Raw genomic sequence first — 56,746 nt, forward strand, 5'->3', positions numbered from 1 at the left:
TCCGTCCCCGACGGACGCCGCGCTCGCGGCCGACCTGGCGCTGCCGATCGAGGAGCTGGAGCTCACGGTCCGTTCGTACAACTGCCTCAAGCGCGAGGGCGTCCACTCCGTGGGTGAGCTCCTGGCGCGCTCCGAGGCCGACCTGCTCGACATCCGTAACTTCGGCGCGAAGTCGATCGACGAGGTCAAGGCGAAGCTGGCCGGCCTGGGTCTGGGCCTGAAGGACAGCCCGCCCGGATTCGACCCGACCGCCGCAGCCTTCGACGCGGACGACAACGCGGACGCGGGCTTCGTGGAGACCGAACAGTACTGAGCCGTGCGCCGGGTTGCGGGGCAGCCGGGACGGCAGAGCGGCTGGCGATGGACACCGGCCGACTGCACCCTGCTCCACGAGGGCTCCCCGTTTGCCCCCCCGGGGGCATGAAACAGCTCCCTCGGAGATCACTCCGAGGGAGCCGTTCGATGGTGGGATCGAAGCCTTGCCGGGTGGTGGCCGATGATGCCGCGTGGTGCGGATCCGCCTGCCCACCGCCGTCCCCTCGCCCCGGGGCCCCGGCCCCGGTGTCGGGACCCGTGTGAGCTACTTGCCGAGGACGACGGTGTTGTTGCAGCCCTGGCGTGAGCCGAGGATGGTGGCCTGCGACCCGGGCGAGCCCTCGCCGTTGGCCCGGTTGCCCTCCCGGCCGTTCTGGAACCCGATCTGGCCCTGTACGTCGATGTTCTCTTCGACCGTTGTGCACGAGGTGCTCTGGGCGATGAGGAGCGACTTGCCCTCTTTACCCTCTTGCTTCTTTCCGTGTCCCTGCTTGTGTCCCTGCTTGTGCCCGTGCTTCTGCCCGTGTTTCTGCCCGTGCTTGTGCCCGTCTCCGTGCCCCTGCCCGTCGGCGTAGGCGGTGCCGGTGCCGAGGAAGCCGATGGCGCTGAGGAGGACGGCCACGACAGCGGTCTTGTGAGGCTTGCGCATGTCTTCTCCGAGCGTTGAAGCGGACGCGTACGCGATCCGCCACGTCATAAGGTGACGAGAGGTTAATGCGCAAATGTCTGAAATACGCTCGTCGGCACGCCGGATCGTCTGACCAACGAGCAAGGCGGTCGGCCCCGCGGTCGCCCCAAGTTCCCTGCAGGGCCAAGGGGTTACGAAGCCGAACGCGGTCGTAGGCGCTCCGCGCAGAACCACCCGTGTGGCCGCGCCACGAGCGTGAAGCGGCCCTGGCTCTTGGCCGCTGACCCGAAGCGCCGAAGAAACTCCCGTGCGTCGTCGACGAGTTCGTCACGACGGCGCATCTCGACGACGCCAGGCGCGTCGGGCCATCGCCTCACCGGCCGCCCCGCCGGGTTTGCTGAGGAGGCGGGACAAGGGTCACTGCTACGACGAGACCCATAACGGTCTGGCCCTCCAGCACCCGTAGTTCTCGCGTGCTCGCAGGGATTCCGTCCTCATGTGCCGAATGTGTCCCGCAGAGATACCGGGTCAGACCCGGGTCATACCGGGGTCTGATCCTGCAGTTCGGCTCCTGGTCCGACGCCCCGCAGGGAGGGTGAAGGCATCGTCGTCAGCATGACGAACCCGACGACATCCATGGCCACCCCGGCCACAACGATCGGTGTCCGCCTGCGTGGCGCGCTGCCTGTGGAGCGGTGGGAGGCCACCGGCTTCCCCGGACGCTGGGTGGGCGGCACGGCCATGGTGCTCGGCCCGCTCCTGATGCTGACCGGCGCGCTGTTGCGGGCCGGCTTCCACTTCTTCTTCCCCGACCAACTGGCCGCGTACGAGCGGCACCCCACCCTGATGACCGCCGCATACGGCCTCTTTGCCGCAGGCAACCTGCTGCTCTGGCCCGCCGTGGCGGTGTTGGCCGCACGGATCGGGGCGCGGAGCGCCGGCTGGGGCCTGTGGGGCGGGGTCCTGGTGATGTTCGGGTTGTTCGCCCGCGCCTTCCACGCGGGGGCGGACCATCTCGCCTTTCAGCTGGTGCGCTCCCAGGGGGCCGGGCCCGCCACCGAAGCGGTCTCCGCCGGCTACGGCGCCTTCCACGTCTTCGCCACGCTGAACCTCGCCGTTCTCGCCGGGTGGATCGTCCTTGCCCTCGGCGCCTGGCGCACCGGGGTGCTCGGCCCGGTCCGCGCCGCCGCACTCGGCCTCACCGCGGCACTGCCTCTCGGAGTACTCAAGGGGACCACCCCGCTGTCGCTGGTGGCTCTGGCCGGACTGTGCGCCGCACTTGTGCCGCTGGGCCTGGCGCTGCTGTGCGAAGCACCCCGCCCCAGCCGGGCGGTGGTGCTGCGCTGGGTGCCGCTGGCACTGGTGACGCTCGTACTGATGACGCTGCTCGGACAGGCCGGTTGAGGGCGTTGAGTGAACACGTCCCAGTACGGTCGGACCATGAAGCCCAAGCGGCAGTGCCATCTCCACGCCCTCGACCTCGGCGCGGCCCTGGCCCTGACCGCCGTGTACATCGGCTTCGCCCGGCTGACCGCCGACGACGGCCAGCCCGTCTACACAGGGCCGTTCTGGCTCGGCTGTCTGATCGCCGCCACGGTCGGCCTGCCGATCGCCGTACGCCGCCGTTGGCCGCTCGCGGTCCTGGTGACCGTCCTGGCCGCCCTGGCCACGGCGTCGCTCCTCGACATCCCGCGTGAGCCATACGCTGCCGCCGGGCTTGCGGCCTACCTCGTCGGAGTGGCCGAGCCGGCCCGCCGGTCCGTGCCCGCACTCGCCGTGACGCTGCCGGTGGCGTGCGGTGCCGTGCTTCTCGGCGAGGCGGTGGTCACTCCCGCCGAAGACTGGCCGGGTGCGGTCGGAGTGGCCGGGCTCGTGCTCCTGGTGATCGGCGGGGCCTGGGGCGCGGGGTTCACCGTGCGCGGCCGCCGGGCCGAGTCCGCCCGGGAGCAGCGGCGCCGGGCGGAGCGCGCACTGGACGAGGAACGTCTGCGGATCGCCCGTGAGCTGCACGACATCGTCTCGCACAACCTCAGTCTGATCGCCGTCAAGGCGGGCGTCGCCGGGCATGTGGCGGAGGCCGACCCGCGGGAGGCGCGGGCCGCCCTCAAGGTCATCGAGGAGACAAGCCGTTCCGCGCTGGCCGAGATGCGGCGCACGCTCGGCGTACTGCGCACCGAGGGCGCCCTTCTGGGGCCTGCACCGGGCCTCGACCGCCTCGACTCGCTCGCGGCGGAGGCGAACCGGGCAGGGGTGGAGGTCGACCTGACGGTGCATGCCACGAAGGGACTGGCCGAGGGGACACAGCTGACCATCTACCGGATCGTCCAGGAGTCCCTCACCAACGCGGTCCGGCACGCCGCCCCGACCCGCTGCCAGGTCACGGTGGAGACGAATGAACGAGAGATCCGCGTCGACATCGCGGACGAGGGACCGCCGTCCGCGGCCGGGCGGCTCGTGCGCGAACTGCCGGGCGGGCACGGAGTCCTGGGAATACGTGAACGGGCGATGATGTACGGCGGCAGCTTCCAGGCGGGCCCCCGGCCGGAGGGCGGCTTCGCGGTCTCCGTCCGCCTGCCCGCCGAAGGGAACCAACGACCATGACCGACGTGCCCCCGGTCCGGGTGCTGATAGCCGACGACCAGGCGATGGTGCGCGGCAGCTTCCGGGTCCTCGTCGACCACACGCCCGGCATGACGGCGGTGGGCGAGGCCGCGAACGGAGTGGAGGCCGTCGAACTCGCCCGCCGCGATCGCCCGGACGTCGTACTGATGGACGTACGCATGCCGGACTGCGACGGCATTGAGGCCACCCGGCAGATCTGCTCGGACCCGGCCCTGTCCGGCGTCCGCGTCCTCATCCTCACCACCTTCGACCTGGACGAGTACGTCTACGCCGCCCTGCGCGCCGGCGCCGCGGGCTTTCTCCTCAAGGACACCCCGCCGGCCGAGGTCCTCACCGCCATCGGCGTCGTCGCCTCGGGGGAGGCGCTGCTCGCCCCCTCGGTGACCCGCCGCCTGATCGCGGAGTTCGCCCGCCGCCCAGAACCTGCGCGCCCGCCCAGCCGCTCGCTGGACGGGGTCACCGACCGGGAGCTCGAGGTCCTCGGCCTGATCGCGCGAGGTCTGTCCAACACCGAGATCGCACAGCACCTCCACCTGAGCTTGGCCACGGTCAAAACCCACATCGGGCGCCTGCTCGCCAAGCTGTACGCGCGCGACCGAGCCCAACTCGTGATCGTCGCCTACGAGACCGGGCTCGTGGGCGGCCGCCGCTGTGGACGGTGACGTTCCCGGACCAGACGGCTCTCATCAGGCGCGCGCCTCATCTGTGCGGCGAGACCAGGAGGCCCTGCCGCCCACTCGGACGGCAGGGCCTCTGACCTGCTGCTTCTCTGTGCCCCCGACAGGATTCGAACCTGCGACACCCGCTTTAAAAGCAGGGCGGAATCCATGATCGCGAGTACTCGTGCGTGGTGGTTGGTGCTGTCTTCGCAGGTCAGCATCAGCAGGCATGTTGCTTGATCCTCCCTGTGACGGCTGGTGCTCGGCCGTCCGCTCACGCATCGCGCACGCATTCTCCCTGCCTGACTACAGTGGGTCTTCCGCTGGAGCAGCGACGTTGTGCCGGTCGTCCGTCTGGGGCGTCGTCCTCGTGGTGACGGATCACTGGCTGAACACATGTTGAGGCGTTTCCTGGAGGTCGCGGCTCCGAATCGCGCCAGGTACCCATGCGTGGGCGCGAGAAGACTCGTGACTGGAGGCATGGAGGCGCGTCTGAGCCTCCCCGCAATGGAATCGTGTGTGGCGCGGTCCGATCGGCCTCCGAATGGCTCGCGTTCGCAGCCGTGTACGGTTCCCTGAGCGCGGGTCAGGGCTCTCGGGGAGGGGATGTTGGATCTTCGGCATCAGACGGAGAACTTCGTCAACGCGTCGTGGTCCTTGGTAGATCTGCGTGACCTGCTCTACAACATGCTGAGTCTGCTCTCCGCGGAACTCGGTGAGAACGGGGGCATGGCGGGCGACGACGAGGCTGGCCGGGCGTTCGCCACCGTGTACAAGGAAGCCGTGAAGACGGTCTTCGACAAGGCCGGGTTTGCCCATCAGGTGATGGCCAATGGTGCGGGCGCGCTGCTCAAGTCGGCCGAGGCGTTCCTGCGGCAGGAAAGCAAGATCGCCGCAGAGCTCCTCGGTGACAGTCCTCAAGGTCCGGGCATCGGGTCGCAGCCGACGGGCCCTGACTGCACACCCCGTGCCAGTCACCACGCCGAAGATCTGCCCGAGGTTGTCGGCGAGACCAGTGGAGTCGACCAGTACCTGTTCAACGAGCGCTTCCTCGGGCAACCGGGCAAGCTCCGTGCCGTGGCTGGTACCTGGAGGGCAGCGGCCAAGATCCTCGACGACGCGTACTGGGACTCCGAGACCGCGTGGAAGCGCGCCACCCTCGACGAGGCGGGTCAGACCGCCGACGCGGTCGAAGAGTTCTTCAGGAAGTTCGTCGGCAAGAACCCGCCGCCCAGCCAGGTGAGCGAGGACGACACTCTCATGGCGAACCTGCCGACTGCCTGCAGGATGATCGCCAACGCCTGCGACGCCTACGCCGACCACATCGAGACCGCCAAGCGGCGGCTGCCGTACGAGGAGACGGACCCCACCGGGGAGTTCCTCTGGCCGTGGGAGCAGCCGAGGTTCGGAGGAGACGGCCACGACGGCGGTCTGCACGAACTCGTCGCGAACGACATGCGGATCAACGCGCTCGGGAACATCCCGCCCGCACTGGACAGCTCAAAAGCGCGGGTCAAGATGCCGCGGCCGGACAACGACAGCCCCATACCCGGCCTGCCACCGTTCCTGGCGCCCATCATCCGCGTCCCGACCCTGGTCCCGGTCGCCTACCGCCCGGCCAATGGCCCACGTGTCCAGCCGATACCCCCGGCCACACCACCTGACCCGCGCTACCCGCCGCTCACGCCCGGAGAGCGGAAGAACTTCCAGACCTGGCTGAACTCCCTGCGCCAAGGTGACATCTCAGGCGGCAGGCCGGCAGAGGTCGCCTACCAGAGGCGCGTGGCCGGCTATCCCGAGTACGAGGTCCACATCCCGCCCGGACTCAGCAAGAACAACACCTTGATGGTGGACGGGTTCCGTGACCTCGACGGCATGGCCGTCGAGGCCAAGTACGTCAACAAGCCTGACCAGCGCTGCTACCGCTCCCTCGAGGAACTTCGCGAGAACCAATGCGTCAGGGAAGAAGGACTTCCTCTACCGGTCCGACCGCGAAGAGCTCGAGAAGTACGCCGCCGCCCTCAACGACCCGCGAAACACCGAGATGCGAGGCGTGGAAACCGTCACGAACAAACAGGAGTCGGTCCAGTACTGGCGCATCATGATGGCCGCCTACGGTGTCAAAGGCCACGCGCGCTATGTTCCCTGACCTCTGCCACCACCGCCCCGTACAGGAAGCGCCCCGTCACGATGGAACCCGAAGAGATCGCAGAACTCCGCACCATGTACATCTTTTCCCCGCCGGAGGGGAAGAGCTGGGGCCTTACGTATGAGGGTTTGGAGGCCAAACTCCGAGAGCGGGACCCTGATGAGTTCGTCCGCGTCGACGAGGGTTCCCATGGGCCGGTCAGGGGCTCGTCGATGCACTTCGGGATCACCCTGGACGACGAGCAGTTGGAGGGCATGGCCCTTCTGTCGCCCGAGGGTGTGTCCGTCATGGATTGCACCGCCGACTCGGCGGCCAGGTTCGTCATGTGGCTGAGGCATCACGTGGTGCCTGCGGGCATGGCCGTCGTGTTCAACACGGAGTGGGGCTTGGAGGCCGAGCTGCCGGACACGCCCGTCCCGGACGCCACGTGCCCCCGCGTCGTCAGCACGTTTATGGATCATCTCGTACAGACAGGCCTCGACTGATGGCATGACGTATTCAAGGAGCGCCAGGGCTTTCGCGCCTGTAGACACCGCACCCAAGCTGACGTGACCGGGCAGCGGGGCACCTGGTCACCCTACCGTTTCGGTCGTACGGTCAAGGAGAACCCCGAGTCCAACACCTCCGCCGCGAACGCCGCCACCTTCTCCACGGTGTGCTTGCCCGGCGTGAAGGTGCGCGCTCCGGAAGCGGCGGGGCGTCGGCTTCGGTTCCGCAGAGGGCTTCCGGCCGCGGGGTTTGATCTGCTCGCGCTCACCCGAGGAGAACCAGGGCGGTCAGGGTGAAGTCGATGTACCGCAGCGCCCACGGCCCATCGCGGAGGCCGAGCTTCCGACCGCTGAAGAGGAGTCCGCCGCGTAGGCGGATCGCAGGCCCACAGGGGAGCGGCACACATTCGGCACACTCCTGCCGCGCCCTGGTCTCACTTTGGTCCCACAAGGCGCGAAACAGCCCCCTCGGAGATCACTCCGAGGGGGCTGTTTGATGCTCCGATGCAGGTCAGAGCTGGTGCCCCCGGCAGGATTCGAACCTGCGACACCCGCTTTAGGAGAGCGGTGCTCTATCCCCTGAGCTACGAAGGCGGAAGTTGCCCTGACAGCCTAGCGGATCCGTCCCTCGTCGTTCGCCCCGGTTGTCGGTGATCGGGGACGTGCCTCGGTGAGGTTGGCTGAGGGCGCTTGACCTCAAGTTTGCTTGAGATTTTACGTTGCTTGCGCGGGCCCCACCCGGGGCCGACCGCGGACTCTCCCGAGCTCCCTCCCGGAATCGAGGCACCTCCATGTCCCAGACCCCGCTCAAGATCGGCGTCATCATCGGCAGCGTGCGGCCCGGTCGGTTCGCCGACAAGGTTTCTCGGTGGTTCGTCTCCGAGGTCGAGCGGCGTGACGACATGGAGACGCATGTCATCGATCTCTCCGAGCGCGACCTCGTCCGCGAACTCAAGCTCACCCTGGAGCACTCCGCCGCCCCGGACGACGCCCCGACCCTGGCCCAGCGCATCGGTGGGCTCGACGGGTTCGTGGTCGTCACTCCCGAGTACAACCACGGCTACCCGGCCGCTCTCAAGCTGGCCATCGACTACGTCTACCGGGAGTGGCGGGCCAAGCCGGTCGGCTTCGTCTCCTACGGCGGTATGGCCGGCGGACAGCGGGCGGTGGAGCAGCTCCGGCAGGTCTTCGCCGAGCTGCACGCCGTGACCCTGCGCGACACCGTCAGCTTCCACATGGCCTGGGAGCAGTTCGACGACGAGGGGCGCCCGCACGACCAGGACGGCACCGCGAAGGCCGCCGCCGTGCTGCTGGACCAGCTCGCCTGGTGGGGGCTCACCCTGCGCGAGGGCCGGGCGGCCAGGCCGTACGAGGGCTGAGGCCGCCGCAGGACACGGCCGGCTCGGCTCCCTCACCGCCCTCGGCTCCCTCACCCCACCGAAACCCGAGCGAACCGCCCCGCCACCCGCAGCTCCGCCTCCACCCGCCCGGCCGTCTCCAGCAGCTCCGGCAGCACGTCCCGTACGCATTCCTCCACCGACCGTCGAGCCGCGTGCATCGCCACGTTCACCGCGGCGACCACCCGGCCCGTCCGGTCCCGCACCGGTACCGCAACCGACCGCAGGCCCTCCTCCAACTCCTCGTCGACCAGGGCGTAGCCCCGTGTGCGGACCTCCTGCAGGGCGGCCGTCAGAGCTGCGGGGTCCGTGATCGTACGAGGGGTCAGCGGGCGCAGCTCTCCCCGTGCGCCCGGCTGCCCTTCCCCGGGGCGGAGGTCGGACAGCAGTACCCGGCCCAGTGACGTCGCGTACGCCGGCAGGCGCGTGCCGACCGTGATGTTGACGCTCATCACGCGGCTGGTGGCGGCCCGGGCCAGGTACTGGACCTCCTCGCCGGACGGCGTCAGCGCCGCCAGCGACGCCGACTCGTGGACCCGGTCGGCCAGTTCGGCCAGATGCGGGTCCGCGATCTCGGCCAGGGTCGTGCGGGACAGGGGCGGGAAGCCGAGGGAGAGTACGCGAGGGGTGAGCGCGAAGCTCCGGTTTCCCGACTGGCGCACCAGGCCCAGATGCTCGTACGTGATGAGCGCCCTGCGTGCCGTGGCCCGGGCCAGGCCGGTCGCCCGGGCCACGTCCGTGAGCGTCAGCTCGGCCCGGCCCTCGCCGAAGGCGGTCAGTACCGTCAGCCCGCGCGCCAGCGACTCGACGAACTCCCTGCCCAGTTCCTGCTTGGAGGCGCCCGTCCAGGTCGCCAGGCCCGCCGGAGCGGCCGCGCGCTCCGGCTCCGGTGCCTCGCGCAGCTCGCGCTCCATCTCGGCCACCGCCGTCCGCAGGCGGGGGAGGAGCGTGTCGCGCAGGTGCGCGGCCGTGTGGCGGCTGGTGTGGCTCACCACGCTCGCCACGCAGGCGATACGGCCGCCCGCGCGGGGATCCCGTACCGGTACGGACACGGCGACCAGCCCCGGCTCGATCAACTGGTCGTCCAGCGCCCAGCCGTCCTTCCGTGCCCGCGCCGTCCGGCGCTCGAAGTCTCCCAAGTCTCCCAAGTCTCCCAAGTCTTCGAAGTCTTCGAAGTCTTCGAAGTCTTCGAAGTCTTCGAAGTCCGCGTCGGAGGACCGGTGTTCCCGGGGCGGTACGGCGGTGAAGCCCCGGTCCTCCGGGTCCGCCGCGCGGCGCTCGCGCCAGGCCCGCCACTCCGCGTCCGTCCACTCCGTCGCGAACAGCGGGCCCGGCGCGGTGCGCTCGGCGGGGAGCAGGTCGCCGATGCGGAAGCTGAGGGACATCGCGCGGCGGCGGGTCGCCTGGTGGATGAAGCGGATGCCGTCGCGGTCGCCGACCGCCAGCGACACCGACTCGTCCAGCTCGTCGGCGAGCGCGTCCGCGTGGGCGGAGAGGAGGGCGGGCAGGCCCAGGGCGGCCAGGTAGGCGTTGCCGAGTTCCATCACGCGGGGTGCCAGCAGCACGTCGCGGCCGTCGATGCGGACGTATCCCATGCGGGCGAGCGTGGAGGTGATCCGGTCCACCGTGGAGCGCGCGAGGCCGGTGGCCCGCTCCAGCCCGCTCGCGCTCAGCGTCCCGCCGGCCTCCGTCAGCCGCCGCAGCACCGCGACGCCCCGGATCAACGGCGTCACCGCCTCCGCCGGCACGGCAGGGGCGTCCAGGGTCGTCTTCGCGGGCATCGGCTCTCCGGTACGGGGTTCTCGGCAGGCCCAACCGTAATCCGACCCACGCGCGCGTACGGCGAGATGGACGCACGCGCGCGTACGGCGCGACGTGGGCCCACGCGCGCGTACGGCGGCATGGACCCCGAAGTCCACCCTCACGGAAGTCCACCTTCACCGCACTCCGCCCTCACCGGCCTCCGCCCTCACCGGCCTCCACCCCCACCGCACTCCACCCCACCGCCCCTCCCCCCTACTCCCGCGTCACCCGCACCCGATAACTCCCCGCCAGTTCCGCCCCCACCACCGCCACCCTCACCCCCCGCTTCGTATCCCGGAACTCCTCCCCGGGCACGAACGTCGCGTCCGACAGTTCGGCGTGGACGTTCGGGCTGCGGGTGCAGCCGCCGCTGTCCTCGTGGGAGTCGTGCACCTTCACGGGGCCCATCCCGGTGTCCACGTCCGCGTCGACCTTGTAGACCAGCACGCCGGGGCGGCACACGGTCTCGTCGTTGCCCTCGCGGGTGCGCAGTTCGACGGCGTAGCCGCTGCGGCGGTCCAGCGGTACGAACACCAGCTTGGGGCCGCCCGGGCGGGCCAGCGGCGTCAGGGAGTACTCGGCCGTCCCGGGAGCGGACACGCACCGGACCTGCGACGCGTCCAGCCAGCCCAGCTTCCACTTGTGCCAGCCGAGCAGGTCGTTGTTGGCCCCCCAGTCCTCGCTCATGATGTCCCAGTGGCCGACCGCGCCCCCGCCCTCGGCGGTGTACAGGTCGGGCAGGCCGAAGACATGGCCGTTCTCGTGCGGGAGGACCCGGTAGCCGGTGCGGCGGTAGGAGCCGGAGCCGTCGTCCTGGCGGGAGTAGACGAAGGAGGCGTTGGCCACCGAGACGCCGTCGGCCACCGGGGCCTCCGTGTTGCCCGCGAAGGTCACCGACAGGACGGTGTCCAGGGCCGAGGGGCCGGCGTTCGGGGTGACGAGCACGTTCAGGAAGTCGTACGACTGGAAGTCCACCTGGGGATCGGCCGCGGCCACGATGTCCCGGACCAGCTGCCGGTACCCGGGGTCGAAGGGCGCGCCGCGCTCTATGCCGTACTCATGGAAGGACTTGGGCATGCGCAGCCAGCCGGGGATCGGGGTCTCGGTGCGGTAGTCGAGCCGGCCGTAGGAGCTGGTGCGGAACCATTCCTGGGTCTGCGGGAAGAACTCCTCGAAACGGTCGAGCGCGCGGCCCGGACCGGGCGCGTCGGGGAAGTCGACCATCAGGGTGAGGGCACGGACGGTGCCGGTGGAGCGGGCGTAGCCGCGCCCCGTCGGGATGCCCTCCGACATCTGGACCGTGGGCCGGCCGCTGATCATGCAGGGGCCGAGGGCGGGGGAGAGGGGCAGCGCGATCGGTCCGGCGCCGGTCGCCGTCGAGGTGCCCGCCGTGAGGCGCCCGGTGCCTGCCGAGGTGCTGACCGCCAGGGTCAGGGCGGTCACGGAGGCGAGGGCGGCCACACGGCGGTGGCGTATCCGACGGCTCGGCTGCATACACGGGCCCTTCCGTCCATGGCAGCCCACCCGTCTGCGCGCTGCGCCCTCTCGATCACCCTCTGTGGAGGGGTGTGCGGGCCGCGCGCTGGAAGAGGCCGAACGTGGGTTCTTGCCGCGAAGAGGTGTGACTCGGGTCACAGGAAATCTCTTCGAGGCTGGGAAATAACCGGGGACCCCCTCCCCGTTTAGTCAGGTGTCCGAGCGAAACGGGGACACCTTCCCCGGATCGCTCACTCACCGGAACTCAGGAGTACGCCGTGCAGACCGCCACCCCCGTACCGCGCAAGGCGACCCGGCCGCGCGCCGACGCCTTGCGCAACCGGGAGCGGATCGTCACCGCCGCCCGGGAGATGTTCGTCGAGTTCGGACCCGACGTGCCCCTCGACGAGATCGCCCGCCGGGCCGGCGTCGGCAACGCCACGGTGTACCGCAACTTCCCCGACCGCGACGCGCTGGTCCGCGAGGTCGTCTGCTCCGTCATGGACCGTACGACGGCTGCGGCCGAGCGCGCGCTCGCGCAGACCGGGGATGCCTTCGAGGCCCTGGAGCGCTTCGTGCACACCGCGGCCGACGAGCGGATCAGCGCGCTGTGCCCGATGGTCCAGAGCACGTTCGACAAGCACCACCCGGACCTGGAGGCGTCGCGAGAGCGGACCGAGCAGCTCGTCGGGGCGATCATGGACCGTGCCAAGGCGGCCGGTCAGCTCCGCTCCGACGTGGACGTCGGTGACCTCATGCTCGCCGTGGCCCAGCTCAGCCGGCCTCCGGCCGGGACCGGGTGCCACATCGCCGACCGCTTCGTCCACCGCCATCTGCAGCTGTTCCTGGACGGACTGCGGGCCCCGGCCCGTTCGGTCCTGCCGGGCACGGCGCTGACCATGGAGGACCTGCGCCAGGCCTGACCGATTAGTTCAGCGCACCACAGCAGTCAGCACCACACCCGACCACCCCTTTTCTTTCGCTTTCTTTCGTCTCTTTTCACTGCTTTCACTCCTTTCACTCCTTTCGCTTTTTTTCCGTCACGAAGTCCCGAAGTGGGTACCCCCATGTCTGAAACAGCCGCAAAGGCTCCCGGCAGCACCCTCGGTGCCGTCGACCCCAACCGCTGGAGAGCGCTCGTCTTCATCGCGCTCGCCCAGCTGATGGTCGTCCTCGACGCGACCATCGTGAACATCGCCCTGCCCTCCGCCCAGCAGGACCTGGGCATCTCGGACGGCAACCGTCAGTGGGTCGTCACGGCCTACGCCCTCGCCTTCGGCGGTCTGCTGCTGTTCGGCGGCCGGATAGCCGACCTGTGGGGCCGTAAGAACGCCTTCGTCGTCGGCCTGGTCGGCTTCGCCGCGGCCTCCGCGCTGGGCGGCGCGGCCACCAACGAGGCGATGATGTTCGGCTCCCGTGCCCTGCAGGGTGTCTTCGGCGCGCTGCTCGCGCCCGCCGCGCTCTCGCTGCTCGCCGTGATGTTCACGGACGCCAAGGAGCGCGCGAAGGCGTTCGGTATCTACGGGGCGATCGCCGGTGGCGGTGGCGCCGTCGGCTTCATCCTCGGCGGTGTGCTGACCGAGTACCTGGACTGGCGCTGGACGTTCTTCGTCAACATCCCGTTCGCGATCGTCGCGGCGCTCGGCGCGTACTTCGTCATCCGCGAGCCGGAGGGCGGCCGCAACCGCAACCCGCTCGACATCCCAGGCGTCCTGCTGTCCACCCTGGGCCTGGTCGCGCTGGTCTACGGCTTCACCCGCGCCGAGTCCGACGGCTGGGGCGACTCCGTGACCGTGGGCATGTTCGTCGCCTCCGCGGTGCTGCTGCTCGCCTTCGTCGTCACCGAGGCCAAGGTCAAGGCCCCGCTGCTGCCGTTGCGCGTGGTGACCGACCGCAACCGCGGCGGCGTCTACCTCTCGCTCGGTATCGCGATCATCGCGATGTTCGGCACGTTCCTGTTCCTGACGTACTACCTGCAGATCGTGAAGGGCTACTCGCCGATCAGGACCGGCTTCGCCTTCATGCCGATGATCGTCGGCATGATGGTCGGCTCGACCCAGATCGGCACCCGCCTGATGACCCGCCTGCCGGCCCGCATGCTGATGGGCCCCGGCTTCCTGGTCGCCGCGGTCGGCATGCTGCTGATGACGCAGCTGGAGATCGGCTCGTCGTACGCCTCGATCATCCTGCCGGCGATGCTGCTGCTCGGCCTCGGCATGGGTACGGCGTTCATGCCCGCCATGTCCCTGGCCACCCTGGGCGTCGAGCCCCGGGACGCCGGTGTCGCCTCCGCGATGGTCAACACCTCGCAGCAGGTGGGCGGCGCGATCGGCACGGCCCTGCTGAACACGATCGCCGCCTCGGCCACCACCACCTACATCGCCGACCACATCGGCTCCGCGAGCTCCCGCTCGCAGCAGCAGCTGGTCCAGCTGGAGGGCATGGTGCACGGCTACACCAACGCGATCTGGTTCGCCGTCGGCATGCTGGTGCTCGCCGCGGTGATCGTCGTGACCTTCGTCAACGCCGGCCGCCCGGACGGTACGACGGTGGCGTCCTCCGAGGAGGGCGCCGAGGACGAGGTGCGGGTGCCGGTCGTCGCGCACTGAGCCGACGACGACCGTACGGCCGTACCCCTTGGGGACCAGGCGTACGTACGGGGATGGGGACGCTCCGTACGTACGGCCTCCAGGACCTGCCCCGGCTCGCTGCTGAATGAGCGGTTCAGCGGAGCCAGGGCAGGTCCGCACCCGCTTCGCTGGGCTGCAGGCCCTCGGCGACGATCCGCATGATCTCGCCGAGGGCCTTCTGCTGTTCCGGGGTGAGCCGGTCGAACATCGCCTGGCGTACGGCCTCCACATGGCCCGGCGCGGTCTCCCGCAGCACCTCCAGGCCCTCGTCGGTCAGCACCGCGAACTGGCCCCGCTTGTCGTCGGGGCAGTCCTCGCGCCGGACCCAGCCGTTCTTCTCCAGCCGGGCGACGGCGTGCGAGAGACGGGACCGGGTGATCTTGGCGTACATCGCCAGCTCGGTCATTCGCAGCCGGCGGCGCGGGGACTCGGCGAGCTTGACCAGGAGGCCGTAGTAGACGTGCGGCATGCCCGCGTCCCGCTGGAGCTGGCGGTCCAGGTAGTCCTCCAGCAGTGTGGTCGCGTCGATGTAGGAACGCCAGACGCGCTGCTCCTCGTCGGTGAGCCAGCGCGGCTGCGCCGCGGATGCGGAGTCGGGCGGCGCGGAGGTCGATGCCGTGTTCATGTACTCCACTGTACGAGAGCTCTCCTTGAATTTTTAACTACTTGGTCGTACGGTCGTGACCAGAGAAGCTTTAGATTTGAAGCAAGTGAGGCTTCAGCTCTCTGGAGGGAGTCACCGCCATGTCCGCCGTCACGCAGGAGCGCATGCCTGCTCTCTATCTCAGCCACGGCGCCCCGCCGCTCGCGGACGACCCGGTCTGGCCCGGAGAGCTCGCCGCCTGGTCGGCCGGTCTGCCGCGCCCCAGGGCGATCCTCATGGTCTCCGCCCACTGGGAGGAGGCCCCGCTCGCCATCGGTGCCACCGAGACCGTTCCTCTCGTCTACGACTTCTGGGGCTTCCCCGAGCACTACTACCAGGTGAAATACGCGGCACCCGGCGCTCCCGCACTGGCCGAGGCCGTACGGAAGCTGCTGCGCGCCCCCGGTACGCCCGTGCAGGACATCCCGGACCGCGGCCTCGACCACGGCGCCTATGTCCCGCTCGTCGAGATGTACCCCGAGGCCGACATCCCCGTCCTGCAGATCTCCATGCCGACCCTCGACCCGGTCCGGCTCATGGAGATCGGCCGCAGGCTCGCGCCGCTGCGCGACGAGGGCGTGCTGATCGTCGGCTCCGGCTTCTTCACCCACAACCTGGCCGCCCTGCGCCAGGGCGGGACGCCCGCGTGGTCGGTGGAGTTCGACGACTGGGGCCGCCGGGCCCTGGAGAACCGCGACTGGGACGCGCTGCTGGACTTCCTGCACAAGTCCCCGGCCGGCCGCTACGCCCACCCGCGCACCGAGCACTTCGCCCCGCTGTTCGTGACGATGGGCGCGGCCGACGCGGCCGGTGAGCTGGACGCGCAGAGGTCGGTGATCGACGGGTTCTGGATGGGGCTGGCGAAGCGGTCGGTGCAGTTCGGCTGAGCCTTCCGGGTGCGGCTCAGAGCTCCTTCTCGTACCAGGTGACGTCCCAGTAGCGCCCGAACTTGCGGCCCACCTCCCGGTAGGTCCCGACGTGCCGGAAGCCGAAGCGTTCGTGCAGCCGGGCGGACGCGTCGTTGGGCGGGACGATCCCCGCGTAGGCACGGTGCACGTCCTCGCCGGCCAGGGCCTCGAAGAGGGCCTTGTAGAGGAGCGTGCCGATGCCCAGGCCGCCCGCGTGGGGAGCCAGGTAGACCGAGACCTCCACGGAGGTCGCGTAGGCGGGCTTCGGGCGGAACGCGCCGGATGTGGCGTAGCCGAGGATTTCCTGAGAGTTCCCTGAGGAGTCCGCCCGCACGGCAACCATCAGCCGGTGCGGTCCGTCTTCAGGGTGGGAGAGCAGCCAAGGGCGGCGCTCTTCCGGCGTGAAGACCGCGGTATCGAATGTGATGGGCGTCTCACGTACGTAGTGGTTGTAGATGTCGGTGAGGGCTTCGAGATCGCTCTCGGCTCCCGGCCTGACCTGCACCTCTGTACGTTCCGACGGCATCGGGCCTCCTCGTGTGGCCGGACAGGGTACTGCAAGATCAGAAAAATAGGGGGGTGGGTTGGGAATTCTGTCCTGATTCCAGTCGTTGTTTCCATCGAATGCCGGGCACTCGACAAGAGTCCCAAGCGTTCACGGACCACCGCCCGCCCTCCCCCGAGCTCTCGACTTCGCTTGAGCAGGGGGGACCCCCACCGCAAGGGAGCACGCATGGCAACCCGTGCCGTCGCCCGTCGTCAGTCCGCCACCGGCGAGGCCGTCGACGCGGCAAGCAGTGTTCGCGCCCATGGCGGCGAGATCGCGGACCGCGACCTGGTCGGCATGTACCTCGACGAGATAGCGCGTACGCCGCTGCTCGACGCCGCCAAAGAGGTCGAGCTGTCCCAGATCATCGAGGCGGGTGTGTTCGCAAGGCAGGTCCTCGACGGATACGAGGAGTCCAAGGCGGACGCCACCCGCGAAGAACTCGAGGCCCTGGTCGCCGAGGGGGAGCGGGCCAAGGACATCTTCATCCGCTCCAACCTCCGCCTGGTCGTCGCCGTGGCCCGCCGCTACCCCCGCAGCGGTCTGCCCCTCCTCGACCTGGTCCAGGAGGGCAACGCCGGCCTGGTGCGCGCGGTGGAGAAGTTCGACTACCGCAAGGGCTTCAAGTTCTCGACGTACGCGACCTGGTGGATCCGTCAGGCCATCACGCGCTCGATAGCCGACCAGTCCCGCACCATCCGCCTCCCCGTCCACTTGGTGGAGGAACTGGGCCGCATCCGCCGCGTCCAGCGCGAGTTCAACCGCGAGAACGGCCGGGAGCCCGAGCCCGCCGAGATCGCCGCCGAGCTCGGCTCGACGCCGGAGCGCGTCGCCGACGTCCTGGACTGGGCCCGCGACCCCGTCTCCCTCAACATGTCGGTGGACGACGAGGGCGAGACCCAGTTCGGCGACCTGCTGGAGGACACCTCGGCGGTCTCCCCGGAGCAGTCGGTCCTCACGCTCCTGCGCAGCGAGGAACTGGACGACCTGATCGGCCGCCTCGACCAGCGCACGGCGTCCATCATCAAGATGCGGTACGGCATCGAGGACGGGCGCGAGCGCACCCTGACCGAGGTCGGCAAGGAGCACGGTCTGACGCGCGAGCGCATCCGGCAGATCGAGAAGCACGCCCTGCTGGAACTGAAGAAGCTGGCGCGGAGCACCGGGTTCGACGCGGCGGCGTAGCACCTCCGGCGGAGGGGCGGGGCGTACGACTGCCGTCGGCCGCGTACGCCGGGTGGCGAAAGACCGCGCAAACATGGCGATGTAACGCCGCTTCAATCGCCGGTGGCCGGGAACAAGACCTCAGGGCAAAGGAGTTCGGGCCGTGCGGCCACCGGCTATCGGCCTCCGCCCATTGTCCTCCGATCGAGAACCCGACGACCAAGTCCGCACACCAGGTACCCACAGACCAAGTCCCGACGCACTCCCCCCGGCGCCGGGACTTTCCCCGAGCCGGGCTTCGGCGCCCATCCCCCCTGGGTGCCGGGCCCGGCTCCTCCGCTTTCCGGGGCCGGACAGGCCTGGAGGGCGGGCCACCCCGTACCTGAACCACGGGGTGGCCCACCCGAATGGCAGATTGTGCCACATGGGCATAGCCTGCCGACGTGAGCAGCCCCACCCCCGCACACACCTCCGCCGCCGCGCCGCTCTCCCTGACGGAGCGACGCAAGGCGGCCACGCGCATGGAGATCGCCCGCGCCGCGGCCGGTCTCTTCGTGAAGCAGGGCCTACGGGCCACCCGGGCCGAGGACATCGCCCAGGCCGCCGGCATCGCGCCGCGCACCTTCTACCGCTACTTCGCCACCAAGGAGGAGGCGGTGGCCCCGCTCTACGAGGCGGGCGCCGAGCGCTGGGCCAAGGCGGTGAGCGACGCCCCCGCGGAACTGGACGTCCCCCGGGCCCTGGAACACGCGGCCCGGCACACCTTGACGCCGGGCACCGCGGTGTCGGCGCCCTCCTGGGAGTGGGCCCGCACCCTGGTCCGTCTGGCCGCCTCCAGTCCGGCGCTGCGGAAGGTGTGGGCCGAGGTGTGCCATGAGGCGGAACTGCGGCTCGCCGAGGTGCTGGCGGCGAGGGCGGCCCGCGCCGAGCCCGCCGCCGACGACAACGTTTCCCCCACCGCGCCGCCCATCCCCCCGGACCTCCGCTTCGCCGCGGCCGTGGCCGACGCCGCCGTACGCGTAGCCATCGAGACCTGGGCCACCGGGAACGCCCCCGCCGAGGGCCCGGACGGCCCGGCGGCACTGGCGCTGCGCAACCTGGAGGCGCTGAGGGATTTCCCGTGGGGGGACATCGGGGTGGCCCCCGAGTGACCCGGCGCGGCGGGCTGGGCGGGGGTTGATCGCGCGGCCCGGCGCGGCGGCTGGGCGGGGATGGGTCGCGCGACCCGGCGCGGCGGCTGGGCGAGGGTTGGTCGCGCAGCCCGGCGCTGACGGGGTGCCGCCCGCGCCCACCCGTGCCGCCCCAGCGGCACGACTGCCCGCGGCTGGACGGGCCCGACTCACCCCCCTCCCTCTCCACCCCCCGCCCGACTCAACCGCCCCCCCAACTCCCGCACGCACCGCACCAGTTCCTCCGGCTCCTCCACCTCGAACTCGCAGTCCACCACCGCCAGCCGAACCGCCATCCACTCCACCGAATCCCCCACCGACCCCCGCAGCCGGCACCGCCCCTCATCGATCCGCTCCGGCGCCCCCAACCACCCCGGCAACCGAGCCGCGACAAACTCAACGGGCGCGGCGAACGTCACCGAGAAGTCGTACGTCTCCTGCCGCCGCCACATCGACTGCCGCAGATACTCCGCCGCACTCCCCGTCGGCAACTCCCGCGGAGCGAACCGCGCCCCCGTCGCGAACGGCTCACTCACCCGGTCGACCCGGAACGTCCGCCAGTCGGCCCGATCGAGGTCGTACGCGACGAGGTACCACCGTCGCCCGGTGGACACCAGCCGATACGGCTCCGTCAGCCGCCGCGACTCGGTCCCGTCCCCCGCCCGGTATCCGAACCGCAACCGCTCCCGCCCCGCCACACACGACGCCATCACGGTCAGTGTCTCGGGCGCGATGCTCGCCCCGTCCCCGCTGGTCAGCGGCATCGTCGCGGCCTGCAGCGTGGACACCCGGTGCCGCAGTCGCGCCGGCAGCACCTGCTCCAGCTTCGCCAGCGCCCGCACCGACGCCTCCTCCACGCCCTCGACCGCGTGCCCCGCCCCGGCCCGCAGCCCGACCGCGATCGCCACGGCCTCCTCGTCGTCCAGGACGAGCGGCGGCATCGCCTTGCCCGCGACGAGCCGGTACCCGCCGTCCGCCCCCATCGTCGCCTGCACGGGATACCCCAGCTCCCGCAGCCGGTCGATGTCCCGCCGGACCGTACGCCGGGACACCCCGAGCCGCTCGGCGAGCTCACCGCCGGGCCATTCGCGGGGCGTCTGCAGGAGGGAGAGGAGCGTCAGAAGCCGTGCCGGAGTATCCGTCGTCATGAATCCGAGGATGCCGCAGATCTAGGACATGATCTGACCTAGTGGCGCCATAGTTTCGATCCATGACCTCAGCCGAGACAGCAGCAGCAGTACCGCCTTTGCCCCACCCCGCCGGCGACCGCCGCCGATGGTTCGCCCTGGCGATCGTGATGACCGCGGCCTTCATGGACCTCGTCGACGTCACGATCGTCAACATCGCGATCCCGTCGATCCAGCGCGACGCCGGCGCCTCCTTCAGCCAGATTCAGTGGATCACCGCCGGCTACGCGCTCGCCTTCGCCGCCGGCCTGATCACCGGCGGCCGCCTCGGCGACATCCACGGCCGCAAGCGGCTGTTCCTCATCGGCATAGGCGGCTTCACCGTCGCCTCGGCGCTGTGCGGCTTCGCCACGAACGCGGAGATGCTCGTAGCCGCCCGCATCCTGCAGGGCGCGATGGCCGCGCTGATGGTCCCTCAGGTCCTGTCGATCGTGCACGCCACCTTCCCGGCGCACGAACGCGGCAAGGTCTTCGGCCTGTTCGGGGCGGTCGTCGGTCTCGGCGCGGTCACCGGCCCGCTGCTCGGCGCGCTGCTGACGGAGTGGAACCTCTTCGGACTCGAATGGCGCCCGATCTTCCTCATCAACCTCCCGGTCGGCATCGCGGGCCTGATCCTCGGCAGCCGCTTCATCATCGAGTCCAAGGCGCCGAAGGCGCTGAAGCTGGACCTCGTCGGCGTCGCCCTGGTCACCGTCGGCCTGCTGATGCTGCTCTACCCGCTGACCCGGGGCCGTGAGCTGGGCTGGCCGCTGTGGGGGCATGTGTCGATGGCCGGCGCGCTGGTCGTGCTCGCGGCGCTGGTGGCGTACGAGAGGAGGAAGACCGTCCGCGACGGCTCCCCGCTCATCGAACTGTCGCTGTTCAGGGTGAAGAGCTTCGCGGCCGGCATCGCGGTGCAGACGGTCTTCGGCGTGGCGCTCGGCATCTTCTTCCTGGTCTGGACGCTGTACATGCAGTTCGGGCTGGGCTGGAGCCCGCTGAAGGCAGGCCTGACCGGCATCCCCTTCTCGATCGCCGTCTCGGCGGCGGCCGGTATGTCCGTTCAGAAGCTGGTCCCGCGCTTCGGCCGCAAGGTGCTGCAGTCGGGTGCGCTGGTGATGGCGGTCGGTGTCCTGCTCTACCTCTGGGAGGCCCAGCGCTACGGCCTGACGATCGCCCCGTGGCAGATGGCCCTGCCCCTGGTCGTCATGGGCGTCGGCATGGGCCTGATCGTGGCCCCGCTGACGGACGCGATCCTGTCGGAGGTGCCGCGCGAGCACGCGGGTTCGGCGTCGGGTCTGATCAGCACGGTCCAGCAGATGGGCAACGCGCTCGGCCTCGGCCTGGTCTCGGTGGTCTTCTTCGGCGTCGTCGACGACCGGCTGCCCGAGGGCGCACGCGGTCCGGCGGCGGGCGCGGCCTTCGTGGACGGCTTCCAGAACGCGCTGGGCTGGGTGGCCGCGGTGATGGGCGTCATCTTCCTGCTGATGTTCGCGCTGCCGGCGCGGCCGGCCCAGCACCTGGAGGGGGCGGCCGAGGACACGGCGCCAGCGCCGGAGAAGGAGCCCGCGCTGGCGCCATGAGCCCGCGCGGGCGCCGTGAGGGCGGCGGGCGCCATGAGAGCGGCTGGCGCCATGAGAGCGGCGAAGGGGCCCGGCACTTCGGTGCCGGGCCCCTCGCCGTTCCCGGGCCCGCGCCCTCCAGAAGCCCGCCCTCACCCCCTCCAAAGCCCGCTCCCGCCCACTCCGGAAACCCGCCCCCACCCCCACCAAAAGCCCGCCCCCACCCCCACCAAAAGCCCGTTCATGCCCAGCTCGGAAGCCTGCACATGCCCGATTGGGCCCGAACCTGTTTACTTTCCGGACATCCGGGCGTAGCCTCCCCCCGAAACCACAAGTTCGGGCACAGTTCGGAGGCGAACGGACATGTACGCACCGGAGCGGCAGCAGGAGATCCTCCGGCTCGCCCGTGACGGCGGCCGAGTGGACGTCCTGTCGCTGGCCGAGGAGTTCCAGGTGACGGCGGAGACGATCCGTCGCGACCTGAAGGCCCTCGACCGCGCCGGGCTCGTGCGCCGGGTCCACGGTGGTGCGATCCCGGTCGGGCGCCTGGACTTCGAGCCGGACCTCGCCGAGCGCGAGGGTACGGCGGCCGACGAGAAGGACCGGATCGCCAAGGCGGCCCTCGCCGAGCTGCCCACCGAGGGCACGATGATCCTCGACGCCGGTACGACGGTGGCCCGCCTCGCCGCCGCGCTCCCGCTGGAGGCGTCCCTCACCGTCGTCACGCACAGCCTGCCCATCGCGGCCCGCCTTGCGGACCACCCCGGCATCCAGCTCCACCTCATCGGGGGGCGCGTACGGCACCGTACGCGCGCCGCCGTGGACGCCTGGGCGCTGCGCGCGTACGGCGAGATCCGCGCCGACGTCCTGTTCGTCGCGGCCAACGGCTTCTCCGCCGAGCACGGTCTGACCACCCCCGACCTCGCCGAGGCCGCGGTGAAGCGCGCGGCCGTGGCTGCGGCCCGCCGCGTGGTGCTGCTCGCCGACTCCTCCAAGCACGGCCAGGAGCACTTCGCCCGCTTCGGCCACCTGAGCGACGTGGACCTGCTGATCACCGACAGCGGGCTGAGCCCCGAAGACGCCACCGCGATCGAGCACGGTGGCACGGAAGTAGTGCGCGCATGATCCTCACCGTCACCCCCAACCCGTCTCTGGACCGCACCTACGAGGTCCCCTCCCTCGACCGTGGCGAGGTCATCCGCGCCACCGGCGAGCGCATGGACCCGGGCGGCAAGGGCGTGAACGTCTCGCGCGCCGTCGCGGCCGCCGGGCAGCGCACGGTCGCGGTGCTGCCCCTCGGTGGTGCGCCCGGCGCGCTCGTCGCGGACCTGCTCGACGCGCAGGGCATCGAGGTCGCGCCGGTGCCGGTCGCCGGGGCCACCCGCTCGAACATCGCGCTCGCGGAGTCGGACGGGGTACTGACGAAGATCAACGCGCCCGGCCCCGAACTGTCCGCGGCCGAGCAGGAGCTGCTGCTGGAGACGGTGCGCGAGCAGTCCCGCGACGCCGACTGGATCGCGTGCTGCGGAAGCCTGCCCCGAGGGCTCGCCCCGTCCTGGTACGCCGATGTGGTCGCCCGCGCGCACGCCGGGGGCGCGAGGATCGCGCTGGACACCTCCGGGCGCGCCCTCCTCGAAGCCCTGCGTGCGCGGCCCGACGTGGTGAAGCCGAACGCCGAGGAGCTCGCGGAGGCTGTCGGCCGCCCCTTGGCGACCGTGGGTGACGCGATGAAGGCGGCCGAGGAGTTGCGCGAGATGGGCGCGCGCGCCGTGCTCGCGAGCCTGGGCGCCGACGGTCAGCTGCTGGTGGACGACGCGGGCGCCTGGTTCGCCGGCGCGCGCGTGGACGTCGTACGCAGCAATGTCGGCGCCGGCGACTCCTCCCTCGCCGGTTTCCTCATCGCCGGCGGCAGCGGCCCGGAGGCCCTCGCCTCGGCGGTCGCCCACGGCGCGGCTGCCGTCCAGCTGCCCGGCAGTGTGATGCCCTCACCCGCCGACCTGGATCCGTCGGCGGTCACGGTCACGGCCGAGGTGCCGGTGGATCGCCTGTTGAAGGAGCCGGTGTCATGAAGAATGTCGCGGTTTTCACACTTCTTGCCGATCCGCTCCATAAGCGGCGAAGCTCGCCATTACTCATGGCCGCCGACGGACGGCAGGGCCTCCAGAGCCGCTCTGCCGCCCGGGGGAGGCGGGATTTCCCCGACCCTGCCTCCCCCACCTTCACCCCCGCCACACCCCACCGCACCCCCGCCACACCCCACCGCACCCCCGTCCCCTGCACCGCCCACCAGACTCCCCGGGCGATACGCGTGCGAAGGAGCCCGCGATGAGCGACATGATCACCGCGGACCTGGTCGATCTCGACCTGTCCGCCGACACCAAGGAAGCGGCGGCGCGCGCCCTCGCCGAGCGCATGGTGGCCCTGGGCCGGGTCACCGACCTGGAGGGCTTCCTCGCCGACGTTGCCGCCCGTGAGGCGCAGATGCCGACCGGCCTCGACGGCGGCATCGGCATCCCGCACTGCCGCAGCGAGCACGTCACCGAGCCGACGCTGGCCTTCGGGCGCAGTGCCGCCGGCATCGACTTCGGCGCGGCGGACGGCCCCGCCGACCTGATCTTCCTCATCGCCGCGCCCGCGGGCGCCGACGACGCCCATCTGACGATCCTGTCGTCGCTGGCCCGGCAGCTGATGAACACCGAGTTCACGGACGCGCTGCGGTCGGCGGGCGACGCGGCGTCGGCGGCGGCGCTGATCCGGGGCGAGGAGCCCCCTGCGGCCGAGGCCGCCGATGCCGGTGCTGCCGGTGCTGCCGGTTCTGCCGGTTCCGAAGACTCCGTGGCGTCGTCGGTGGCGGCCTCCGCCGACGACGCCACGGGCACCACGGCCCCGGCGCCGGGCGCGCACGCCGAGGGCGCGAACGCCCCGGCGCCGGGCGCCCCGGCCGCCGACGGCGAGCGCCCCTTCCGTATCGTCGCCGTCACCTCCTGCCCGACCGGCATCGCCCACACGTACATGGCGGCCGAGTCGCTGGAGAACGCGGGCCGCGAGGCCGGTGTCGAACTCGTCGTGGAGACACAGGGCTCGGCCGGCTTCACGCGGCTCGACCCGGCCGTCATCGCGGCGGCGGACGGCGTGATCTTCGCCCACGACGTGCCCGTACGGGAGAAGGACCGGTTCGCCGGGAAGCCGACCGTCGACGTCGGCGTCAAGGCGGGCATCAACCGCCCCGCCGCGCTCATCACCGAGGTGCGCGAGAAGGCGGCGCGCGGCGAGGTCACGGCCGCTGCCCGACCCGGCTCCACCCCCGTCGAGCGCGCCGGCGAGCCGGGTGAGGGCTACGGCACCAAGCTGCGCAAGTGGCTGATGTCCGGCGTGAGCTACATGGTCCCGTTCGTCGCGGCGGGCGGTCTGCTGATCGCCCTCGGGTTCGCGATCGGCGGCTGGGAGATCGACAAGGCCAAGCCGGTCACCGAGCACTTCGACTGGCTCCAGGTCGACAGCTGGGCGGCGCTGCTGTTCCAGATCGGCCTCGTCGCCTTCGGCTTCCTGATCCCCGTCCTCGCCGGCTACATCGCCTACGGCATGGCGGACCGGCCCGGCCTCGTGCCCGGCTTCGTCGGCGGCATGATCGCCGCCGACATCAACGCGGGCTTCCTCGGCGGTCTGGCCGCCGGTCTGATCGCCGGTGCCGTCGTCCTCGGCATCCAGCGGATCAAGATCCCGCCGGTACTGCGCGGCATCATGCCGGTGGTCGTGATCCCACTGCTCTCGTCCATGGTCGTCGGCTTCCTGATGCTGGTGGTGATCGGCAAGCCCATCGCCGAGGCCCAGAAGGCCATGACGGACTGGCTGGGCGGCCTCTCCGGCACCAACGCCGTCCTGCTCGGCATCCTGCTCGGCCTGATGATGTGCTTCGACCTGGGCGGACCGGTCAACAAGGTCGCGTACGCCTTCGCCACGGCCGGCATCACGGTGCAGGACCCGAGCGACTCCGCGATGAAGGTGATGGCCGCCGTGATGGCCGCGGGCATGGTCCCGCCGCTGGGCATGGCCCTGGCCACCACGATCCGCAAGAAGCTGTTCACCACGGCCGAGCGTGAGAACGGCAAGGCGGCCTGGGTGCTGGGCGCCTCCTTCATCTCCGAGGGCGCGATCCCGTTCGCCGCGGCCGACCCGCTGCGCGTCATCCCCGCATCCATGGCGGGCGGCGCGGTCACCGGCGCGCTCACCATGGCCTTCGGCTCGACCCTGCGCGCCCCGCACGGCGGCATCTGGGTCACCTTCCTCATCGGCAAGCCGTTCCTCTACCTGCTGGCCATCGCGGCCGGTACGGCGGTCACGGCCGGCCTGGTCATCCTCCTGAAGGGCATGCGCAGGACGGCTCCGGAGGGCGGCTCGGCCGCCGAGGCCCCGGCGGCCGTGACCGCGGAGGCGAAGCAGCCGGTGGCGGCGTAAGGCTCCCACTTGTCCCTTTGAGGCGCTATGAGTTGTTCACGGCACCTGCGAGATACGTCACGGTCCGGGCCCAAAGGCCCGGACCGTGGTGTCTACTGGAGCGTATGCCTGAGCACGCCTCGTTCCTCCAGCTGCTGGGCGCGGCCGTCCTCGCCCTGGCGGCCGTGCTGTGGGTGATCGGCCTGACCCGCGTCCTGCGCCGTGCCCGCGCCGAGTCGTCGCCGCGGCGCCCGGGCTCGGCTCTCTCCGCGCTCCCGCACCAGCGCCAGGCCGCCCCCGAGCTGGAGGCCGTGGAGCTGACCCCGGCGGAACGGGACGCGTTCGCGGGACTGATTCGACAGCTCAACGACGGCCGCTGAACGGCGGGTCCGGCCCCCCGGAGCCGCTGAACGGCGGGTCCGGCCCCCCGGAGCCGGTGAACAGGCTCTTACGACACCTGCGTCGCCCGCCGCTCCATCGCGTCCCGTGCCGCGTCCTCGCTGACGTACACCTCGCACATGTGCCGCCCGTCGGGCGTCGCCGTGTGCTCGACCTCCCAGAGGGAGACCTCCTCGCCGTCGCGCAGCAGGAAGGCGTGTTCGTAGAGCGAGAAGCACAACCCGGCGCGGCTGGCCCGGCGCGGGCGCCCGAACGCCTGCGTGATCTGGTGCGCGAACGCCGTGGCCAGTAACGCCGCCGTCTCCGCGCCCGGCCGGTCGGCGTTCTCCGCCCGGCGCAGCAGCCGGCGCGCGTGATCCGCCGAGTCGTCCGGCACATAGGCGTGCCGGGGCGCGGGGATCGTCGACAGCTGCACCGTCACCGGCAGTTCGAAGTCCGGCGCGTCCGGCGGCAGCGGCAGCCGCGCGGTCGCGGCGCGCAGCTCCTCCTCGTCGTCGTACACCTCGTGCTGCGGGGTGCGGTCGCGCGTGGTGTTGTGGACGAGCTCCCACAGGGTGAGCGCCGAGCCGTCGGCGAGCAGCCAGGTGTGCCGGTACGTCTCGCGGTGCAGCCCCGCGCTGTGGTGCGCGGAGTGCAGCGAACTGTCGTGAGCCAGCGCGCAGTCGAGGCGCTGTATGGTCTCGTCGGGCAACTCGAAGGAGTTCAGGGCGCGGCCGAGGAGCCGCGCGAGGTGCTCCTCCGGAGACTCGGGCGACTCCGGTGGTTCGTACGCTGCCGTCTCGTACGGAACGCTCAAGGTTTCTCCCGGCGTTGCTGCATGTCACCTTGTGGGTGCATACCGTAGCCCCTCGGTCGGACATCATGTCCGGGAACCGAGAAAACGTACGTCCGGTAAAACGCGCGGGCCGCGCGAGCAGTTCCCGCGCGCCCGACGATGTGTCAAGAAACCCTGCTCCGAGGGGATTTCAGGGGGTCACACGGCGCTGCCCGCGACCCACTCGCTCCACGCCATGTTCCAGCCGTTGAGTCCGTTGTCCGGCGCGACGGCCTTGTCGGGGGAGTTCTTGACGGTCACCACGTCGCCGATGAGCGAGTTGTCGTAGAACCACTTGCCAGGGGTGTCCCCCTGGGCTCCCTGCGCATCCGCGAGCCCGACGCAGCCGTGGCTGGTGCCCTGGCGCCCGAAGGGCGGATTGCCCTTGTTGTACCAGTAGTTTCCGTGGATGAAGGTCCCCGACTGCGTCAGCCGCATCGCGTGCGGCACGTCCGGGATCTTGTACTCGCCCTCGAAGCCGACCGTCGAGCCGTCCATCTGCGTCTCCGTGAACTTCTCGGAGATCACCATCTGCCCGTTGTACGTGGGGTTCTGCGCGCTGCCCGCCGATATCGGCACCGACTTGATCGTCTTGCCGTCGCGCACGACCGTCATCGTCTGCGTGTTGACGTCGACCGTCGAGACCTGTGCGCGCCCGACGTCGAAGGTGACCGTCTTCTTCTGCACCCCGAAGACGCCGTTCGCGCCCTCGACGCCGTCCAGGTCGATCTTCATCGTGACCTTGGACCCGGCCTTCCAGTACTCCTCGGGCCGGAAGTCGAGCCGCTGCGCCCCGAACCAGTGCCCGACCACCTTCTGCCCGCTGCTGGAGGTGACCGTGATGTGCGACTGCACGGCCTTCTTGTCGCTGATCGCCTTGTCGAACGTGAACGACACCGGCATCCCGACACCGACCGTGGTGCCCCCGTCGGGCGTGTACGTCCCGATGAAGCTGTTGGCCGAAGAGACCGTGCTGAAGATCGAGTTGGCGGCCGAGGTGCGCCCGTCCGCGTCCTTCGCGGTGGCCGAGATCCGGTACTTCGTGCCCCGCTCCAGCTGCTCCTTCGGCTTCCAGCTGCCCCCGTCGGCGGATATCGACCCCGGCACGGCCTGCCCGGTCTCCGCCACCGTCATCTTCACCTCGGTCAGCTTGCCGTCGCTGACCTTCACACCGGTCGAGTTGATCGACGCCCCTGTCGAGCCGTCCTTCGCCGAAATCGCGATCTTCGCGGCGGACGTCCTGGGTGAGTCCTTGCCGCCCTTGTCGTCGTGGTCGGCGTTGGCGCTGCCACCGCAGGCGGTGAGCGTCAGGGCGCCGATCATCAGGGCGGCACAGGCCCCCAGTACGCGCCGCGCTGCTATGTCCGGCGTTGTCACGAGCTGCTCCATCTTCATGCGGTCTGCGGGATCCGTTCCGTTCCACGGGGGAAGAGGCCCCCCTGACCGGACCGGGTTCCCTTCGTGCGCCATGAACGCCATCACGTGACAGAACCGCGACAATCACCCGCGCGGCGCAGGCGTCACCCCCTGGTGCCCCCGTCGGCGCTCCCGAACAGCTCCCCGCGCACCTACCCGTGCATCTCCCCGCGCACCTCTCCGTGCATCTCCCCGTACAACTCCCTGTACGACGGCCAAGCTCCCCCCGGCCCGTCCACCGGCTCGGCCGCGCGCACGGCACGCACGATCGCCCGGGTCACCATGTCCGCGCCCGCCGCGAGCAGCTCGTTGAGCGCGAGGGGCTGCCCGGGGTCGAGCGGGCGTTCCCCGGTGGCCAGCGTGAAGACCGTGTCCCCGTCGCTGAGCAGATGCACCGGCCGTACGGCGCGCGCGATGCCGTCGTGTGCCGTGCCGGCCACCTTCTGCGCCTGCGCCTTCGACAGTCGCGCATCGGTGGCGACCACCGCGAGCGTGGTGTTCAGCGGGGGCGGCGCGTTCTTCGCCGCGACCTCGGCAAGGTGCCTGCGGGCGGCTTCATGGACGTGCGCCGGTGGATAGTCCACCCGTCCCTGGAACAACTCCCCGTACAGCACGCCCGTTTCGGGATCCACCGCCGACCCCGCCGCGTTGGCCACCACCAGCGCGGCCACCGTGATCCCGGAGTCGAGGACGGTGCTCGCGGTGCCGACCCCGCCCTTGACCGGCCCGACCGTGGCTCCCGTACCGGCGCCCACGCACCCCTCCCGCACCGGCGCGCCGGGCTCACTCGCCGCGGCCGACTCGACCGCCTCCCGCCCGATGGCCGCGTCCGGCCTCGCCCGGAAGTCGCCGCCCCGCCCGAGATCGAAGACGCAGGCGGCCGGCACCACCGGCACGACATGTGCCGGATCCGCCCCCACCCGCACCCCGCGCCCCTGCTCCTCCAGCCAGGCCATCACCCCGGACGCCGCGTCGAGCCCGTACGCGCTGCCGCCGGTCAGCACGATCGCCTCGACCTTCTGCACGACGTTGCGTGGATCGAGCGCATCGGTCTCCTTGGTGCCGGGACCGCCGCCGCGTACGTCCACCGCGGCGACAGCCCCTCCCTCGGGCGCGAGGACGACCGTGGTGCCGGTGAGCCAACCGTCACCGGTGCGCGTCGCGTGTCCCACCCGTAGTCCGGCGACGTCTGTCAGTGCGTCAACTGTCATGCGCCCAGTCTCGTCCAGCGACCCCCTCCATGACGTCGTCGACCGTTCCGCCGCCGCTAGGAGGCCGGCGCCCGCACCGTCTGTCTGTTCTCCCGGCCCGCCCTGTATGCCGTCAGCGTCGTCCCGGTCGCCACCGCCAGCGCCGAGACGCAGCCGGCCGCGAGCACCGCCCACTCGCCGAGGAACGTGCAGCAGATCACCAGCAGGGCCGTGGTCGGCAGCACAAGTTGCTGGGTGATGCCCACCTTGAAGTACCGGGAGTGCAGTGCCCAGACGGTGAGCAGATAGAGCGCCGTCGGCAGGGTCACGGCGGCCGACGCGGCCAGCGTCGAGATGTGCGCCTTGCCGACGGCCTGCTCGACCGCCACCTCCAGGCCCGCGCCGACCGCGGCCGCCGAGGCGAAGACCAGGTAGTGGCCGTAGCCCCACAGGAACGCCTGCCTGTTGGAGCGCAGATGGCCGTGGATCGGCACGACGAAGTAGATCCACCACGCGGCGAAGATGATCAGCAGCCCGCCCGCGGCGATCGGCAGCAGCTCGCCCAGCGCGTCGCTCTCGTCGATGCCGGTCTTCACGGCGACCGTGGCCGCGGCGATGGTCTCGCCGAGCACGATGATCGTGAACAGCCCGTACCGCTCGGCGATATGGCGCGGATGCCAGGACGTGGGGTGGACCTTCTCCGCGTACGGCGGCACACACATCTCCAGGACCACCATCACCAGGAACACCCAGGGCCTGCTGTCCTCGGGCAGGACCACCAGCCCCAGCCAGCCGATCTGGCACAGCAGCACACCGGCGGCGTACCGCAGGGCCATCGTTCTCTCCGGGCCCTCGCTCGATCCGGCCACGCGCAGCCACTGCGCCACGAGCGCGACCCGCATGATCACATAGCCCAGCCAGACCGCCAGGAAATCGTGGTCCTCGAACGCTCGGGAGACCCCGGCCGCCAGGACCAGCACCCCGGCGATCTGGATCAGGGTGACGACTCGGTAGAGGGCGTCGTCGTTGTCGTAGGCCGAGGCGAACCAGGTGAAGTTCATCCACGCCCACCAGATGGCGAAGAAGATCATCGCGTAGTCGAGGATCCCCTCGCCCGCGTGCCCCTCGGCGACGGCGTGCACCAGTTGCAGGCCCGCCTGGGCGACGGCCACGACGAAACACAGGTCGAAGAAGAGTTCCAGCGGGGTGGCGGCCCGGTGCGCCTCGCCCCGGCCACGGGCCGTGAGTCTGCGCAGCGGGCGGCGGCTTTCGGGCGCGCGGGGGGAGTCCGGCGCGGGAGTCGAACTGGACGTCATGGGATCAAGCACAACAGATAGGGCGGGGATTTTCTTGCGCAGGGATTCACAAGTGCGCAAGGGCGGTGGCCCGCTGTCGGGGGCCTCGCCGTGCGGGCCGTCGCCCCGGCGGCCGTACTCTGGACGCATGAGTACCGTCCCCGCCCCCGAGCCGCGTGAGCCGAAGCCCGCGCTGATCTTCGACGACCCGCTGGACCAGCAGTCCTCCGACGACACGGACCGCGGCTGGGGCGAGAGGCCGGGCACCGACGGCGACAGCGCGGCCGACCTCAAGCGCTTCCTCGACGAGAAGCCGCCCCACCACCTCTGAGCCGCTACTGCCGGCTGGGCCCCGAACCGCGCTGAGCGACCAGCGCGTCGCGGATCTCCTTCAGCACCTCCAGCTCGGTCACCTCGATGACCTCCTGCGTGCCCTCCTTCGCCTTGCGCCGGGCCTCCTGGCGGGCCAGGTACTTCGCCATGGGCAGGACCATCAGGAAGTAGACGACGGCCGCGGTGATCACGAAGCTGAGGGTCGCGCCGAGGACGGAGCCCCACAGGATCCGAATGCCCTGCTCGCCCCGGCAGGTCGAGCTCAGGCACGAGCTGTAGTGATCGAGGTTCTTGGTGCCGATCGCTCCGACCAGCGGGTTGATGATCCCCTTCACCACCGCGTTGACGATGTTGGTGAACGCGGCGCCGATGACCACCGCCACGGCCAGATCGACCACGTTGCCGCGCATCAGGAAGGCCTTGAAGCCCTGCCAGACGCTCGGTTCCTTCTTCTCGCTCAACTCGGAGCCACCCCTCGGACGCACACGTTGTGGAACAGACCGCTCCGCAACCTACGTCAGCGCCGGGCCGTCCTGTCCAGTCGGGCCCCTCGGTCGAGGCACCTGACAGCGGGCCGCCCGAAAACCGGCTCAGCACAGCGTCACCGCCAGCCGCGCCGTGGCACTCGCGCCCGCAAGACGCGCCGCGGTGGCACGCGGCACCGACAGCACGACCAGTGCCCCGCTCTCGGCCGCGGACTCCAGCGGCTCCGGAACCTTCGCGACCCGCGCCCCGCGCGCGACCACCTGGGCGTCGCCGCCCGTCGCGGTCTCCTCGGCGGCGATCACGTCCACCCGGTCGCCGGGCCGCAGCAGTCGCACGGTCGCCCCGTCGGCGATCCGCACGGGCGCCAAGACCCGCTCGACGGCCCGGTGCTGGCGTACCGGCTCCGCCACCGGATGCCCGCGCGCCCGGTCGTCCTCCCGCGGGCCCGCCGCCACGAGTGCCGCCGCGGTGACGGCGAGCCCGGCGGCCACGGCCCGCCTGCGGTGCCGTACGAGACGGTGCAGGTGATACCGCCCGCTCCGCACCCGCACGGGGGCGAAGTGCGGCACCTCGCACGTGGCCGGAGCGTCGGTGCCCAGGGGGAGCGGGGCCGGAGAGCGAGGGGACGAGGGAGCAACGGACATGAGGACCACCACCTGCGACGACGGAACGGCTTGCGAGCCCACGATCAGGCATCGCGCCGCCGCCCGCTGAGGCCGGTGGACTACCGGCCGGTTGTGGAAAACTCCCTCACCCGAAGGAGCCGCTCCGCGCCCCGCGCCGCCGCATTACGGCAGCTCGAACCCGGGATCCATCCCGCCCAGCGCCTTGGTGCACAGGCAGTCCCGCTCCTCGTTCGCCGGCAGCGCGGCCACCGCGTCGAACAGCACCCCGCGCAGTCGGTCCACGTTCGCGGCGAACACCCGCAGCACCTCGTCGTGCGAGACGCCCTCGCCGGTCTCGGCGCCCGCGTCGAGGTCGGTGACCAGCGTCATCGACGTGTAGCAGAGTTCGAGTTCACGGGCGAGCGCCGCCTCGGGGTGGCCGGTCATGCCCACCACCGACCAGCCCTGAGCCTGGTGCCACAACGATTCGGCACGGGTCGAGAAGCGGGGTCCCTCGACCACGACCAGCGTGCCGCCGTCCACCGGCTCCCAGTCCCGTCCCCGCGCCGCCTTCAGCGCGACGGCGCGCCCGGCGGGGCAGTACGGGTCGGCCAGCGAGACGTGCACGACGTTCGGCACGGTGCCGTCGGGCAGCGGCAGCCCGTCGAAGTACGTGCCCACCCGGGACTTCGTACGGTCGACCAGCTGGTCCGGCACCAGCAGGGTGCCCGGTCCGTACTCGGGACGCAGGCCGCCCACCGCGCACGGGCCCAGCACCTGGCGCGCGCCTACCGAGCGCAGCGCCCACAGGTTGGCCCGGTAGTTGATCCGGTGCGGCGGCAGATGGTGACCGCGTCCGTGCCGGGGCAGGAAGGCGACCCGCCGACCGGCTATCTCGCCGAGGAAGAGGGAGTCGCTGGGCGGCCCGTACGGGGTGTCCACCTGTACCTCGGTCACGTCGTCGAGGAAGGAGTAGAAGCCGGAGCCGCCGATCACGCCGAGTTCGACGTTCGCCTTGTTCGCCATGCCCGCACCCTAACCGCACCCGGCAGACGCCGAGGACCCCGTCGCCGGATGACGACAGGGTCCTGTGAGAAAGCGGTGGGCCTTACGCGGCGGAGCTGCTGGAGGAGGTGCCCGCGCTCGACGACTTCGAGTCCGAGGACGACGAGGACGAAGACGACGAGGACGAGTCGGACGAGGAGGACGAAGACGACTTCGACGACGCCGGCGAGCTGCTCGACGAGGAGCCGCGGCTGTCGTTGCGGTAGAAGCCGGAGCCCTTGAAGACGATGCCGACCGCGGAGAACACCTTCTTGAGGCGGCCCTGGCAGCTGGGGCACTCGGTCAGGGCGTCGTCGGTGAACTTCTGCACCGCCTCGAGGCCCTCGCCGCACTCGGTGCACTGGTACTGGTAGGTGGGCACTGTCTTCCTCCTGGCACTCTCACTCGATGAGTGCTAACGACGAACCATAGTGACGTATTCCAGCCGCTCAGTCCACTGCTACCGGCACCCGGTGACCGACGCCACGTGCGACGGTACGGCCGCGGGGCCGCACCACCAGCCGCGAACGCAGCGCCACCAGGGTCACCAGGGCGAGCAGCGTGCCGCCCATCGGCACCAGGAACCCGGCGCCGCCCCAGAAGCGGTCCTCCAGCTGTCCGGCGACCGTGACGGCGGCGGCCTGGCCGAGCGCCACCGCACCCGTGAGCCAGGTGAAGGCCTCGGTGCGGGCGCCCTCCGGGACCAGGCCCTCGACCAGCGTGTAGCCGGTGATCAGCGCGGGCGCGATGCACATGCCGACGAGCAGACCGAGGCCGGCCAGGACGAGCACCGAGTGCGCGGCCCACAGGCCGGACGCGGCCAGCGCGAGGGCGGCGTATCCGAGGAGGAGCCGGCGCTGCGGCGCCGCCTTCCACGCGATGGCCCCGCAGACGACGCCGGAGAGCATGTTGCCCGCGGCGAAGGTGCCGTACAGGACGCCGTTCAGGCCGGGCTCGCCGATCGACTCGGTGAAGGCGGCCAGCGAGACCTGCATGCCGCCGAAGACGGAGCCGATGCCCAGGAAGGTCACGATCAGCACGCGCACCCCGGGGACGCGCAGCGCCGAAGCGGGCTCCACGCGCGCGTGCCCGCTGACGGCGACCGAAGGCTGGGTGCTCTTCTGCGCGGCGAACAGCAGACCGCCCAGCAGCGTGAGCGCGGCCTCGGTCACCAGGCCCGCGGCCGGGTCGACGGCGGTGCACAGCGCGGTGGCCAGCAGCGGCCCGACGACGAAGGTCAGCTCGTCCGTGACCGACTCGAAGGCCGCCGCCGTCGTCATCAGGGGCGAGCCCTGGAGCTTCACGCCCCAGCGGGCCCGCACCATGGGCCCGACCTGCGGCACCGAGGCGCCCGTCGGAACGGCCGCCACGAACAGCGCCCACAGGGGCGCGTCGGCCAGGGCGAGCGCCGTCAGGGTCAGACCCGACAGCGTGTGGATCAGCACTCCGGGGATCAGGACGACGCGCTGGCCGTAGCGGTCGGCGAGGCGGCCGCTGTAGGGCGCGAACAGCGCCATGGAGACGCCGGTGACGGCCGCGGCGGCGCCCGCGGCGCCGTACGAGCCGGTGGTGTGCTGCACGAGCAGCACGATGGAGATGGTCAGCATCGCGAACGGCTGACGCGCCGCGAAGCCGGGGAGCAGGAACGTCCAGGCGCCGCGGGTGCGCAGCAGCTGTCCGTATCCCGGGCGGGAGGAGGCCGACGAGTTCTTCGACTCCTTCGACGTGGTGACCGTGGCCGCCACGGCCGTGCCTTTCTGCCGCCTGGTAGCGCGGCCCCTACGGGTGGGGAAGCGGCGCCGAGAGCTGTCCTCTTGCGCGTACTGCGGTAGATACCGGCGCCTGTAGCGGAGGCATCCCGGCCGCCATACGGTCGCGCCAGCTCTGCGTCAGGCAGAGTTGGTTTGATCTGGGGTGACACCTGCATAGTACAGGGAGCGCCCCCCATGATCCCTGTGAAAATGAGCACCCCGAAGTGCTCGGCCTGCGATTAGATCGTCCCGTTCGTCCCCAGCCAGCCGGCCAGCTTGCCGCCGGCCCCGACCGCGCGCAGTCGGCGCTCGGCGGCGTCCCGCACCGGATCCGTGGCGACGACGAGCAGTTCGTCCCCGCGCCGCAGCACCGTCGTAGGCAGCGGAACGAAGGACTTTCCTTCACGGACGACGAGGGTGACGGCGGCTCCGGCGGGCAGCCGCAGCTCGTTGATCTCGACGCCGTGCATCTTGGAGCCCTCGGGGATCGCGAAGGACAGCAGATGCCCGCGCAGCCGCTCCAGGGGAGCCGACTCGATGCCGAGGTCGGCGGCCTCGGGCTCCTGGCCGAGGTTCAGCTTGCGGCCGAGCCAGGGCAGCGTCGGCCCCTGCACCAGGGTGTAGACGACGACCAGGACGAAGACGATGTTGAAGATGCGGCGGCTGTCCTCGACGCCGCCCACCATGGGGATCGTCGCCAGGATGATGGGCACGGCGCCGCGCAGCCCGGCCCAGGACATCAGGGCCTGCTCGCGCCAGACCACGCGGAACGGCGTCAGACACACGACGACGCTCAGCGGGCGCGCCACCATGGTCAGCACCAGGCCGATGACGAGCGCGGGCAGGATGTCGTCGCCCAGCTCATGCGGGGTGACCAGCAGCCCGAGCAGGACGAACATGCCGATCTGGGCGATCCAGCCGAGCCCGTCGGCGAACCCGCGGGTGGCGGGCCAGTGCGGCAGCTTGGCGTTGCCCATCACCATCGAGGCGAGGTACACCGCCAGAAAGCCGCTGCCGTGCGCCATCGCGCCCGCCGCGTACGCGGTGACGGCGATGGCCATGACGGCGATCGGGTAGAGACCGGAGGCGGGCAGCGCCACATGCCTGAGGCCCCAGGCGCCCAGCCAGCCGACCGCGATACCGATGGCCGCCCCGATGGCCAGCTCCAGCGCTATCTCGCCGAGCAGTACGTACCAGTGCTCGATCGGCCCGTGGTGGGAGAAGGCGACCACCATGATGACCACGGGGGCGTCGTTGAAGCCGGACTCCGCCTCCAGGGTGCCGGTCACGCGCGCGGGCAGGCGGATCTTCCGCAGCACGGAGAAGACCGCGGCGGCGTCGGTCGAGGAGACGACCGCCCCGATGATGAGCGCCTGCCGCCACTCCAGCCCGACCAGGTAGTGCGCGGCCGTCGCGGTGACCCCGACGCTCACCGCGACCCCGGCCAGCGCCAGCACGGTGGCGGCCGGCAGGGCCGGCTTGATCTCCTTCCACTTCGTGCCCAGACCGCCTTCGGCCAGGATCACGACCAGCGCCGCGTATCCGATGACCTGGGTCAGCTCCGCGTCGTCGAAGCGGATGCCGCCGATTCCGTCCTGGCCCATGAGCACGCCGATGCCCAGGTACACGAGCAGGCTGGGGAGCCCGCTGCGCGAGGAGATCCGGACCGCGGCGACGGCGACGAGCAGGACGAGCGAGCAGACGAGCAGGAGCTGGTTGAGGTCGTGGACAGTCAGCGGCCGTTCCCTTCCCTGGCCCGCGCGCACGCGCGCGTGGGCTCACGTACATAGGACACGAAGTGGCGGTTCTCCGCACCCAACTACTTCGTTACCTTACCTAACTCTTGACGATTTCTTGACGCTTCGCGGGGCATGATCGAACGTCCGTCCGTGCTGGTTCCCCACTCCGCGTCAAGCCCGACCGGGCCCTGCGCCTATGGTTGCTCCAGCACTCCAGGACCGCCTGCCGCTCGCGTTAGGACAGCAAGGACAGCGATGCCCCCCAACACCACCGCCTCCACGGGTCAGCAGCCCGGCAAGTCCGGCAGGAAGAAGGGGCGCAGAGCCCGTCTGATCGTCCTCCTCCTGGTGCTGGCCGTCATCGGAGGCGTCACCGGCGGAGCGTACTGGTCCATCAGCACCGTCCGTGCCTCCTTCCCGCAGACCAAGGGCTCGATCACGCTCGACGGCCTGTCCGGGCCCGTCGACGTGCAGCGGGACGGCTACGGCATCCCGCAGATCTACGCCTCCTCCGACGAGGACCTGTTCATGGCGCAGGGCTACGTCCAGGCACAGGACCGGTTCTACGAGATGGACGTGCGCCGCCACATGACCTCCGGGCGCCTGTCGGAGATGTTCGGCAAGAGCCAGGTCGACAACGACGAGTTCCTGCGCACGCTCGGCTGGTCCCGCGTCGCGCAGCAGGAGTACGACAAGACGCTGTCGCCCTCGACCAAGAAGTACCTGCAGGCGTACGCCAAGGGAGTCAACGCCTACCTGGACGGCAAGGACGGCAAGGAGATCTCCCTGGAGTACGCGGCGCTCGGGTTCACCAACGACTACAAGCCGGAGAAGTGGACCCCGGTCGACTCGATCTCCTGGCTGAAGGCGATGGCCTGGGACCTGCGCGGCAACATGCAGGACGAGATCGACCGCGCCCTGATGACCAGCCGCCTCGGTCCCAAGGAGATCGCGGACCTGTACCCGCAGTACCCGTACGGCCGGAACAAGACGATCGTCCAGACGGGTCGCTACGACGAGATCACCAAGACGTTCGAGGGCTCCGCGTCGGCCGCGGGTTCGTCCGCCGGCGGGTCCACGGGCGGCACGGCGGGCACGGGCTCCGCCTCGGGCACCGCCGGCCTGCAGAGCCAGCTGGCGGGCCTGCAGAACGTCCTGGACGACCTCCCCACGGCCGTCGGCGTGAACGGCAACGGCATCGGCTCCAACTCCTGGGTGGTCCGCGGGAAGTACACCATCACCGGCAAGCCGCTGCTGGCCAACGACCCGCACCTGTCGGCCTCGCTGCCGTCCGTCTGGTACCAGATGGGCCTGCACTGCCGCTCGGTCTCCAGCACCTGCCAGTACGACGTCAGCGGCTACACCTTCGCGGGCATGCCCGGCGTGATCATCGGCCACAACCAGAACGTCGCCTGGGGCATGACCAACTCCGGCGTCGACGTCACCGACCTCTACCTGGAGAAGCTCTCCGGCGACGGCTACCTGTACGACGGCAGGACGGTGCCGTTCGCCACGCGCGAGGAGACCATCAAGGTCGCCGGCGGCGAGTCCAAGAAGATCGTCGTCCGGCAGACCAAGGACGGGATGCCCCTGCTCTCCGACCGCAGCACCGAGCTGGTGAAGGTCGGCAGGAAGGCCGCCGTCGACACCGCCGCCCCCGACCGCGGGGACGGCTACGCCATCGCGCTGCGCTGGACCGCGCTGAGCCCGGGCACGACCATGGACGCCGTCTTCGCCATGGACAGGGCGGCGAACTGGAGCGACTTCCGCGCCGCGGCGGCCCTGTTCGACGTGCCCTCGCAGAACCTGGTCTACGCCGACACCGAGGGCAACATCGGCTACACGCTGCCCGGAAAGATCCCCACGCGCGCGACGGGCTACGACGGCTCCGTCCCGGCGCCGGGCTGGGACTCCAGGTCCCGCTGGACCGGCTACATCGACGAGGACGAGCTGCCGTACGAGTACAACCCCTCCCGCGGCTACATCGTCACCGCCAACCAGGCCGTGATCGACAAGGCCAAGTACCCCTACACGCTCACCACGGACTGGGGCTACGGCGCCCGCAGCCAGCGCATCACCGACCTGATCCAGTCGAAGATCGACGACGGCGGCAAGATCTCCACCGAGGACATGCGCCAGATGCAGCTCGACAACAGCAGCGAGATCGCCAAGCTGCTCGTGCCCAAGCTGCTGAAGATCGACATCGACGACAAGGACGTCCGGGACGCGCAGGAGCTCCTGGAGGGCTGGGACTACACCCAGGACGCCGACTCGGCGGCGGCGGCCTACTTCAACTCCGTCTGGCGCAACATCCTCAAGCTCGCCTTCGGCAACAAGCTGCCCAAGGAGCTGCGGGTCGAGGGCCAGTGCCTATGGGTGGAGAAGGCCGACACCACCGGTCCGGTGGACGAGGACGACAACAAGGTGCGCGAGTGCGGTGAGCGCGACGCCGACCAGGCGCAGCCCGACGGCGGCGACCGCTGGTTCGAGGTCGTGCGCAGCCTCCTGGACGACGAGAAGAGCCACTGGTGGCAGACGCCGGAGTCGGTCACCCGCCCCGGTGCCGTCAACCGCGACCAGCTGTTCAAGCGCGCCATGATCGACGCCCGCTGGGAGCTGACCGCCAAGCTCGGCAAGGACATCGACACCTGGAGCTGGGGCCGGCTGCACCGCCTGTTCCTGAAGAACCAGACGCTCGGCACCGAGGGACCCGGCTTCCTGCAGTACGTCCTCAACCGCGGCCCCTGGAAGCTCAGCGGCGGCGAAGCCACGGTCAACGCCACCGGCTGGAACGCCGCCGGCGGCTACGGCGTGGTCTGGGTGCCGTCGATGCGGATGGTGGTCAACCTCGGCGACCTCGACAAGTCGAAGTGGATCAACCTCACCGGCGCCTCCGGGCACGCCTACAGCGCCCACTACACCGACCAGACGGGCAAGTGGGCCGACGGCGAACTGCTCGACTGGTCCTTCTCGAAGGACGCGGTCGACAAGGGCACGAGCGACACCCTGGTGCTCAAGCCGTGACCCGCTGACTGACGGCCAACGGCTGGAGAAAGGGCCCTCCACGCGTGCGTGGAGGGCCCTTTCCCTGTGCGGACGGGGGTCAGGCGTCGCGGAACCGCCGTACGGCCGACGGCGTCACCACCGCGTGCACCGGACGGTCGTGCGGCTCCTCGGGGACGCGCTCGACGACCTCGGAGTCGTACAGCAGCACCACCAGCGCGGGACGGGCGCCCGCGCGTTCCAGACGGGCGAGGACACGGTCGTACGACCCGCCACCGCGCCCCAGGCGCATCCCGCGCGCGTCGACCGCCAGACCGGGCAGCAGCACGACGTCGGCGTCGGTCACGGCGTCCGGGCCGAGGCGTTCGCCGGCGGGCTCGAAGAGCGCCATCTTCCCGCCGTGTTGGACACGGGCGAGTGAGTCCTCACCGGAGTACGCGCCCCAGTCGAGGTCGTTGTCGGGCAGGAGGGCGGGCAGCAGGACACGTACGCCCCGCGCGCGCAGCGCGTCGAGCAGCGCGAGCGTGCCGGGTTCGCTCCCCACGGAGACGTACGCCGCCACCGTGCGCGCGTGCGCCAGCTCGGGCAGCTCCAGTGCCCGCCCGGCCAGCGCGGCTGCCGATTCCCGCACGTCATCCGCCGTCAACCTGGCTCTCACCGCGAGGAACTCCCGCCGCAACATTCGCTTGTCAGGCTCGGCCGCAGGTCCCATGTGACTCAAGTCGCTCCCGTACCCTTCCCAATGTGCTCATATGAGAGCCAAATAACCGGAGCCTCAGATTCCCTCCTAAGGCACCGGATAAGGTTGCGGACATGACTCAGTCCAACCCTCGGATCAGCAAGGCTGTCATCCCCGCAGCGGGTCTCGGTACCCGCTTCCTTCCGGCCACCAAAGCCACTCCCAAGGAGATGCTGCCGGTCGTCGACAAGCCGGCGATCCAGTACGTGGTCGAAGAGGCCGTCTCCGCCGGCCTCGATGACGTCCTCATGATCACGGGACGCAACAAGCGGCCCCTGGAGGACCACTTCGACCGCAACTACGAACTCGAGTCCGCCCTGGAGAAGAAGGGCGACGCCGAACGGCTCGCCAAGGTCCAGGAGTCCAGTGACCTCGCGACCATGCACTACGTGCGCCAGGGCGACCCCAGGGGCCTCGGCCACGCCGTTCTGTGCGCGGCCCCGCATGTCGGCCAGGAGCCCTTCGCCGTGCTGCTCGGCGACGACCTGATCGACGCCCGCGACCCGCTGCTCAAGCGGATGATCGAGGTCCAGGAGCGGCACGGGGGCAGCGTCATCGCGCTGATGGAGGTCGCACCCGAGCAGATCCACCTCTACGGCTGTGCCGTCGTCGAGGAGACCGAGGACGGCGACGTCGTCAGGGTGAGCGGCCTGGTCGAGAAGCCGGACGCCGCCGACGCCCCGTCGAACTACGCGGTCATCGGCCGCTATGTCCTCGCCCCGCAGATCTTCGACATACTGCGCAAGACCGAGCCGGGCCGCGGCGGCGAGATCCAGCTCACCGACGCCCTCCAGCAGCTCGCGGCCGACGAGAAGGTCGGCGGCCCGGTGCACGGCGTCGTCTTCAAGGGCCGCCGCTATGACACCGGTGACCGTGGCGACTATCTGCGTGCCATTGTCAGACTCGCGTGCGAACGTGAAGACCTGGGCCCGGACTTCCGGACCTGGCTTCGCAGTTACGTAGCCGAGGAGATGTAGCGACTTGAGCACCGCCGCGCCCCGCCCCGCCGGTCCGGACCACCTCTGGTCGGTGGACGAACACCTGGAGGACATCCTCACGACCGTCCGCCCCCTCGAACCCATCGAGCTGCAACTCCTCGACGCCCAGGGCTGTGTCCTGGTCGACGACGTCACGGTGCCGGTGTCCCTGCCGCCCTTCGACAACAGCTCCATGGACGGGTACGCGGTGCGGGTCGCGGATGTCGCGGGCGCGAGCGAGGAGTTCCCCGCCGTCCTGGAGGTCGTCGGGGACGTCGCGGCGGGCCAGGCCGAGCAGCCCCACGTGGGCCCCGGCCAGGCCGCCCGCATCATGACCGGCGCCCCGCTGCCGCCCGGCGCCGAGACCGTCGTGCCGGTGGAGTGGACCGACGGAGGCCTCGGCGAGGGCCCGGTGACCGGCATGCGCGCCCGCAGCCTGGCCCCCGAGGGCGCCCAGGGCGAGGTGCACGTGTACCGGCCGGCCGAGGCACGCGCGCACGTGCGCGCCAAGGGCAGCGATGTGAAGGCCGGCGACCGCGCGCTCGAAGCCGGCACGGTCCTCGGCCCGCCGCAGATCGCCCTGCTCGCCGCGATCGGACGCGGGACGGTACGCGTGCACCCGCGCCCGCGCGTGGTCGTCCTGTCCACCGGCAGCGAACTCGTCCAGCCCGACGAGGAACTGGCCGACGGCCAGATCTACGACTCCAACAGCTTCGCCCTCACCGCCGCCGCCCGTGACGCCGGCGCCATCGCGTACCGCGTGGGCGCCGTCGCCGACGACGCAGAGACGCTCCGGTCCACCATCGAGGACCAGCTCGTCCGCGCCGACCTCATGGTCACCACCGGCGGTGTGAGCGTCGGGGCGTACGACGTCGTCAAGGAGGCGCTGTCCCACGTCGGCGACGAGGACGAGCCGGGCAGCGGCGTGGAGTTCCGCAAGCTCGCCATGCAGCCCGGCAAGCCCCAGGGCTTCGGCTCCATCGGCCCCGACCACATCCCGCTGCTCGCCCTCCCGGGCAACCCGGTGTCGTCGTACGTCTCCTTCGAGCTGTTCGTGCGTCCCGCGATCCGCACGCTGATGGGCCTGCAGGACGTCCACCGGCCGCGGACCACCGCGACCCTCGCCGCGGACCGGGCGCTGACCTCGCCGAAGGGACGCCGGCAGTTCCTGCGCGGCACGTACGCCGACGGCGCGGTACGGCCGGTCGGCGGCGCCGGCTCCCATCTGATCGCGGCCCTCGCCCACGCGGACGCGCTGATCGTGGTCCCCGAGGACGTGGTGAGCGTCGAGCCCGGCAGCGAGGTAGAGGTGGTCCTGCTCGGCTGAGGAGCGCTGGTTGGCGGTACCGTGTCGCGCACAGCAGGCCCGTGCGCCGCACCGCGACGGGCCCGGACCGGGAGCGCCACACAGCATGAGCACGCAGGACGGACGTACGCAGGACCGACTCACGCACATCGACGACGCGGGCGCGGCCCGCATGGTCGACGTGTCCGGCAAGGACGTGACCGCCCGCACGGCCCGCGCCAGCGGACGTGTCCTCGTCTCGCCCCGCGTGGTCGAGCTGCTGCGCGGCGAGGGGGTTCCCAAGGGTGACGCCCTCGCCACGGCGCGTATCGCGGGCATCATGGGCGCCAAGCGCACCCCGGATCTCATCCCGCTGTGCCACCCGCTCGCGGTGTCCGGTGTGAAACTGGACCTGTCGGTAGCGGACGACGCCGTGGAGATCCAGGCCACCGTGAAGACCACGGACCGTACGGGCGTCGAGATGGAGGCCCTCACCGCGGTCTCCGTCGCCGCGCTCACCGTGATCGACATGGTCAAGGCGGTCGACAAGGGAGCGGTCATCACGGACGTACGGGTCGAGGAGAAGACGGGCGGCAAGTCGGGCGACTGGAGCCGGGCATGACGTATCGCGCTCTCGTGGTCACCGCCTCCAACAGGGCCGCCGCCGGGGTCTACGAGGACAAGGGCGGTCCGCTGGTCGCCGACGGCCTCAAGCGCTTCGGCTTCGACGTCGAGGGACCGCAGGTGGTGCCGGACGGCGACCCGGTCGAGGCCGCCCTGCGCGCCGGTGTGGAGGCCGGGTACGACGTCGTCGTCACCACGGGCGGCACCGGTATCTCGCCGACCGACCGCACCCCCGAGGCCACCCGTGCGGTGATCGATCACGAGGTGCCGGGCATCGCGGAGGCCATCCGGGCGTTCGGCCGGGACAAGGTGCCGACCGCGGCGTTGTCACGGGGCCTGGCCGGCGTGGCGCGGCGGACGCTGATCATCAACCTGCCCGGCTCCAGCGGCGGGGTGAAGGACGGGCTGGCCGTCCTGGAACCCCTGCTGACCCATGCCGTCGACCAGATCCGCGGTGGCGACCACCCCAGACCCAGCAGCGGGGGTGCGAGCTGAACAGCCCATCCTGGCCCGTCGTGCTGGGGGACGGCGACATCGTCCTCCGGCCGATAAAGATGCGCGACCAACGGGCCTGGCGCGAGGTCAACCGGCGCAACCGCGACTGGCTGCGCCCCTGGGAGGCGACCATTCCGCCGCCCACGCCCAGCGGGCCGATCGCGCACCGGCCGACCTACCGCCAGATGGTCCGGCATCTGCGGTCCGAGGCGCACGCGGGCCGGATGCTGCCGTTCGTCATCGAGTACCAGGGGCGGCTGGTCGGGCAGTTGACGGTCGCCGGGATCACCTGGGGCTCGATGTGCTCGGGGCACATCGGCTACTGGGTAGATGAGGCGGTGGCGGGCCGCGGGGTGATGCCGACCGCGGTGGCGCTCGTCGTGGACCACTGTTTCCGGACCGTCGGTCTGCACCGCATCGAGGTCTGCATTCGCCCCGAGAACGGGCCCAGCCGCCGGGTCGTGGAGAAACTCGGATTCCGCGAGGAGGGGCTGCGTCCGCGATATCTCCACATCGACGGGGCCTGGCGGGACCATCTGGTCTTCGCGCTCACGGCGGAAGAGGTCCAGGAAGGGTTGCTCAGCCGCTGGAACCGGGCACGCTCACACAACACGCCGCACACGAACCCGCAGAACACCCACGGGAATCCCGCCTGACCCGGAAATTGAATAAGTGTTCGAAAATGATCGGCTGGTGACCGGCTCCGGGCATTAAATTCGCTCCCTCGGCGGGCCGCTGATCGCATCGGTCACAAAAAAAGTTCGAAATATCAGCCAGATCGTGCGACACACCGGCTCAATTGGCGGATGGCCTCACGCAAACCCCTCTACCGTGTGAGGCGTGAGCAGCAGCGGCCTCATCTACGCAGTCATTGTCGGGGCCTGGGCCGCCTACTTGGTGCCGATGTGGCTCCGTAGGCAGGACGAGCTGAACGAGGCCCGTCCGACGGAACGCTTCAGCACAGCCATCCGGTTGCTGTCCGGACGGGCGGGGATGGAGCGTCGGTACGCCAAGGACCTGCGTGCGCGCTCCGCCGAGGAGGGGGAGCTCAGCACCGATGACCCGGACGACGTCACCGAGTCGGTGGACGTCCGGGCCTTCGCCGTGCCTCCGACCCGTCCGCAGACCCAGGCGGTGGTTCAGGCGCAGGCGACCGAACAGGAGTCCAGGCCGGTACCCGAACGGGGCAGCGCGCCTGCGCCCGAACCGGGCTCCGGCTCGGCGCAGCAGGTGCGCAAACGGGTGCCCGCCGCCCGGCGGCCCCCTGCCGAAGAGGCGGCGGCCGCGGCACGTGCCCGGCGCTCGAAGGTGCTCGCGCGCCGTCGGCGTACCACCATCATGCTCTTCCTCGCCTTCACTCTCGGCGCGATCGTCGCCGCGGTCGGCGGGCTGGCGTTCCTGTGGGCGCCCGGCGTCCCGGCCGTGCTGCTCAGCGGGTACATCGCGTATCTGCGCTCCCAGGAGCGCCGCCGCTTCGCCTACCAGATGGACCGGCGCCGCGCCGAGGCCGCCGCGCAGCGGCTGCGCGAACACGCGCGCCAGTCCCGCGGGCGCCGTACCGCCGACACCGGGGCCGGCATCGACGAGCCCGACGAGGGGCCCGAACCAGGCAGCAGCACCGACACCGGGCTGTCCGCGCTCGCCGCGGACCGGCGTGCCCTCGTCGAGCAGACCGATCACGCCGAGTGGGTCGACCAGCAGCGCGAACGGCAGCGTCGGCCGGGTCACGGGGACAGCTGGGATCCGGTCCCGGTGCCGCTGCCGACCTATGTGACCGCGCCGGTCGCGCCGCGCGCCACCGCCGACGTGGATCTCGGCGCGCCGGACGCGTGGAGTTCGGCCCGGTCGAGCTCGGTCGCACCGGACCGGGAGGCGGGGGCCGAGGCCGGCTCGGCCTCCGGTGGCGCCGGGCGGGACGGTGCCGCGCGAGGCACGGACTCGGATGAGGCGGCTCGCGAGGAGGACAAGGGCGACGGGAACGGTCGCAGCGACGCCCGTCGGGCCGCCTCCGCTCGGCGGGCGCGCGAGCGGGGCCGCACGCCGCTGTTCGACCAGTACGAGGACGGTGACCGGCCGCGAGCGGCCAACGAGTAGCTCCGACGGCCCGCCCCGGGCCCGTGCCGGCCCCGGGCGGCCGACCAGGAACGGATTTCCAAGCAGGCCGATCGGGGTGCTAAAGTTTCACTCGTTGCAAGGGCCTGTGGCGCAGTCCGGTAGCGCACCTCGTTCGCATCGAGGGGGCCAGGGGTTCAAATCCCCTCAGGTCCACCGCAACAACTTTCCAGGGAAACCTGGGGAGTTGATGAGATCCCGTCCGATCGGTTGATCGGACGGGATCTTTGTTGTGCCCGAAGGGCAGCGGCTGAGGGGGAGCGTGGAGAAGGTCACCGCGGAGTTACCGGCCCGGCGTGCGGCGCCCCTGCGGATCGCGGCCTTCCGGCGGTTCGTGACCGCCAGTCTGGTCTCCGCCGCCGGATCCGCGATGGCGCCCCTCGCGCTCGCCTACGCCGTGATCGAACAGGGCGGGGGAGCCGGAGACCTCGGTGTGGTGCTCGCCACGAACACCGTTCCGACCGTCGTCTTCCTCCTCATGGGCGGAGTGCTCGCGGACCGTATGTCCCGCAGCCGCCTGCTCTTCCTCGGCAACCTGCTGGCGGCCGCCGCCCAGGCGGCCCTGGCGGCCACCGTCGCCACCGGCCATGCGACGACCACGTCCATCGGGGTCTGCGGTCTCGTGTCGGGGACGGCGGTGGCCTTCACCGTGCCCGCCGCTCAGGGGGCCGTGGCCCAGATCGTGCCCGCGGAGCAGTTGCAGCAGGCCAACGCCCTGCTGCGGCTGCCGGGCAACGCGGTCAAGGCGCTCGGACCGGCCGTCGGCGGAGTCGTCGTCGCGGTCAGTGGCCCGGCCTGGGCGCTGGCCTGTGACGCGCTCACCTTCGCCGTCGCGGCCTTCCTGCTGCTCGGGCTGCGCCTGGACGCGCCCGTCACCGTCACCCGTGCGCTGAGCGATCTGCGGGAGGGATGGGACGGCTTCCGGTCGCGGACCTGGCTGTGGACCTACACGGCCTCCGGGACCGTGGTCGTCGGCGCGTGGCTGGCGGGGTTCCAGCTGCTCGGACCCGTCGTCGCGGCCCAGGAGTACGCGGGGGCACGTGACTGGGGGCTCGTACAGGCCGCGTTCGCGTCGGGGCTGCTGGCCGGGACGGTGGTGTGTCTGCGCTGGCGGCCGTACCGGCTGCTGGCGGTGGCTGTCGCGGCCTGCCTGCCGCTCGCCGCCCCGCTGCTCGTCATGGCCTGGGGACTGGCGCTGCCCTGGGTGCTGTTGGCCGCGCTGCTCGCGGGGATCTGGCTGGACGTGTCGATCGTCGCGTGGACGACAGCCTTCCAACAGCACGTACCCCAGGGCGAGTTGGGGCGGATGAGCGCGTTCAACGGCGTCGGGGAGCGGCTGGCGATTCCCCTCGGCTACCTCCTCACCGCCCTCGCGGCCGGCCTATGGGACAACCGGACCGTGCTGGTTGCCTGCGCCGGTCTCGTCGTTGCCGCCGGCGTCCTCAACCTGTGTGTGCGGGACGTGTACCGAGTCAACCGGCGCGGAGCCGACGGCTGAGAAACCGGCCGTGGTTCACAGGGCCTTGGCGTAACAAAGGCTCAGCTCATGGAAGCGGTAGTAGCCGAACTTCTCGCACGGCTCGTACCCGCTGGACTCGTACAGCGCCACCGCCTCCGGCTGCTTGGGGCCCGTCTCCAGCACCGTGCGCCTGCGGCCCGCCGCCCGCGCGTCCTCCTCCAGCGCGGCCAGGATGCGTCTGGCCAGGCCCCGCCCACGCATCTGCTCGACGACGTACATCCGCTTGAGCTCGGCGTCCCCGTCCACATTGCCCTCGCCGTTCTCGTCCTGGGCGCGCCAGCCGCCGGAGGCGACGGGGGTGCCGAACTCGTCGTAGGCGATCAGGTAGAGGCCGTTGGGCGGCTCGAAGTCCGCCGGGGCGAGGGAGGTGGCGTCACCGCCGCCGCCGTAGCGGACGCTGTACTCGGCCTGGACCTGGTCGTTGAGCTTGACGGCGTCGGGATGGTCGAAGGAGACGCGACGTATATGCATGCTGATTACCGTATGTCAATTCAATGTGAAGGGGTCCAGAATCGGACCACGTCCAGTGTGCCGGTATCGTGCCGGGGTGCTCACTGTGACCTCTGTGAATGTGAACGGGCTGCGGGCCGCGGCGAAGAAGGGCTTCGTGGAGTGGCTCGCCGGCACCGAAGCCGATGTGCTGTGCCTGCAGGAGGTGCGCGCGGAGCCGCAGCAGCTGCCCGAGCACGTCCGCACCCCCGACGGCTGGCACGTCGTGCACGCGCCCGCGGCCGCCAAGGGCCGCGCCGGGGTCTCCCTCTACACCCGCCGTGAGCCCGACCGCATCCAGGTCGGCTTCGGGTCGAGCGAGTTCGACGGCAGTGGGCGTTACGTCGAGGCCGACCTGCCGGGTGTGACGGTCGCCTCCCTCTACCTGCCCTCCGGCGAGGTCGGCACCGAGCGGCAGGACGAGAAGGTCCGCTTCATGGGCGAGTTCCTGGCCTATCTGAAGGAACTGCGCGAGCGTGCCGCCGCCGACGGCCGCGAGGTCCTCGTCTGCGGCGACTGGAACATCGCCCACGAGCGGGCCGACCTGAAGAACTGGCGCGGCAACACCAAGAACTCCGGCTTCCTGCCGGAGGAGCGGGAGTGGCTCAGCCAGGTGTTCGACCCCCAGGCGGGCGGCTACGTCGATGTCGTACGGTCGCTGCACCCGGACACCGAGGGGCCGTACTCGTGGTGGTCGTACCGCGGGCGCGCCTTCGACAACGACACCGGCTGGCGCATCGACTACCAGGTCGCGACGCCGGGGCTCGCCGCCAAGGCCCTCAAGGGGTACGTCGAGCGCGCGGCGACGCACGCCGAGCGCTGGTCGGACCACGCGCCCGTGACCGTGGTCTACGACCGCTAGGACAGGCCCTGGGAGCCCCGCTCGCTCCTCTTGCGCAGCCGCCGGTCCAGTGCCAGCGACATCTCCGCCTCCACCACGCTCCGCGCCAGCGGGCGCAGACGCTGGAGGTCCTCCTCGGAGGCATGGCGCAGCACCAGGTCGGCGAACATCTCCGCCAGCTCGTCCACGTGTTCCCGGACCCGCTTGGCCGCCGCCAGGACCTCCGCGAGCGGGATGCCCTCGCGGACCAGGGCCGAGGAGACGTCCAGCAGGCGGCGGCTGATGTGGACGATCTCGTCGCCGTCGGTGCCGAGGTAGCCGAGGTCCAGGGCGGCGGCGAGGTTCTCCGGGGTGACCTGGCCCTCGAAGCGGGCGGCGAGCTCCTCGGGGGTGAGGCGGACCGGCTCCTCCTCGGTGGGCGTGGCGACGCCGAGCAGGTCGGCGACGTCCCGGCCGTGGTCGAGGGCCTCGGCCAGTTCCGCGATGCCGGTGAGGGTGTGGCCGCGTTCCAGCAGGGCCGCGATCGTGCGCAGGCGGGCCAGGTGGTGGTCGTCGTACCAGGCGATACGGCCCTCGCGGCGGGGCGGCGGTATCAGCTTGCGTTCCCGGTAGAAACGCAGGGTGCGCACCGTGATGCCGGCCAGGCGGGCCAGCTCTTCCATGCGGTACTCACGCTTCTCGGTCACCCCGGAACCTTAGTTCGTACCGGCGGTAACTTTCCTCGTTCGACCCCTACCGGTCGGTACGGACCTCCTCTACTCTCCCCATTGCGCCAGTGTTCACTGGCATGGTTCCGGTGAAAGTGTGGAGGACAGGCATGGCCGAACGCGAACATGTGCGGGTCGCGGTGGTCGGGTCCGGCTTCGGCGGGCTGGGGGCCGCCGTACGGCTGCGGCGCGAGGGCGTCACCGACTTCGTGGTCCTGGAGCGGGCCGACAGCGTCGGCGGGACCTGGCGGGACAACAGCTATCCGGGATGCGCGTGCGATGTGCCGTCGCATCTGTACTCGTTCTCCTTCGCGCCCAACCCCGACTGGCCCCGCGCCTTCTCGGGGCAGGAGCACATCCGCGCGTACCTGGAGCACGTCACGGACGTCTTCGGGCTGCGTCCCCACATCCGCTTCGGCTCGGAGGTGCAGCGGATGACGTGGAACGGCGAGCGGCTGTGCTGGGACATCGAGACCACCGGCGGGAATCTCTCGGCCGACCTCGTGGCCTCCGCCACGGGGCCGCTGTCGGACCCCAGGATCCCGGACATCCCGGGGCTCGACTCCTTCCCGGGCAAGGTCTTCCACTCCGCCCGCTGGGACCACGACTACGACCTGCGCGGCAAGCGCGTCGCCATGGTCGGCACCGGCGCCTCCGCCATCCAGATCGTGCCGTCCATCCAGCCCGAGGTCGGGCGGCTCACGCTCTTCCAGCGCACCCCGCCGTGGGTCATGCCCCGCGTCGACCGGGCGATCAGCGGCGCCGAGCGCGCCCTGCACCGGGCCCTGCCCTTCACCACGCAGCTGCGTCGCGGGCTGCTGTGGGGCATCCGGGAGCTGCAGGTCCAGGCGTTCACCAAGCACCCGGGCGAGCTGGGGCTCATCGAGCAGCTGGCCAAGCGGAACATGGGCCGTTCCATCAAGGACCCCGCCCTGCGCGCCAAGCTCACTCCCGACTACCGCATCGGCTGCAAGCGGATCCTGCTGTCCAGCGACTACTACCCGGCGCTCGCCCAGCCCAATGTGGACGTCGTCGCCAGTGGACTGAGCGAGGTCCGCGGCTCCACGCTGGTCGCGGCCGACGGCAGTGAGGCCGAGGTCGACGCGATCGTCTTCGGCACCGGCTTCCATGTCACCGACATGCCCATCGCCGAGCGGGTGGTGGGCGCGGAGGGCAGGACGCTCGCCGAGGTGTGGAAGGGCGGGATGGAGGCGCTGCGCGGTGCGTCGGCCGCCGGGTTCCCCAACTGGATGACCATCATCGGGCCCAACACGGGGCTCGGGAACTCCTCCATGATCCTGATGATCGAGTCCCAGCTGAACTACCTGGCCGACTTCGTACGGCAGTTGAACGTCCTCGGCGGCCGGGTGGCCCTCGACGCCCGGCCGAGCGCCGTGGCCGCCTGGAACCGGCGGGTGCAGGAGCGCATGAAGCGGACCGTGTGGAACACGGGCGGCTGCACGAGCTGGTACCTCGACGCGAACGGCCGCAACACCACCATCTGGCCCGGCACGACGACCGAGTTCCGGCGGGCCACGCGCCGGGTGGATCTGGCGGAGTACGTCGTGGTCCGCGCCGCCGTCAAGGAGAGCGCCGAGGTGACCGCGTGAGCCGTCTCCTGCACGTGAAGTCCGGGCCGTACGCCCCGCCCGCCCCCGCCCGTGAGCTGACGGCCGTCTCCGCCGACGGGGCGCGTCTGCACATAGAGGTGCACGGCCCCCAGGGCGCCCCCGCCGTCGTCCTCGCCCACGGCTGGACCTGCTCGACCGCCTTCTGGGCCGCGCAGATACGCGACCTCGCCGTCGACCACCGCGTCATCGCCTACGACCAGCGCGGCCACGGACGCAGCCCGGCGAGCCCGGCGTGCAGCACCGACGCCCTCGCCGACGACCTCGAAGCCGTACTGAGGGCGACCCTGGCACCCGGCGAGAAGGCCGTGATCGCCGGGCACTCCATGGGCGGGATGACGGTGATGGCCGCCGCCACGCGCGCGGCGTTCCGGGAGCACGCGGCCGCCGTCCTGCTGTGCAGCACGGGATCGTCGCGGCTGGTCGCCGAGTCCACGGTCGTACCGCTGCGTCCCGGGCGGCTGCGCACCTGGCTGACCAAGCACATCCTCGGCTCCCGGGCACCGCTCGGGCCGGTCACGCCGGTCGCCAGGGCGGTCCTCAAGTACGGGACGATGGGCTCCGGTTCGGCCCCGCACATGGTCGAGGCGTGCGCGCGGATCGTGCACGCCTGCCCGCGCAAGGTGCGTCATGCCTGGTCGCAGGTGCTCGACCTGCTCGACCTGGACCATGGCGTACGGGAGTTGGCGGTGCCGACCGCGGTGGTCGTCGGCACGGCGGACCGGCTGACCCCGCCGGTGCACGCGCATGCGCTGGCGGCCGCGCTGCCCCACTGCCTCGGCGTCACCGAACTGCCCGGTCTCGGGCACATGACGCCGGTCGAGGCGCCCGAGCTGGTGACCGGGCGGATACGGGAACTCGTCATGACGTACACGCGGGCCAGGACGTACCCGCAGGTGAAGGAGGGCGCATGAGCAGGGTGAGCCTGGAGGGGCAGGTCGCCGTCGTGACCGGGGCGGCGCGGGGCGTGGGTGAGCTGCTCGCCCGCAAGCTCTCCGCGCGCGGCGCGAGCGTGGCGCTCGTCGGGCTGGAGCCGGACGAGCTCAAGCAGGTCTCCGAGCGGCTGCACGGCGACAGCGACCACTGGTACGCCGACGTGACGGACCACGAGGCGATGGCCCGGGTGGCGCGGGAGGTGAAGGAACGGTTCGGGAAGGTCGACATCGTGGTGGCCAACGCGGGTGTCGCCACCGGCGGGCCGTTCGTGGACTCCGACCCGGAGGCGTGGCGGCGCGTCATCGAGGTCAACCTCATCGGGTCGGCGGTGACGGCGCGGGCGTTTCTGCCGGTGCTGATGGAGAGCCGCGGATATCTGCTGCAGATCGCCTCGCTGGCCGCCCTCACCCCGGCGCCCATGATGACCGCGTACTGCGCGTCCAAGTCGGGTGTGGAGGCGTACGCGCACAGTCTGCGGGCCGAGGTCGGCCACAAGGGCGTACGGGTGGGCGTCGGTTATCTGTCCTGGACCGACACCGACATGGTGCGCGGGGCCGATCAGGACGACGTCATGCGGGAGTTGCGCAAGCGGCTGCCGTGGCCGTCCAACAAGACCTATCCGCTGGGGCCGGCGGTCGACCGGATCGTGGCCGGGATCGAGCGGCGGTCGAGCCATGTGTACGGGCAGTGGTGGCTGCGCGGGATGCAGGGGGTGCGCGGGTATCTGCCGGGGCTCATCGGGACCGTCGGGCAGCGGGAGATGCGGCGGTTCGCGGATCGGCTGGAGGGGATGCGGACGGGGCTGGTCGGGGCGGGCGGCGCCGCCGATGAGCAGGAGAGGACTACGCGGCGTAACTGATCGACATGCGTGCGGTTGTCGCCCGTGTGAATCTGGTCGAGGCCCCAGCGAGGGGCCAACCCCCCACCCACTACGGGAGTGAACCCACATGGGCATGAAGGACCAGTTCCAGGACAAGTCCGAGCAGCTGCAGCAGCAGGCGCGACAGAAGGCGCAGCAGGCGCGGGAGCAGGCGCGCGGCCGCAAGCGGGAGCAGCGGGAGGACGAGCCCGAGCGCTCGACGCGTGAGGAAGAGGAGCGCTTCGACCAGGACTACGACCGGTAGTCGTCGCGCTCGGCAGTAGCCGGTGAACGCGGGGTGCCCCCTGTTCGGTGGGTGCCCCGCGTTCTTGGTGCCGTTTCAGGAGCGTGGGGGCAATGGTGGTCTCGACCGGTCCGGGACGTGGGAGTAGTCCGGGGGAGTCGCCGGCGGATTGGTCTCCAGTAGCTCCAGCGCCAGTTCCACCGCGTCGGCCAGCTGGGCGTGGCGGCCCTCCGCCCAGTCCAGGGGGGTGCGCAGGACCTCCACGTCCGGGGTGACGCCCTTGTTCTCGATGCTCCAGCCGTACGCGTCGAACCAGGCCGCGTTCATCGGGACCGTGATCACCGTGCCGTCGCCCAGGCGGTGCCGGCCGGTCATGCCGACCACTCCGCCCCAGGTGCGCTGGCCGACGACCGGGCCCAGCTTGAGGAGCTTGAACGCGGCCGTGATCATGTCGCCGTCCGAGGACGTCGCCTCGTCGGCCAGGGCGACCACCGGGCCGCGCGGGGCGTTCGAGGCGTACGACACCGGCTGGGCGTTGCGGGTGAGGTCCCAGCCGAGGATCGTGCGGGTGAGCTTCTCCACGACCAGCTCGCTGATGTGGCCGCCGGCGTTGCCGCGTACGTCGACGATCAGCGCGGGGCGTGACATCTCCATCCGCAGGTCCCGGTTGAACTGGGCCCACCCGGAGCCGCCCATGTCCGGGATGTGCAGGTAGCCGCAGCGGCCGCCGCTCAACTCCCGGACGACCGCGCGGCGTTTGGCGACCCAGTCCTGGTAGCGCAGTGGCCGCTCGTCGATCAGCGGGACCACCGCCACCCGACGCGGCCCGCCCGTCTCGCCCTCCGCCGGGCTGAACGTCAGCTCCACGGTCGTACCGCCGGAGCCGGCCAGCAGGGGATACGGCCCCAGGGCCGGGTCCACCGCCCGGCCGTCCACGTGGGTGAGTACCGCCCCTTCGCGGATTCCGGTGCCCGCCAGCGGGGAGCGGGCCTTGGAGTCGGACGACTCGCCGGGCAGGACGCGCTTGACCACCCAGCCCTCGTCCCGGTGGACGAAGTTGGCGCCGAGCAGGCCCTGCCAGCGCTGGTAGTGCGGTGGGCCCTCGTTGCGGCGGGCGGCGGCGACGTACGCGTGCGAGGTGCCGAGCTCGCCCAGTACCTCGCGCAGCAGGTCCGCGAACTCGTCGGGGGTGGCGACCCGTTCGACCAGGGGGCGGTACTGGTCGAGGACCGCGTCCCAGTCGATGCCGCACATGCCCGGTTCCCAGAAGAACGCCCGGATCAGCCGGCCCGCCTCCGCGTACGACTGCCGCCACTCCGCCGTCGGGTCCACCTCGTGCAGGATGCGGCGCGAGTCGATCCAGACCGTGCTGTCGCTGTCGCCGGACTCGGTGGCGGGCACCGCCCGCAGGTCGCCCTCGTCGAGCAGGACCAGGCGGGTGCCGTCGCCGCTCACCGCGAACCAGTCCAGATGGTCGACGAGTTCGGACTTCTTCGCCTTGCTGATGTTGAAGTGTTCGAGGGTCGGCCGCCCGGTCGTGTCGTCCGGGTTGGCGAACGTCTCCCCCAGCGCGCCCGAGATCGGCCAGCGCAGCCAGACCAGTCCGCCGCCCGCGACCGGGTGCAGCGCCGAGTACTTGGAGGCGGCGACCGGGAAGGGGGTGACGCGGTTCTCCAGCCCCTCGATCTCGACGGTCACCGTGCCGCCGTCCCCGGCCTCCTCGTCCTCCACCGGGTCCAGGCCGCCGGCGGCGGGCCGGCCCTCCGGGTTCAGGGCGAAGGGGGAGGGGGTCGCCGAGGACAGGGGGACCAGGTAGGGGCGGCAGCCCAGGGGGAAGGACAGGTCGCCGGTGTGGACGTCGTACACCGGGTCGAAGCCCCGCCAGGAGAGGAAGGCCAGATAGCGGCCGTCCCGGGTGAACACCGGGTTCTCGTCCTCGAAGCGGCCGTTGGTGACGTCGACGATCAGGCGGTCCTTTATCCGGGCCAGCTTGATCTGGCGCAGGGAGCGGCCGATACCGGGGTGCGACCAGGTCAGCCAGGCTCCGTCCGGGGAGAAGGACAGGTCCCGCACCGGGCCGTTGACCGACCGGATCACCTCCGTGACCTCGCCGCCGGAGTCCTCCGCAACGTCGAGGAGGAGCAGCCGTCCGTCGTGCGAGGCGATCGCGAGGCGCTCTCCCGGCGGGTCGGCGACCATCTCCAGGACCCGGCCCAGTGCGCCCGAGGCCAGTCGGCGCGGGGCGCGGTCGCCCGTCGCCCTCGGCAGATACGCGATCTCGACGGCGTCCTCGCCCTCCGCGTCCGTCACATACGCGACCTGGCCGACCGAGCCGAGCATCTCCGGGAGCCGGACCCGTACGCCGCGCGTGTCGGTGATCGTGCGGGCCGGGCCGTCCCGGTGGGTGAGCCAGTACAGGCTGCCCCGTACGACGACGGCGCTCGCGCGGCCCGTCTCGTCCACGGAGACTCCGTCGACGTGCTGGGCGGCGGGGACCTGGTAGGGACGCCGGCCCGCGCGCGGCCCGCTCAGCCGTACTTCGAGCTTGCGCGGCTTGCTGTCGGCGGCGAGGTCGTCGACCATCCACAGGTCGCCGGCGCACTGGTAGACCACCCGGGTGCCGTCACTGGAGGCGTGCCGGGCGTAGAAGGCGTCGTGGTCGGTGTGGCGGCGCAGGTCGGAGCCGTCGTAGGCGCACGAGTAGAGGTTGCCGACGCCCTCGTGGTCGGAGAGGAAGGCGATCCGGCCGCCGACGAACATGGGGGAGTGGAGGTGGCCGCCGAGGTCGGCGAGCAGGCGTTCGCCGTGCAGCCAGAGGCGGCCCGTGGCGCCGCCCCGGTAGCGCTTCCAGGCGGCCGGTTCGTGCGGTGGGGTGCCGGTCAGGAGCAGGGTCTTGCGTTCGCCGTCGAGGTCGGCGACCTGGATGTCGGAGCACGGCCCCCAGGGCAGCTTGCGGCCGGGGTCGCCCTCGGGGCGGACCTTGTAGGCCCAGGTGAAGTGGGAGAAGGGCTCGCCGTGGGAGGCGACGGCGAGGATCACCCCGTCGGGTGTCCAGCCGCACACCTGGGTGTCCGGCGACCCCCAGTGGGTGAGCTGTCTGCCCGGTCCGCCGTCCACCGGGACCAGGTGGATCTCGGGGACCAGGCTGCGCCAGCTCGTGTACGCGATGTGGCGGCCGTCGGGGGAGAAGCGGGGGTGGCCGATCTTGGTGCGGTCCACGGTGAGCCGCCAGGCGCGGCCCGGCCGGTCCAGCGGGGCCAGCCACAGGTCGTCCTCGGCCACGAAGCACAGCAGTTCGCCGCTCAGATGCGGTAGGCGCAGGTAGCTCACCTCCCCATGCTTTGCCCGGGGGACGGACGGGGGCAACTCGTAAGAAAACAGCTCGGCCATCGGTGTGTCCGGCGGGCGTGACCCAGAACACGAACGAAACCGTTTCGTTTCGCTAGGAGGTGCGCT

At 71.0% G+C, this 56,746-nt stretch carries 50 protein-coding genes and 2 tRNA genes; 31 read left to right on the forward strand and 21 right to left on the reverse strand.

The genetic code is table 11. The features are described from left to right. A partial coding sequence (locus AQI70_RS40360) for a DNA-directed RNA polymerase subunit alpha C-terminal domain-containing protein (RefSeq protein ID WP_279616763.1) occupies positions 1 to 313 on the forward strand: 313 nt, incomplete at its 5' end. Positions 314 to 580: 267 nt separating this feature from the next. On the opposite strand, the gene AQI70_RS24825 is transcribed toward AQI70_RS40360, so the two are convergent. Continuing rightward, positions 581 to 964: a hypothetical protein gene (locus AQI70_RS24825; protein WP_062153738.1), complete on the reverse strand. Its 384-nt coding sequence runs from the start codon at positions 962 to 964 to the stop codon at positions 581 to 583. A 594-nt stretch (positions 965 to 1,558) separates the two neighbouring features. Between AQI70_RS24825 and AQI70_RS40365 the strand changes: the two genes are divergently transcribed. The 4 genes from AQI70_RS40365 (at position 1,559) to AQI70_RS40940 (ending at position 6,858) form a co-directional block, all read left to right on the forward strand. Beyond that, positions 1,559 to 2,347 carry a hypothetical protein gene (locus tag AQI70_RS40365; protein ID WP_244181829.1) on the forward strand — a complete coding sequence of 263 codons (789 nt, stop codon included), beginning with the start codon at positions 1,559 to 1,561 and terminating at the stop codon, positions 2,345 to 2,347. Between the two features lie 36 nt (positions 2,348 to 2,383). Continuing rightward, positions 2,384 to 3,544, forward strand: coding sequence for a sensor histidine kinase (locus tag AQI70_RS24835; RefSeq protein ID WP_062154135.1), 1,161 nt, complete (start codon positions 2,384 to 2,386; stop codon positions 3,542 to 3,544). Next, complete coding sequence (locus AQI70_RS24840; RefSeq protein WP_062153742.1) at positions 3,541 to 4,227, forward strand: response regulator; 687 nt, start codon at positions 3,541 to 3,543, stop codon at positions 4,225 to 4,227. The genes AQI70_RS24835 and AQI70_RS24840 overlap by 4 nt, the downstream gene beginning before the upstream one ends. A gap of 603 nt (positions 4,228 to 4,830) precedes the next feature. Continuing rightward, complete coding sequence (locus AQI70_RS40940; protein WP_425264636.1) at positions 4,831 to 6,858, forward strand: restriction endonuclease fold toxin-2 domain-containing protein; 2,028 nt, start codon at positions 4,831 to 4,833, stop codon at positions 6,856 to 6,858. A 521-nt stretch (positions 6,859 to 7,379) separates the two neighbouring features. Here AQI70_RS40940 and AQI70_RS24855 read toward each other — a convergent pair. Then, positions 7,380 to 7,455, reverse strand: a tRNA-Arg gene (locus AQI70_RS24855). A 197-nt stretch (positions 7,456 to 7,652) separates the two neighbouring features. On the opposite strand from AQI70_RS24855, the gene AQI70_RS24860 reads away from it, so the two are divergent. Beyond that, entirely contained in the window at positions 7,653 to 8,240 is a 588-nt protein-coding gene (locus AQI70_RS24860) for an NADPH-dependent FMN reductase (RefSeq protein ID WP_062153746.1), read from the forward strand. A gap of 50 nt (positions 8,241 to 8,290) precedes the next feature. Here AQI70_RS24860 and AQI70_RS24865 read toward each other — a convergent pair whose 3' ends face one another. Both AQI70_RS24865 and AQI70_RS24870 read right to left on the reverse strand, forming a co-directional pair. Further along, the gene (locus tag AQI70_RS24865) at positions 8,291 to 10,039 is read right to left on the reverse strand and encodes an IclR family transcriptional regulator domain-containing protein (protein ID WP_062153748.1); all 1,749 of its coding nucleotides are present in this window, start codon (positions 10,037 to 10,039) and stop codon (positions 8,291 to 8,293) included. A gap of 235 nt (positions 10,040 to 10,274) precedes the next feature. Continuing rightward, positions 10,275 to 11,555 carry a M6 family metalloprotease domain-containing protein gene (locus AQI70_RS24870; RefSeq protein ID WP_062153750.1) on the reverse strand — a complete coding sequence of 427 codons (1,281 nt, stop codon included), beginning with the start codon at positions 11,553 to 11,555 and terminating at the stop codon, positions 10,275 to 10,277. Positions 11,556 to 11,815: 260 nt separating this feature from the next. Here AQI70_RS24870 and AQI70_RS24875 point away from each other — a divergent pair, with 260 nt between their 5' ends. Together AQI70_RS24875 and AQI70_RS24880 are read left to right on the forward strand one after the other, a co-directional pair. Next, positions 11,816 to 12,460 carry a TetR/AcrR family transcriptional regulator gene (locus AQI70_RS24875; RefSeq protein ID WP_062153755.1) on the forward strand — a complete coding sequence of 215 codons (645 nt, stop codon included), beginning with the start codon at positions 11,816 to 11,818 and terminating at the stop codon, positions 12,458 to 12,460. A 144-nt stretch (positions 12,461 to 12,604) separates the two neighbouring features. Further along, positions 12,605 to 14,146: an MFS transporter gene (locus AQI70_RS24880; protein WP_062153757.1), complete on the forward strand. Its 1,542-nt coding sequence runs from the start codon at positions 12,605 to 12,607 to the stop codon at positions 14,144 to 14,146. A gap of 115 nt (positions 14,147 to 14,261) precedes the next feature. Here the strand turns inward: AQI70_RS24880 and AQI70_RS24885 are convergent, their stop codons facing one another. After that, positions 14,262 to 14,792: a MarR family winged helix-turn-helix transcriptional regulator gene (locus AQI70_RS24885; protein ID WP_062154137.1), complete on the reverse strand. Its 531-nt coding sequence runs from the start codon at positions 14,790 to 14,792 to the stop codon at positions 14,262 to 14,264. A gap of 119 nt (positions 14,793 to 14,911) precedes the next feature. Between AQI70_RS24885 and AQI70_RS24890 the strand changes: the two genes are divergently transcribed. Then, complete coding sequence (locus AQI70_RS24890) at positions 14,912 to 15,697, forward strand: dioxygenase family protein (RefSeq protein ID WP_062153759.1); 786 nt, start codon at positions 14,912 to 14,914, stop codon at positions 15,695 to 15,697. A 16-nt stretch (positions 15,698 to 15,713) separates the two neighbouring features. Here AQI70_RS24890 and AQI70_RS24895 read toward each other — a convergent pair whose 3' ends face one another. Further along, positions 15,714 to 16,244 (reverse strand): GNAT family N-acetyltransferase, encoded by a 531-nt coding sequence (locus AQI70_RS24895; RefSeq protein WP_062153761.1) that lies wholly within the window; start codon positions 16,242 to 16,244, stop codon positions 15,714 to 15,716. Between the two features lie 207 nt (positions 16,245 to 16,451). On the opposite strand from AQI70_RS24895, the gene AQI70_RS24900 reads away from it, so the two are divergent. Both AQI70_RS24900 and AQI70_RS24905 read left to right on the forward strand, forming a co-directional pair. Beyond that, positions 16,452 to 17,450, forward strand: coding sequence for a sigma-70 family RNA polymerase sigma factor (locus AQI70_RS24900; RefSeq protein WP_062153763.1), 999 nt, complete (start codon positions 16,452 to 16,454; stop codon positions 17,448 to 17,450). Between the two features lie 500 nt (positions 17,451 to 17,950). Continuing rightward, on the forward strand, positions 17,951 to 18,580 hold the full coding sequence (locus tag AQI70_RS24905; RefSeq protein ID WP_062153765.1) for a TetR/AcrR family transcriptional regulator: 630 nt from the start codon (positions 17,951 to 17,953) through the stop codon (positions 18,578 to 18,580). 188 nt (positions 18,581 to 18,768) lie between these two features. Here AQI70_RS24905 and AQI70_RS24910 read toward each other — a convergent pair whose 3' ends face one another. After that, positions 18,769 to 19,746: a helix-turn-helix transcriptional regulator gene (locus AQI70_RS24910; protein ID WP_062153767.1), complete on the reverse strand. Its 978-nt coding sequence runs from the start codon at positions 19,744 to 19,746 to the stop codon at positions 18,769 to 18,771. 62 nt (positions 19,747 to 19,808) lie between these two features. On the opposite strand from AQI70_RS24910, the gene AQI70_RS24915 reads away from it, so the two are divergent. The 5 genes from AQI70_RS24915 to AQI70_RS24935 all read left to right on the forward strand — a co-directional run bounded on the left by AQI70_RS24915 (position 19,809) and on the right by AQI70_RS24935 (position 26,140). Next, positions 19,809 to 21,347: an MFS transporter gene (locus AQI70_RS24915; RefSeq protein ID WP_062153769.1), complete on the forward strand. Its 1,539-nt coding sequence runs from the start codon at positions 19,809 to 19,811 to the stop codon at positions 21,345 to 21,347. A 342-nt stretch (positions 21,348 to 21,689) separates the two neighbouring features. Continuing rightward, on the forward strand, positions 21,690 to 22,451 hold the full coding sequence (locus tag AQI70_RS24920; protein ID WP_062153771.1) for a DeoR/GlpR family DNA-binding transcription regulator: 762 nt from the start codon (positions 21,690 to 21,692) through the stop codon (positions 22,449 to 22,451). Further along, a complete protein-coding gene (pfkB, locus tag AQI70_RS24925; RefSeq protein ID WP_062153773.1) occupies positions 22,448 to 23,395 on the forward strand; it encodes a 1-phosphofructokinase in 948 nt (315 codons plus the stop codon). The genes AQI70_RS24920 and pfkB overlap by 4 nt, the downstream gene beginning before the upstream one ends. A 256-nt stretch (positions 23,396 to 23,651) precedes the next feature. After that, positions 23,652 to 25,781: a PTS fructose transporter subunit IIABC gene (locus tag AQI70_RS24930; protein WP_062153775.1), complete on the forward strand. Its 2,130-nt coding sequence runs from the start codon at positions 23,652 to 23,654 to the stop codon at positions 25,779 to 25,781. 104 nt (positions 25,782 to 25,885) lie between these two features. Further along, the gene (locus AQI70_RS24935) at positions 25,886 to 26,140 is read left to right on the forward strand and encodes a hypothetical protein (protein ID WP_062153777.1); all 255 of its coding nucleotides are present in this window, start codon (positions 25,886 to 25,888) and stop codon (positions 26,138 to 26,140) included. A 68-nt stretch (positions 26,141 to 26,208) separates the two neighbouring features. On the opposite strand, the gene AQI70_RS24940 is transcribed toward AQI70_RS24935, so the two are convergent. From AQI70_RS24940 to AQI70_RS24955, 4 genes are all read right to left on the reverse strand, one after another. Beyond that, positions 26,209 to 26,955, reverse strand: coding sequence for a DUF6227 family protein (locus tag AQI70_RS24940; RefSeq protein WP_062153779.1), 747 nt, complete (start codon positions 26,953 to 26,955; stop codon positions 26,209 to 26,211). Between the two features lie 177 nt (positions 26,956 to 27,132). Beyond that, positions 27,133 to 28,350 (reverse strand): L,D-transpeptidase, encoded by a 1,218-nt coding sequence (locus AQI70_RS24945; protein ID WP_062154139.1) that lies wholly within the window; start codon positions 28,348 to 28,350, stop codon positions 27,133 to 27,135. Positions 28,351 to 28,541: 191 nt separating this feature from the next. Continuing rightward, positions 28,542 to 29,600, reverse strand: a complete 1,059-nt coding sequence (locus AQI70_RS24950) for a P1 family peptidase (RefSeq protein ID WP_062153781.1) — start codon at positions 29,598 to 29,600, stop codon at positions 28,542 to 28,544. Positions 29,601 to 29,656: 56 nt separating this feature from the next. Continuing rightward, positions 29,657 to 30,895, reverse strand: coding sequence for a low temperature requirement protein A (locus AQI70_RS24955; protein ID WP_062153784.1), 1,239 nt, complete (start codon positions 30,893 to 30,895; stop codon positions 29,657 to 29,659). A gap of 127 nt (positions 30,896 to 31,022) precedes the next feature. Here AQI70_RS24955 and AQI70_RS24960 point away from each other — a divergent pair, with 127 nt between their 5' ends. Continuing rightward, positions 31,023 to 31,205 carry a hypothetical protein gene (locus tag AQI70_RS24960; RefSeq protein ID WP_004000496.1) on the forward strand — a complete coding sequence of 61 codons (183 nt, stop codon included), beginning with the start codon at positions 31,023 to 31,025 and terminating at the stop codon, positions 31,203 to 31,205. A gap of 4 nt (positions 31,206 to 31,209) precedes the next feature. Here the strand turns inward: AQI70_RS24960 and mscL are convergent, their stop codons facing one another. The 6 genes from mscL to AQI70_RS24985 form a co-directional block, all read right to left on the reverse strand. Continuing rightward, complete coding sequence (gene mscL / locus AQI70_RS24965; RefSeq protein WP_062153786.1) at positions 31,210 to 31,668, reverse strand: large conductance mechanosensitive channel protein MscL; 459 nt, start codon at positions 31,666 to 31,668, stop codon at positions 31,210 to 31,212. Between the two features lie 129 nt (positions 31,669 to 31,797). Next, on the reverse strand, positions 31,798 to 32,337 hold the full coding sequence (locus tag AQI70_RS24970) for a hypothetical protein (RefSeq protein WP_062154141.1): 540 nt from the start codon (positions 32,335 to 32,337) through the stop codon (positions 31,798 to 31,800). Positions 32,338 to 32,481: 144 nt separating this feature from the next. Beyond that, a complete protein-coding gene (locus AQI70_RS24975; protein WP_062153788.1) occupies positions 32,482 to 33,324 on the reverse strand; it encodes an S-methyl-5'-thioadenosine phosphorylase in 843 nt (280 codons plus the stop codon). 82 nt (positions 33,325 to 33,406) lie between these two features. After that, complete coding sequence (locus AQI70_RS37715; RefSeq protein WP_079051461.1) at positions 33,407 to 33,724, reverse strand: FmdB family zinc ribbon protein; 318 nt, start codon at positions 33,722 to 33,724, stop codon at positions 33,407 to 33,409. 67 nt (positions 33,725 to 33,791) lie between these two features. Beyond that, positions 33,792 to 35,087 carry an MFS transporter gene (locus tag AQI70_RS24980; RefSeq protein ID WP_062153790.1) on the reverse strand — a complete coding sequence of 432 codons (1,296 nt, stop codon included), beginning with the start codon at positions 35,085 to 35,087 and terminating at the stop codon, positions 33,792 to 33,794. Between the two features lie 245 nt (positions 35,088 to 35,332). Next, entirely contained in the window at positions 35,333 to 36,859 is a 1,527-nt protein-coding gene (locus AQI70_RS24985; RefSeq protein ID WP_062153792.1) for a potassium/proton antiporter, read from the reverse strand. A gap of 228 nt (positions 36,860 to 37,087) precedes the next feature. Here AQI70_RS24985 and AQI70_RS24990 point away from each other — a divergent pair, with 228 nt between their 5' ends. Next, positions 37,088 to 39,856, forward strand: coding sequence for a penicillin acylase family protein (locus tag AQI70_RS24990; protein ID WP_062153793.1), 2,769 nt, complete (start codon positions 37,088 to 37,090; stop codon positions 39,854 to 39,856). A 79-nt stretch (positions 39,857 to 39,935) separates the two neighbouring features. Here AQI70_RS24990 and AQI70_RS24995 read toward each other — a convergent pair whose 3' ends face one another. Beyond that, positions 39,936 to 40,517, reverse strand: coding sequence for a 5-formyltetrahydrofolate cyclo-ligase (locus tag AQI70_RS24995; RefSeq protein WP_062153795.1), 582 nt, complete (start codon positions 40,515 to 40,517; stop codon positions 39,936 to 39,938). Between the two features lie 131 nt (positions 40,518 to 40,648). Between AQI70_RS24995 and galU the strand changes: the two genes are divergently transcribed. From galU to AQI70_RS25035, 8 genes are all read left to right on the forward strand, one after another. Next, the gene (gene galU / locus AQI70_RS25000; RefSeq protein WP_062153797.1) at positions 40,649 to 41,551 is read left to right on the forward strand and encodes a UTP--glucose-1-phosphate uridylyltransferase GalU; all 903 of its coding nucleotides are present in this window, start codon (positions 40,649 to 40,651) and stop codon (positions 41,549 to 41,551) included. 4 nt (positions 41,552 to 41,555) lie between these two features. Further along, entirely contained in the window at positions 41,556 to 42,878 is a 1,323-nt protein-coding gene (glp, locus tag AQI70_RS25005; RefSeq protein ID WP_062153799.1) for a molybdotransferase-like divisome protein Glp, read from the forward strand. Between the two features lie 85 nt (positions 42,879 to 42,963). Next, a complete protein-coding gene (gene moaC, locus AQI70_RS25010) occupies positions 42,964 to 43,458 on the forward strand; it encodes a cyclic pyranopterin monophosphate synthase MoaC (RefSeq protein WP_062153801.1) in 495 nt (164 codons plus the stop codon). After that, a complete protein-coding gene (locus tag AQI70_RS25015) occupies positions 43,455 to 43,955 on the forward strand; it encodes a MogA/MoaB family molybdenum cofactor biosynthesis protein (RefSeq protein WP_062153803.1) in 501 nt (166 codons plus the stop codon). Before moaC ends, AQI70_RS25015 begins: the two co-directional genes overlap by 4 nt. Before the next feature lie 20 nt (positions 43,956 to 43,975). Further along, positions 43,976 to 44,611, forward strand: coding sequence for a GNAT family N-acetyltransferase (locus tag AQI70_RS25020; RefSeq protein WP_062153805.1), 636 nt, complete (start codon positions 43,976 to 43,978; stop codon positions 44,609 to 44,611). A gap of 184 nt (positions 44,612 to 44,795) precedes the next feature. Next, complete coding sequence (gene sepX, locus AQI70_RS25025) at positions 44,796 to 46,049, forward strand: divisome protein SepX/GlpR (RefSeq protein ID WP_062153808.1); 1,254 nt, start codon at positions 44,796 to 44,798, stop codon at positions 46,047 to 46,049. 100 nt (positions 46,050 to 46,149) lie between these two features. Continuing rightward, positions 46,150 to 46,223 (forward strand) — tRNA-Ala (locus AQI70_RS25030). Between the two features lie 106 nt (positions 46,224 to 46,329). Then, the gene (locus AQI70_RS25035) at positions 46,330 to 47,565 is read left to right on the forward strand and encodes an MFS transporter (protein WP_208607438.1); all 1,236 of its coding nucleotides are present in this window, start codon (positions 46,330 to 46,332) and stop codon (positions 47,563 to 47,565) included. Between the two features lie 15 nt (positions 47,566 to 47,580). Here AQI70_RS25035 and AQI70_RS25040 read toward each other — a convergent pair whose 3' ends face one another. After that, positions 47,581 to 48,057 carry a GNAT family N-acetyltransferase gene (locus AQI70_RS25040; RefSeq protein ID WP_062153810.1) on the reverse strand — a complete coding sequence of 159 codons (477 nt, stop codon included), beginning with the start codon at positions 48,055 to 48,057 and terminating at the stop codon, positions 47,581 to 47,583. An 85-nt stretch (positions 48,058 to 48,142) separates the two neighbouring features. Between AQI70_RS25040 and AQI70_RS25045 the strand changes: the two genes are divergently transcribed. Beyond that, a complete protein-coding gene (locus tag AQI70_RS25045) occupies positions 48,143 to 48,937 on the forward strand; it encodes an exodeoxyribonuclease III (protein WP_244181831.1) in 795 nt (264 codons plus the stop codon). Here AQI70_RS25045 and AQI70_RS25050 read toward each other — a convergent pair. Further along, the gene (locus tag AQI70_RS25050; RefSeq protein WP_062154146.1) at positions 48,934 to 49,578 is read right to left on the reverse strand and encodes a MerR family transcriptional regulator; all 645 of its coding nucleotides are present in this window, start codon (positions 49,576 to 49,578) and stop codon (positions 48,934 to 48,936) included. The two genes, AQI70_RS25045 and AQI70_RS25050, sit on opposite strands and share 4 nt — an antisense overlap. Before the next feature lie 155 nt (positions 49,579 to 49,733). On the opposite strand from AQI70_RS25050, the gene AQI70_RS25055 reads away from it, so the two are divergent. The 4 genes from AQI70_RS25055 to AQI70_RS39655 all read left to right on the forward strand — a co-directional run bounded on the left by AQI70_RS25055 (position 49,734) and on the right by AQI70_RS39655 (position 53,311). Then, positions 49,734 to 51,233 carry a flavin-containing monooxygenase gene (locus AQI70_RS25055; RefSeq protein ID WP_062153814.1) on the forward strand — a complete coding sequence of 500 codons (1,500 nt, stop codon included), beginning with the start codon at positions 49,734 to 49,736 and terminating at the stop codon, positions 51,231 to 51,233. Next, entirely contained in the window at positions 51,230 to 52,165 is a 936-nt protein-coding gene (locus AQI70_RS25060) for an alpha/beta fold hydrolase (protein WP_062153816.1), read from the forward strand. The genes AQI70_RS25055 and AQI70_RS25060 overlap by 4 nt, the downstream gene beginning before the upstream one ends. Beyond that, entirely contained in the window at positions 52,162 to 53,046 is an 885-nt protein-coding gene (locus AQI70_RS25065; RefSeq protein ID WP_062153818.1) for an SDR family oxidoreductase, read from the forward strand. Before AQI70_RS25060 ends, AQI70_RS25065 begins: the two co-directional genes overlap by 4 nt. An 88-nt stretch (positions 53,047 to 53,134) precedes the next feature. Next, complete coding sequence (locus AQI70_RS39655) at positions 53,135 to 53,311, forward strand: hypothetical protein (protein ID WP_167358916.1); 177 nt, start codon at positions 53,135 to 53,137, stop codon at positions 53,309 to 53,311. Between the two features lie 75 nt (positions 53,312 to 53,386). Here the strand turns inward: AQI70_RS39655 and AQI70_RS25070 are convergent, their stop codons facing one another. Continuing rightward, positions 53,387 to 56,620 carry a S41 family peptidase gene (locus tag AQI70_RS25070; protein WP_062153820.1) on the reverse strand — a complete coding sequence of 1,078 codons (3,234 nt, stop codon included), beginning with the start codon at positions 56,618 to 56,620 and terminating at the stop codon, positions 53,387 to 53,389. Positions 56,621 to 56,746 lie beyond the last annotated feature (126 nt).

This window comes from Streptomyces curacoi (assembly GCF_001513975.1).
Classification (GTDB): domain Bacteria; phylum Actinomycetota; class Actinomycetes; order Streptomycetales; family Streptomycetaceae; genus Streptomyces; species Streptomyces curacoi.

Coding starts and splice junctions, on each gene's coding strand:
- AQI70_RS24825 (WP_062153738.1), bottom strand. CDS start 964: ATGCGCAAGCCTCACAAGACCGCTGTCGTGGCCGTCCTCCTCAGCGCC.
- AQI70_RS40365 (WP_244181829.1), top strand. CDS start 1,559: ATGACGAACCCGACGACATCCATGGCCACCCCGGCCACAACGATCGGT.
- AQI70_RS24835 (WP_062154135.1), top strand. CDS start 2,384: ATGAAGCCCAAGCGGCAGTGCCATCTCCACGCCCTCGACCTCGGCGCG.
- AQI70_RS24840 (WP_062153742.1), top strand. CDS start 3,541: ATGACCGACGTGCCCCCGGTCCGGGTGCTGATAGCCGACGACCAGGCG.
- AQI70_RS40940 (WP_425264636.1), top strand. CDS start 4,831: ATGTTGGATCTTCGGCATCAGACGGAGAACTTCGTCAACGCGTCGTGG.
- AQI70_RS24860 (WP_062153746.1), top strand. CDS start 7,653: ATGTCCCAGACCCCGCTCAAGATCGGCGTCATCATCGGCAGCGTGCGG.
- AQI70_RS24865 (WP_062153748.1), bottom strand. CDS start 10,039: ATGCCCGCGAAGACGACCCTGGACGCCCCTGCCGTGCCGGCGGAGGCG.
- AQI70_RS24870 (WP_062153750.1), bottom strand. CDS start 11,555: ATGCAGCCGAGCCGTCGGATACGCCACCGCCGTGTGGCCGCCCTCGCC.
- AQI70_RS24880 (WP_062153757.1), top strand. CDS start 12,605: ATGTCTGAAACAGCCGCAAAGGCTCCCGGCAGCACCCTCGGTGCCGTC.
- AQI70_RS24885 (WP_062154137.1), bottom strand. CDS start 14,792: ATGAACACGGCATCGACCTCCGCGCCGCCCGACTCCGCATCCGCGGCG.
- AQI70_RS24890 (WP_062153759.1), top strand. CDS start 14,912: ATGTCCGCCGTCACGCAGGAGCGCATGCCTGCTCTCTATCTCAGCCAC.
- AQI70_RS24895 (WP_062153761.1), bottom strand. CDS start 16,244: ATGCCGTCGGAACGTACAGAGGTGCAGGTCAGGCCGGGAGCCGAGAGC.
- AQI70_RS24900 (WP_062153763.1), top strand. CDS start 16,452: ATGGCAACCCGTGCCGTCGCCCGTCGTCAGTCCGCCACCGGCGAGGCC.
- AQI70_RS24905 (WP_062153765.1), top strand. CDS start 17,951: ATGGAGATCGCCCGCGCCGCGGCCGGTCTCTTCGTGAAGCAGGGCCTA.
- AQI70_RS24910 (WP_062153767.1), bottom strand. CDS start 19,746: ATGACGACGGATACTCCGGCACGGCTTCTGACGCTCCTCTCCCTCCTG.
- AQI70_RS24915 (WP_062153769.1), top strand. CDS start 19,809: ATGACCTCAGCCGAGACAGCAGCAGCAGTACCGCCTTTGCCCCACCCC.
- AQI70_RS24920 (WP_062153771.1), top strand. CDS start 21,690: ATGTACGCACCGGAGCGGCAGCAGGAGATCCTCCGGCTCGCCCGTGAC.
- pfkB (WP_062153773.1), top strand. CDS start 22,448: ATGATCCTCACCGTCACCCCCAACCCGTCTCTGGACCGCACCTACGAG.
- AQI70_RS24930 (WP_062153775.1), top strand. CDS start 23,652: ATGAGCGACATGATCACCGCGGACCTGGTCGATCTCGACCTGTCCGCC.
- AQI70_RS24935 (WP_062153777.1), top strand. CDS start 25,886: ATGCCTGAGCACGCCTCGTTCCTCCAGCTGCTGGGCGCGGCCGTCCTC.
- AQI70_RS24950 (WP_062153781.1), bottom strand. CDS start 29,600: ATGACAGTTGACGCACTGACAGACGTCGCCGGACTACGGGTGGGACAC.
- AQI70_RS24955 (WP_062153784.1), bottom strand. CDS start 30,895: ATGACGTCCAGTTCGACTCCCGCGCCGGACTCCCCCCGCGCGCCCGAA.
- AQI70_RS24960 (WP_004000496.1), top strand. CDS start 31,023: ATGAGTACCGTCCCCGCCCCCGAGCCGCGTGAGCCGAAGCCCGCGCTG.
- AQI70_RS24970 (WP_062154141.1), bottom strand. CDS start 32,337: ATGTCCGTTGCTCCCTCGTCCCCTCGCTCTCCGGCCCCGCTCCCCCTG.
- AQI70_RS24975 (WP_062153788.1), bottom strand. CDS start 33,324: ATGGCGAACAAGGCGAACGTCGAACTCGGCGTGATCGGCGGCTCCGGC.
- AQI70_RS24990 (WP_062153793.1), top strand. CDS start 37,088: ATGCCCCCCAACACCACCGCCTCCACGGGTCAGCAGCCCGGCAAGTCC.
- AQI70_RS24995 (WP_062153795.1), bottom strand. CDS start 40,517: ATGTTGCGGCGGGAGTTCCTCGCGGTGAGAGCCAGGTTGACGGCGGAT.
- galU (WP_062153797.1), top strand. CDS start 40,649: ATGACTCAGTCCAACCCTCGGATCAGCAAGGCTGTCATCCCCGCAGCG.
- moaC (WP_062153801.1), top strand. CDS start 42,964: ATGAGCACGCAGGACGGACGTACGCAGGACCGACTCACGCACATCGAC.
- AQI70_RS25015 (WP_062153803.1), top strand. CDS start 43,455: ATGACGTATCGCGCTCTCGTGGTCACCGCCTCCAACAGGGCCGCCGCC.
- AQI70_RS25040 (WP_062153810.1), bottom strand. CDS start 48,057: ATGCATATACGTCGCGTCTCCTTCGACCATCCCGACGCCGTCAAGCTC.
- AQI70_RS25050 (WP_062154146.1), bottom strand. CDS start 49,578: ATGGAAGAGCTGGCCCGCCTGGCCGGCATCACGGTGCGCACCCTGCGT.
- AQI70_RS25055 (WP_062153814.1), top strand. CDS start 49,734: ATGGCCGAACGCGAACATGTGCGGGTCGCGGTGGTCGGGTCCGGCTTC.
- AQI70_RS25065 (WP_062153818.1), top strand. CDS start 52,162: ATGAGCAGGGTGAGCCTGGAGGGGCAGGTCGCCGTCGTGACCGGGGCG.
- AQI70_RS39655 (WP_167358916.1), top strand. CDS start 53,135: ATGGGCATGAAGGACCAGTTCCAGGACAAGTCCGAGCAGCTGCAGCAG.